Genomic DNA, 56,601 nt, shown 5'->3' with positions numbered 1-56,601 from the left:
CCAACTGGACGCAAACTTTTTGCCATGTTTCTTGAAGGTTGGCTTGGGCTTCTTTCAAATCGCCTTCAGGCCGTCTGAATTTCAGATAGGGGCGGCCGGTATAGCTTTTGATTTCGGCAAGCATTTTTTCAGGGGTGCATTTCCGGTCAAAAACCAATTGTGCCAATGTGGCATCGGTTGCCACTTTCTGCCGCCAAAAATCCTGCGCAGGAATCAGCAGCCTCTCGCGAGAGTCGTCCGACAGCTCGACATCCAAAGGCGCGCCGCACAAAAACGCGTAATCGCGCAAGACGCGCTGACAGAAGCCGTGGATGGTGTAAATCGATGCGTTGTCAAACTGGCTCAGCGCGGCTTTGAGGCGGAGAATCAGGCGATGGCAGCTTTCCTGTCCGTCTTGCTCGCCTAAAGCCAAAGGAATCAAACGATTGAGAAAGTCATCGGGAGATTTTTTCTCTTTGTCGTAATATTTGTTCAGGCCGTCTGAAATATGTTCCGGCTTGCCGCCCAAGGTTTGGATTTCGTTCAAAACCTGCAACACTTCGTCCAAACGCGCGCGCAAACGGGTTTTCAGTTCTGCCGTCGCTGCTTTGGTAAAGGTAACGACCAGAATTTTCTCGATGTCTTTTTTTTCTAAAACAATCAGTCGGGTAAAGAGCGCGGCAATGCCGTAGGTTTTACCCGTACCGGCGGAAGCTTCGATGAGGTTGGTGCCGTCGATGGAAAGTGTGAGCGCGTCAAAAGGAAGGGCGGAAGACATGGTGGGAACGGAATAATATTAGCGAGGCATTATCATAACAGAGATAGTGTGTTGTTTTGCATTGATGATAAAAATGCCGTCTGAAAACTTTCTGTTTTCAGACGGCATGTCTTAATGGCTATTAAATGACTTCAATAGCACATCTTAGTAGCGCAAACGGCGTTTGGCATAGCTTGGTTGGCGAGAACGGTAGGTATAACGGTTCGCCGCAGGAGCTTTACTGTCGTCATAATAGTACGCAACATTATTACCGTTGATGGTCGTATTGTTGACGCTCAAACCGGTTGGAGAGCCGGTAGTAATAACGACATTGTCGCTTTGGATGGTGTTTGCCGTATTGGTTACGTTGGCTTCGTTTTTACCTTTGGCGTTGATGCCGCCGTTTGGTTTGCCTGAAGCGTAGCTGCCGTTGACATTGACGGTCAGATTTTTTTCGTTAACGCTGCTGATCGCGCCGGAAGTATTGACTTTGTTGCCTTCTACTTCAACGGAGTTGTTGGATACCAGGTTGGTACCGTGCAGGTTAACGTCGCCGTTGTTGGCATTGATTTTAATATCGTTGCCGGCCGCTATATTCGCGCCTGTGGCGGTAGAAGAAGCGTTATCGGTTTTGTTGACGCCGACAGAGCCATTGACGTGAGGAACGGCAACACCGGTTTCGACATTGATTGTCGCGCCAGCACCGATACCGACATTAACGGCTGTACCTTGGTTGGAGGCAGTATTGGCTGACTCGGTGAAGGTTACGCCGTTGCCTGCGGTAATGTTGACGTTGTTGTTGGCGGTAATGTTGGATGCGATTTCAGCAGAGTCTTTGGCGTTGATAACAACATTGGTAGCATTCATATCACCTTTGACGGCGGTAGATTCTTTTTTGTTTTCATCAGCATAGTTGACGTTCAGGTTGGCATTCACATCAACGTTTGAACCGTCTTTAGTGTATGCGCCGATAGTCAAAGAAGCGCCGCCTTGTTTGCTGCTGCTGTTGCTGGTGTTGTGGGTGGCAGTGTTGTGGTATGAACCTGCATCAATGTTGATAGCACCGGTAACATCGTATTTTGTACCTTCATCAGACACTTTGTCATTTGCCAAAACGATGGCATTGCCTGCGTTGATGGTGGTTACGGTTGCAGTGGATTCATTGTGGGCCGAAGAGTTGCCTTGACCTTGTGCAGTGATTTCACCGCCGATGCCTTTGTTGGTGCTGATGCCGGCAGAAACGACCAAACCGCCGCCGTTTTGTTTCACATCGGATTTTGCACCGCTGTGTGCCGCAGCATGGGTAACGTTTTTGGCAGCTTCAACCACATTGCCGGTCGCATTAATCACTGTACCTTCTTGATTAATATTGCCGTTGGCAGTGATGGTGGTGTTGCCGCCGGTGTTGATGTTGGATACATGGGATGTATTCGTTACGGTGGTTGCATCTGTTTTGGTGCTGGTAATGCCGACAGATACGCCGACGCCTGCAACGTTATTTTTTTCGTATGCAGTAGCAGATACGCCCAAATCGGTTACGCGGCCGGATTCGGTCACAGTGTTGCTGCCTTTGGATGCAACAATATTGACATCATTGGCTGCGGAAATGTTGACGGATTCTTCGCCGTTGACTTGGCTGCCGCTAACGGTAACGTTTGAGTTTGAAGACAACTGGGTGTTTTTACCGGTCAAAATGCTGCCGTTCAGGCCGACAGAGTGGGTGTCAGTGTGGGTATCGGTGAATTTGATACCTGCTTTGGCAGTCACACTGCCGTTTTCTTTATTGGTTTCGGTGCCAGAGTAGCCTTTGATGGAATACTCGTTGACCTGTTTGTTTTCTACCGCTTTGGCAGCATCAATGGTCAAATCGCCTGCGGAAGACAGTTGCAGTTTTTGTGCCGCAAACAATGCAGAGCCGATCACATTGATGTCTTTGTTGGAAACAACGGTCAGGTCGGCATTGGAAACCAGGGTGGAACCGGTTACTTTTTCAATGCTGCTGTTGCTGCTGGTTTTAGAGGTCGTGATATTGAAAATCGTACCTTTACGCGCGCTTTGTGCGGAAGTATCGGTGCTGGTGGCGTTTTTGATATCAACATTGCCTGCTTTTGAGCTGACGAATGTACCGGCTTGGCCTTCAACGGTACTGCCGTAAACGTTGACGCCGTTTTTTGCACCCAAAACTACGTTTGAGTTGGCAGTAATGCTGCTGCCGTGCAGGTTTTCGGTACGGTTGTTTTGAACTTGGCTTTCACCGCCGAACAGGCCGCCCCAGTATTTTTCTGGTCGTCGAGGCTGTTGGTGTTGATGGTGGTTTGAGTACCCAAGTTGATGTTGTTGACATCGGTAACGACATTGCCGTTTGCCACGATGCTTGCGCCGTAAGTGCTCAAATCGCCTTCGGAAATCAAACCGATATCACCGGCTGCGGAAATTTTGGTTTGATGGGCGGTAGAGTTTTTGGAAGATTTTGTAGCGATACCGGTTTTCAGCGCGGCAGTTTCATTTTTGAAGCTGACATAAGTCGAGCTGCTGTCGGTTTCGCTGTTGCTGCTCAATACAATTCCTTGTTGGGCGGCAATGCGTGCATCGGCAGCCGAATTCAGTTCGGTTGCATCCAATTGGACTTTGCCGGTGGTCGCAATATTGACAGAACCGGCATTGATTTTGGTTTGATGCAGGCTTTCGTCAGTAGAGGAACTCAGGTTGTTGTTGTACCAAAGGCCTTTGCTTTGAGTGTGGTCAGATTCTGTACGGTTGGTTGTTTTTACCGCGTTAGAATTGATATTGCCTGTGGCAGAAGCAGTCAGCGCACCGGCATTGATGTTGGCCGCGCTCAGATTGAGGCTGCCGCTATTGTTCAAAGTCAATGACTCGGATGCATTGATATTGCTGGCGGTAAAGGTTTCAGTTTTGTTGCGGTCTGAACGGAAGTGCTGAACATTTTTTGCCTCTTTGCCGCTGGAAGATTTGTTAGCAGAATGGCTGGTAACCGTGCCTTTGATGTCTGTATCGCGGGCAAACAGTTCCATTTGTGCGCCGGTCAGATTGGCAGACTGGATGCTCAGGTTGCCTTTGCTGTCGATATTCAGGTAGTGGGTGCCGGTAATGGTGGCATTTTGAATGTTTTGTTTGGCGCGTTTGTCAGTCGCGTGGATGCGGATGGTACCGGCGCGCATACTGCCGAAGATATGACCGTCAAGCACCGGCGCATTTGAAGCAGCGTCCAATGCTTCGATTTGTGCGGTTTTGTAGTCGAAGTTGCTTTTGCCTGAAGAAACGTTGATGGCATCGGCGGCATTAACGTTAGCTGATTTGCCGACAACCACTTGCGGCGCGAGCAGGTCAACTACGCGGTTGCCGCTCAAATTGCCGTTTACTTGCAGTTGTTTGCCATTGTCGCTGATATTGAAAGATTTCAACGTGCCGTCTGAAACAGTTGGCGTACCGACAACCAAGGATGTGCGGTTGGCATTCAGGATGCTGCCGCCGTTGTGGGTAATGCCGTTAGGGTTTGCCAAAACATAGTCTGCGGCAATACCGAAGATCTCTTGCTGACCCAAGATCAGGGAAGGGTTTTTGCTGACCACTTCATTCAAGATCACAGATGCAGCCTGACCTTGGAAGTTTTTGTTGGCAGACAGGTTTCCAGCCAGTTGGGATTTACCGGCAGACAGGGCGTTATTCAAAACGGCACCGTGTTGGGAAACGTTGTACTTGTTATATTGGTTGTGAGAAAGACCTTGGGCCGTCGGTGCGGCAATGTTGACGATGTCAACATTGTGTTGCTGCTGTACCGAAGTTTGGCCGATGGCTTCGATATTGGCGGCTACCGCTGCATTTCCCAGGAATGCAAAGCACACGGCGACAGTTACTTTGCCGGAAGCTGAGAGCTTAGGCTGATATAAAGTGTCGATTTTCATGGATTTTAATCCTTATTTATCGTGATGGAGATTGAATCAGAAATCCCATATCGAGTATTGGATTTCTGTTGAGGAAATTTTTGAATGTATTAACATTGTTATGAATTTTTTTACAATCATACCACCAGTATGGCCTTGTGTGCACTATTTCAAATGCAAATAAAAACCGCTCATCTCATTGATATTAATGGAAAATTAATAATGTTAAGATGGGCGGTTTATATATTGGATAAAAGGATATATATTTACATAACTTTAAAATGGAATGCGCAAAGAAACAGTCACATGATCCTGTATTTCGCTGTTTGATTGGTTGGGTATGCGCGCAAAACCTTTGCCGTAGTCGGCAGAAAGCTGCCATTTGTCCGCCTTGCCCAAATTCAAACCTGCAACCACCCCATGGCGCGTTGCGAACCTTCGTTATTGTTTTTGGCAATGCCGATGTCTGCGCCCAGATAAGGCTCGATATAGATACCGTGGGGCGTATTGCGGCGGAAATAAACGGTATTGCTCAACAGGACTGCGCTGTTTGCGCTCAAAGAAATCGAACGGAAACCGCGTACATTTTGATAACCGACGATGTCCATTTCTTTGGTGGCAAACAAATCATGCGGGCTATATTGGGCATCGATTTGGTGATGGTTGCGCACGATCCATTTACCCAATGGACGGTTTTGAATCAAATTGCTTTGCAAGGATACAGAGGTATAGCGCTTGTCGAACGGCGTATGTTCGGTATTTTTCGCAAACCCTTGTTCTACGCCGATATTGTTGAGCCAAATGCCGTTTGGCAGGATGGCTGTATGCGACAGGCCGACTTGTGCCGAATAGATTTCAGGGCTTTGCAATTCCAGTTTGCTGTCGGCAAATTTTGCGGTCTGTTTCACATAATCGATGCCGGCATAGGCGGAGGTAATGTGTTTTTGACTGCGTGAGAATACGCGGTCTGCTTTGATTCCTGCCGCTTTGGATTTGGAGCGGTAGGCATAGCGGGTCACGCTGGGCGTTAAGATGCTTTGCGATTGTGACGCGGCGGCGTAAGTGCTGAATGTCCATGCGCCATAAGGAACTTGGTAGAACATACTGCCGCCGCGACTGTAATGGCTGTCGTGGTTGTTTAGATTGGTATAGCCGTTTAGATAAAGGGAGTCGCTCAATCCCAACGGGCTGCCGATATTCAGGCTGCCGCGCAGTGTCGTGGTATTGGGTTTGCTGCCTTTATTGTCGATGGTGACGCTGCCACCCCAATGTTTTTGGGCATCGTTTTTAAGTTGGATAGAGGCGGTGCCGTCATCATGCGGATAAACATCAATACTGACGTTGTTGCCGACAACATGGTTTACCTGTTCGATACCTTGGTCGAGGTATTGGATGTTCAGTGGTTTGCCTTGATGATTGGGGAAGAGGGTATCAACGTTGACTGTACGGGAGCCTCCGGTAATCTCACGGATTTTGCCTTCGATGACTGCCAATTTTAGGACGCGTTCAGGCGTGGTTTCAAATTTGATTTGCGTGTGCGGATAGCCTTGAGCGATATATTCGGCAACGATGTCCCGGTTCAGTTGGTTGATGCTGTTTTGATTGATGCATTTGGGTAACTTGGCTTCAATTGTTTTGGAATTAATAAGGGTAATGCCGGAAAGTTCGATACCGGTGTAATCCAAGCATTCGGTATTGTTTTCAGACGGCCTCTCTTGTGTAACTGCGTCGTTATCTTGTTTTTTCTGTAAATCCCATGCTGACTGCTCGCGTTTTTGGATTTCAACCGAATGAATCTGGTCAAGATTGTCGCGGAAGTCTTTGTCGAATTGGTTGGGTACGTTTTTATCAATTTGATCAAGCGGATTCGGCGTATTGGCCGCATAGGCGTTCAGCGCGGAGAGAATCAATACGGGCAGGGGGAGAAGGCGGGATTTATACATGGTGTCGTAATTTTATAGGGATAATAATTGGGTTTATTTTATCGAAAATAGCTGCTTGGGCGTATCGGTTTTTATCGTTGTCTGTAATCAGGGTTTATTAAGCAATGATAGGATAAATTTCTATGATGATACCATAAAATATTAAGGGAATTTAAATAACAAAAACCTGCCTTTGAAAAGGCAGGTTTTTTCAGACGGCCTTTGAGCCGTTAAAGATTTTGCAAACGCTCGACAGAAGGCGCGTAGTAGTAAGCACCTGATACGGCTTTAGACAAATATTTCAGCAGTAAGTCGGTTTTGCCGTCTGCATCGCCGAACATATTGAGCAGCTGAACTTCAATATTGTGCAGCGTGTTGCAATAGGAAGTGAACATCAAACCATGTTCGCCGCTGAGTTTGCCGAAGGGCAGGCTGCGGCGGACAATTTTCAAGCCAACGCCGTTTTCTTTGACATTGACGCGGCCGAGATGGGAGTCGGGCAGGCGCACGTCTTTGCTGAATTCGTCATTGGTTTCTTTGCTGCGGCCCACGCTGGCTTCTTGCACGGCAGTAGGGACGGCATCCCATTTTTTCAAATCGTGCAGGTATTTTTGCAGCAAAACATAGCTGCCGCCGGCATCCGGCTTGCCTTCAGGAATGATGGCAACATTGCGTACATTGTCATCGCCCTGCGGATTTTCCGTACCATCGACAAAACCGTCCAAGCCGCGGTCTTCATACAGGCGCAGACCGTGTTCTTCAGTGGCTACGCGAATGCTGTCGCCGAATGCACCTAAAACAGATTGAGCCAAGGCATAGGCGGCTTTTTGCTCGGTGGCTTGAATGTGGATATAGAGGTCGTGTTGGGTGGAAGGGGCAAGGCCGTTGCCCAATTCAGGGAAAGGTTTGATTTCGCTGCCTTCGTCAGTATGGCCGAACGATTGCCATGCGCGGCTGCCGAAGGCAATGGTCAAACCCAAAATATCATTCGGAAAACGGGTTTTCAGTTTAGCCAGAGCCTCCAAAGCAAGACGGCAGGCAGATTTGATGTCTTCGTTGCGGCCGTCTGAAATGTCTGCTTCGATAAAAATACCGGCTTGTGCATGATCAGGAATAATGGCTGATTGGGGATGGCTCATGATGATTCCTTTCAAAATATTATGGGTTTTTACGCGGGGATTATACACTGAAAGTTTCAGACGGCCTAAAATCTGCCTTTTAATTTTTTAGGGCGGAAAGGCATGTTTGGCAAGATGTTTTTTGTGAGCGTCATTCTGTTGCAAGTGTTTACATTCGGGCTCGGGCGTTCGCTGCAATGGCTGTTTGCGCCTTGGATCGGTAAAGTCGGCAGACGTTGGCTGATGGGTATTTCCTATTTCATTACAAACGGCTTGTTGGTCGGCTTGCTGCTGGAGTTGGGACATATAATGTTCCGCGTGGTGGCGTTTTGGATGGTGATCTTGCTGTTTGTGATGTATGCCGCGTTGGCGACATTTATCCTGTATCTTTTGCTGCGCCGTTTTATGGCGCGCCAACCGCTGTCACGAAGCCTGCGGCTGTTTGCGCCTTTGTTTGTAGCCGGTTTGCTCGGTTTTGGGATGTATAACGCCTATACGCCCGTTGTCCGCCATCAAACCGTATTCATCAATAAGAAAATGGATAAGCCGCTGCGTATCGGCGTGGCCAGCGATTTACACTTGGGGATTTTGTTCGGCGCGCGTCAATTGGACAAGCTGACGGACATCATGAAGCGGGAACAAGTTGATATGGTGTTGCTGCCGGGCGATTTGATGGACGATACCGTCGACGCGTACTTGAAAGAAAACATGAAACCGCATTTGCAGAAGCTGACTGCGCCGATGGGCGTTTATGCCACTTTGGGCAATCATGACTGGTTCCGTGATCAGAAGCGTATCAAACATGAATTGGAAGCGGCAGGCTTGACGGTTTTGGCCAATCAGGTTTTGGAAGTGAATGGTGTGTTGCTGGTAGGGCGGAGCGATGATTTGGATCGCAAGCGTCCCAGCGCGGAGCAGCTTTTGGATGGTCAAAATACCGAATTACCGGTTTTATTGATGGATCACCGTCCTACTTCAATCGAAGCCCATGCCCGTCTGCCGATTGATGTGCAGGTCTCCGGCCATGTCCACAACGGCCAAGTTGCACCTGCCAACCTTATTGTCCGTACGCTTTATCGTCTTGCTTACGGTTATGAGGCGATCGGCAACGGCCATTTCTTCACCACTTCGGGCTACGGCTTCTGGGGCATTCCCCTGCGTTTGGGTTCGCAATCAGAAGTGTGGGTTATCGACATCAAGTCAAAGCATTGAAATAGAAATATAAACTTCAGGCCGTCTGAATTTCAGACGGCCTTTTTTATGAAAATTGGGAAAAAATATTGAAATTGGATTATAATCGATGTTAATAAAATCAGCCACCGATATGAGTGGTATCATAACTAGGGAACTCACTATGGGCATTATTAGTCTTGTACTTATCTTCGTATCAATCGCCGCTGTCTTATTGTATTTCAAACAACAGTTGAAAGACCGCAAAAAAGACTGTCGCGAATCCTTTGTCTCTTTGCGCATTGCGCTCGACTGCCGACATCAGGCCGTCCGTCATGTATTGGATGCATACGGCAAACACCTGCAAGAGCAGGGCATTGCATCGGATCAAAACGTTCAGCAGATGTGTGCCGAAGTCGAAACCGCATTGGCGCAAACTGCCAAAACATTTTCCGAATCCAAAATCAAACATCTGTGCGAAGCCGAAACAGCATTGAATCATGCACTGAAAAAATTGCAAACTGCCGTCAAAGGCCTTTTGAAACAGTATCCTGATGAGAAATTGGCCGGTTTGATGGAAATGCTGGATGCAGCAGAGGCGGAAGTCGCATCGGCACGACGCACTTACAACCGCAGAGCCGGCAGCTACAATCATCATTTAAACAAATTGCCCAACCGCCTTGTCGCCAAGCCATTAGGCTTTGACAAGCAGGCAAGATTGGTTCGTTTTACGGAAAACCAAACGCAACGAATGAGCAGCAATATGTTGGCTTAAAAATTAAGCAGTTTGCTAAATAAGCGACAAACAAAAGGCCGTCTGAAATATTAATTTCAGACGGCCTTTTGTTTACTGTTAATGAAAAATACTTAGGCTTTGGCCAATTTATTGAGCAAAGCGGATCAGGCTGTCGGCAAGCTTATCGGCTGCAGTTTCATAACCTTGTGCAGAGAAGTGAACACCGTCTTTGGCTGCCAAGCCTTGCGCCATCCAGTTTTTCATGCTGCATGCCCCTCCCATCGCATCCTGCCAAGACCAGAACATGATTTTTTCGTCACGAGCAACGCGTTGCTGCATTTGTTGTACTTCGCTGAGTAAAACCGGACGGTTGCCGCAGCTACCGTAGGCGGTTTTCAAAGATTCCGGCGCGCCGAGGATCAGAATGCCTGCGTTGGGCAGGGTGTTTTTGATTTGACGGATGTAGTTGCGCCATGTCCGCTCGGTAGAGGAAATATCGAGGTTACCGGAAAAGGCTTCGTTGGTACCGTAGGCAAGGATGATTAAATCGGCTTTGGTTTGCGCCAAATCTTCCCACATGCCCGGCCGCCATTTTGACCATTGGGACAATTGCGCGCCGTTGATGCCCATGGCGGAAACGGTTACGCCGCGTCCGGGGCGTTCGATATTAATGAAACCGATTTGCCAAGGCATGCTGCTGCTGAGTGTCATCGGCAGGGAGGCGTTGGTATGCAACAGTTGCCAGCCGTTTTGCTTGGCCGGGATTTCGCGGCCGTTGACGGTCAGGGTTTGCTCGGACCAAACCGGTTTACCGAAAATGGAGATTTGTTGCGTATCCATGCTGCCGTCGGCTGCGCTTAAGGTAACGCTGCCGCCGTCGGCGCGTGCTTCAATGCCGCCGAAAGAGAAATCGCTGTGTGATTTGCGGCTGCTGATGGTGTTCCAACCGCTGCCGCTGTAACGGACGGTTGCCATGCGCTGGCCTTTGACGGTGTTGGGGTAAACCCAACCGATGCCGCCGTTACCCCATTTTTGTTGCAAACGGCGGCGCAGGCGGTCGGTAAAATAGTCGCCGGCGGTGTGTGAGTCGCCGACTTGAATAATGCGGAATTTGCCGTCTGAAGTGTTGTTGAGTTGTTGCAGTTTGTTCAGCCAGGCAGGGCGGTTGGAGCCGTAGTTGCTTAACAGGCCGTCATTGGTTGCGCAGGCGGTAATAGGGAGTGCAAGAAGCGTGAGGAGTAAGGTTTTATTAAATTTCATGGTTGTGTATCGTGTGTAAAATTAATTTTTTCCATAATTTTTCCGGCCAATAGTTTTTGGCCTTCTGCGGAAAAGTGAATGCCGTCCTTGCTGCGGTAACGGATGATTTTTCCATCTACTTTGACAGAGTCGGCATATTCTTCTGCGCCATTGCTCAACAGTTTGTCAGTTGGCAGCCAGATGGCTTGAGGTGACACTGTACCCGACAGGATTTTGTCGAGGTAGCGCATCTGTTCGTTGAGTTTGGCTTTTTTCATGTAAGGAATGCCCAGCCAAATGACTTGGACATCATGTGCGGAGGCTGCATCAAGAATACGGCGGACGCGGTTGAGGTATTCCGCTTCCCATTCGGGGGTGGCGAACTTCAGGTATTTTTTACCCATCGGGAAATCCCATGGGTCGTTAGGGCCTAAGAATACAACCAAAACGCGGATGTCGGGTTCTTTTTGTAAAGTTTGTTCGATGGTTTTCGGCCAGTCGAAGAAGTTGGGGTAGGACAAGCCGGTGCTTTGTTTGCTGAGGTTGACCGATTGTACGCCATATTCTTGCTTGAGGTGTTTTTGTACAAAAGGTGCAACGCCCTGCATCAGCGAGTCGCCGGCAAAGAAAACTTTGTTACCTTTTTTCAATACGACCTGCGTTGCTGACTGTTCAGCCTGATTGCTTGGCTCGCTGGTGGCGGTATCCGTATTGTTAGCCGCATCGGAAGCAGCAGAGTCTTTTTGATTGTCCGATACTTTAATGTTTTCCGTATTTTCAGACGGCCTTGCTGTTTTAATGTCAGAGTCTTCCGAAGCCAAAGCGTCTTCTGTTTCCAGTGAAGCTTTCAGGCCGTCTGAAAATTCGTAGGCTTTTTGTTGCCAATCTGCACCGATACGCCACCAAGCGTATTCGGATAAAGGCTCAAGCGGACTGTTTTCATGATAGGTCTGCTGCCAATAGGCATTGATGGAGTTTTGGGCAAACCATGTCAGCGCAACCGCACTGAGCAGAATAGAAACAAACAGGGAGATAAAGCGTTTCATGTTCTGCTCCTTAGAAGTTGGCGTAAATAAAGCCGGGAATGCCGGACGGGGCGAAGACGATAATCAGGGCGAGGATAAGCGTGATGGGGATAAACCACAGCCATGCAGGCAGTTTGTCCAAGCCTTTTACCGATGCTTCAAATAAACGAAGCAAATACGGGTATAGTAAAAGCATCAGTGCAAATGTACCCAGCAACATGAGGTCGGTCGGCAGAGGCGCGTTCCAACCTTTGTCATTGGCAAATAATGCGCTGAACAGCATTTCCGTATCGGTAAGCGTTGCGCTGTTGAACACGACAAAAGCGAAACAAACGAAATGGAAGGTAAACAGCCAGGCAAGCAGTTTGCCGATTTTCAGACGGCCTAAGGCATTACGGCCGACGATTTTATCGCCGCAGTTAAGGAATACTAAAGCCGCACCATGCAGCGCGCCCCAAATCAAAAAGCTCCAGCCGTAGCCATGCCAAATGCCGGAAAGTAACATGGCAATCATCAGATTGAGCTGGGTGCGTCCGAAGCCTTTTTTGCTGCCTCCCAAAGGAATATAGATATAGTCGCGAATCCAAGTGGACAGGCTGATGTGCCACCTGTCCCAGAAGTCGCGGATGTTGATGGCGCGAAGCGGCGCGGCAAAGTTTTTCGGCAGCTGGAAGCCGAGCAGCATAGCCAGACCGATGACTAAATCCGAGTAGCCGGAAAAGTCGAAAAAGAGTTGGAAGGTGTAACCATAAATCGCAGACAACACGCCCCAGCCGTCGAACTGGGCCGGATTTTCAAAAACAGGCGATACCCAGCCTTCCGCCAATACGCCGGCAAGCCACCACTTTTTGGCGATGCCCAACACAATCAGGCCGACCGCCAACGCCGGATAAATCAGCTGGCGTGCCTGTTTGGTGCGGATTTGCGCCAATGCGCCCACTTGTTCGCCGTCTATGCTTTTAAAAGCGGCCGCACGGATAATCGGGCCGGATGTGATTGTGGGGAAGAAGCTCAGATGCAGTAGGAGCTCGTGCCATTCAAAACGGTCTCCCTTAGGCTCGCGGTAGCAATACACCAAGTAAGCCAGCGATTGGAAAGTGTAATAAGACAAACCCAAAGGCAAAAGGATGTCGATGACGGCGCTTTGCCCCGTATATTGCTGAATAATCGGGCGGAAAAAGTCGAAGTATTTGAAGAAACACAAAACAGTCAATGCCACCGAAATACCGCAACCCAGCCAAAATTTGCGGATATTCTCGTTTTCAGAAAACATCAGCACGCTGACCAGGTAAACCACAGACGAGTAAACCAAAATCAGCGCGGCAAAAATAGGGTCGATACGGTAAAGCCAGCCCAGTCCGGCAACCAAAAGTAAAACGTTTTGAACTTGCGGCAAACGTGCAAATGCCCAGTACAGCGGCAAAAATGCGATAAAGAATACCGCAAACTCAATAGACAGCAACGGCATGACAATTCCTTGATGTGTTTAAACTTTCAAACTTTTCGATTGATTGTTATTTTTTGGCGTTAAGTTTTGCACGGATGACTTCGACTACCGCGGGTAAAATCGAAATCACGATGATTGCCGCCATGACTAAGCCCAGATTGTTTTTGACGACGGGGATGTTGGCGAAGAAGTAGCCTGCATAGGAAAACGACAATACCCACAACACTGCGCCGATAATGTTGTAACGGATAAACGTGCCGTAGTGCATATCGCCCATGCCTGCGACAAATGGTGCAAACGTCCGCACAATCGGCACAAAGCGGGCAATGATGATGGTTTTGCCGCCGTGTTTTTCATAAAACGCATGGGTTTTTTCCAAATACGAACGTCGGAAAATTTTGGAATTCGGGTTGGCAAACAGTTTTTGTCCAAAATACTTGCCAATCATAAAGTTGGCCGCATCGCCTAAAATGGCGGCCGCCAAGAGCAGCAATACCATGACGTGGATGTTCATGCCGCCGATGGCTGCAATACCGCCGGCAGCAAACAGCAGCGAGTCGCCGGGCAAAAATGGCGTTACGACCAAACCGGTTTCGCAGAAAATCACAACAAACAAAATCGCGTAAATCCACGGGCCGTATTGGGTGGAGAGGTGGACAAGGTGTTGGTCGATATGGAGGATGAAATCAATAAGGGTAGAAATCACTAAGGTTCCCCAAATAAAAAGGCCGTCTGAAAAAGAACAGACAAATGTTTCGGCGAGAAGTTCGACATTGTAAAACCAAAGCGGAATAAAACCAATGCCGTAAGCGCGTCAAGATATGTTTAGAAGTGCAGATATGTTGCAGGTATAGGCTTCAGACGGCCTTTATCCTTGATGATGAACGGCAAAACAACGTAAAATAAAGCCGATTTCAACCTAACCGGTGCGCCTTTGTGAACCAGCTCATCTTCGATTTTGCCAGCCATGATTATCCCGGCTTCGACAAATTTCTGGGAACAGAAAATGCCGAGCTGGTGTATGTGTTGCAGCACAAACATGGGCAATTTATCTATGTTTGGGGCGAAGAGGGCGCAGGCAAAAGTCATCTTTTGCAGGCATGGGTCGCACAGGCGCTCGATGCCGGACGAAATGCCCTCTATATTGATGCCGCCGCTTCGCCGCTGACAGAAGCCGCGTTGGATGCGGAATATCTTGCCATTGACCAAATCGAAAAGCTTAATAATGAAGAACAGGCTTTACTGTTTGCCATCTTCAACCGCTTCCGCAACAGTAGCAAAGGCTTTTTGCTTTTGAGTTCCGAATATACGCCGCAGCAGCTTGTTATTCGCGAAGACCTGCGCACACGCATGGCGTATTGTTTGGTTTACGAAGTCAAACCGCTGACCGACCGGGAAAAAATCGATGCGCTCGTCAGCATGGCGGCCGCCCGTCAGGTAACCATCGATCCGGAAATTTTCGAATACCTGCTGAACCATTGGCGGCGTGATATGGACAGCCTGATGCAAATGCTCGATACCCTCGACAACTACGCCGTTATGATGGGCAAGCGTATTACTTTGCCGCTTTTGCGCCAGCTTTTAAAACAACAGGAAACCCAATGAAAAACCTTGCCATTTTCGACCTCGACAATACCTTAATCAATACCGATTCGGATCACTCCTGGCCGCAATACCTGATTAAAAAGGGCATAGTCGATGCGGCTGAAACCGAGGCGCAAAATGAAAAGTTCTACCAAGACTACCAAAATGGTTGTCTTGATATTGATGCCTTCCTTAAGTTTCATCTCGCGCCTTTAGCTCGTTTCAGCAAGGAAGAATTGGCTGAGTTTCATCGCGAGTTTATGGCCGAATATATTGTTCCGCATATTTCTCCGATGCAGCGTATGTTGGTGCAAAGCCATCAAATGGCGGGCGACGAAATGTTGGTTATTTCTTCGACCAACGAATTTATCATTACCCCTATCTGCCATCTTTTCGGTATTCACAACATTATCGGCACACAGCTTGAAACCGGCGAAGACGGCCGATATACCGGCAACTATATCGGTACGCCCAGCCTGAAAGAAGGCAAAATTACCCGATTGAACCAATGGCTTGCCGAGCGCGGCGAGACCTTTGAAAGCTACGGCAAGGTTTATTTTTACAGCGACTCCAAAAACGATTTACCGTTGCTGCGTATCGTGGACGAACCTGTCGCTGTCAATCCGGATGCCGAGCTGGAAAAAGAAGCCAAAGCAAAAGGTTGGCCGATTTTGAATTTCAAATAACGATGAATCAGGCCGTCTGAAATATTTAACCTAACCACAACCCTAATAAGGACTAAAACATGAAAACGACTAAACTCCTCGCCTCAGCCCTGTTGTTTGCCGCTGTATTCGGTACCGCACAAGCAGCCGATACCGAAACTCTGGAAGCCATGAAAGCGCAAAACGGCAGCGTTAAAACCGTTTTGATGGATGTCTTCACAACTCCTGCCGGTGATGTTGACCGCGTGAATATCATTCAATCCAGTGGCAATCCTGAAATGGACGAACGCGCAGTGAAAAGCGTTTCCAAATATCCTTATCCGAAACGCAAAACAGCATCTAAATATCAACACACTGTTACTTTTGAAACCAATGTTGAAGTAATCAACAACTGATTTGGATGCAAGGCCGTCTGAAAAACAGAAGGCGTTTTGATGGGGAAATTCCCTGTCAAAACGCCGTTTTATTCTTTAAACAAGTATAACCAAAATTGCCGTAAAACCACACGCTCCGGTGCTATACTGAAACAAATAAACCGCTTCATCACACATCATGTCTCCCCGTCCAGTTACCATTACTTCCTACAATATGCACAAAGGCATGTCTGCGCTCAACCGCAAAGTGCAGGTCAACCGTATGGCTGACGCGCTGGGTGCATTGGGTTCGGACGTTTTGTTTTTACAAGAAGTCCAAGGACAGCATCTCAACAGAAGCCGTCGTACCGACTTTCCCGATGCGCCGCATTACGACATCATCGGCGACAGCCTCGATTATCATCGCAGCTACGGCAAAAATGCCGTCTATCCCAAACGACACCACGGTAACGCCATTCTCAGCCGCCTGCCGCTGAAAACGGAAAACAACCTCAACATCAGCGTCAACAAACTCGAACAACGCGGCCTGTTGCATTGCGAAGTCGTGCCTGAAGGCTGGGAAGATCCGCTGGTGTGTTTGTGCGTCCACCTCAACCTGCGCGAGCTGGACCGCCTCAAACAATACCGAGCCATCAGCGACTACGTTGGCCGATATATTCGTCCGGAAAGCCCGTTGATTATTGCCGGCGATTTCAATGACTGGCGGCAGAAATCAGCGCGTGAGCTGGGTAGGGCATTAGATTTGAACGAAGTATTCGTCGATAATACAGGCAAACGCCCCAAAACCTTCCCTTCGCGTCTACCCATCCTCAGCCTCGACCGCATTTACACGCGCAATCTTGATGTCATCGATTCTGAAATCCACAACAGTAAAGACTGGCAGCATTTGTCAGATCATCTGCCATTGAGTGTAACGGTTAGGCCGCATCGTAAAATGAATATGAAATCAGATAGAAAAATGTAAGGCTGAAATTTTTTTAAAGCACTATTTGGAATGTATCGAAAGAAAAAGTTTTTTCACTCAGATATTTGAGACAAAAACAGGCCGTCTGAAATTTTTCAGACGGCCTGTTTAAGTTTATAAAAAAAGCGCAAACCTTTTTATATCAAAAGTTTGCGCTTCAAATCTGGTGGAGGCGGGGGGAATCGAACCCCCGTCCGAAAGTCCTCTACAGAGCGTTCTACATACTTAGTTGTGTCTATTTAGAATCTTGTCCCCATCATGCCGACCAACAGGCCTTCAGAGAACCAGTTACCTTAAATCTCGTTTCCTGCCAAGTAACCCGACAGAAAACCAGTCAATGTAGAATGACGTTGCGGTAGCTTGCGCTACACAGCCCATTGACCAACTGCTGCAACGGCAGGCCTTAAGCGGCCAGTGCGTAAGTTTCGTCGTTTGCGACTATTTAAATTCAGTGTTTTACGGGAAATCTGAGACCCCGGTATGCCCGCATCTGCTTTGCAACCCCCGTCGAAACCAAGATCGCCCCCAGATAGGAAAAGTCGATTATACGCATGTCAGCGTGCTTTGCCAAGTTACTGATTGATTGGAAAGGCCGTCTGAACAGCAGTTTGCTTTTTCAGACGGCCTGTTTGTTTAGGTTTATTGATGGTAGTTTTGCAGGAAGCGTTTGAGTTTGTCCATGGCTTCTTCGATTTGATGAACGGGCGGCAGGGTAACGATACGGAAGTGGTCTGGGCGTATCCAGTTAAAACCTGTACCTTGAACGAACAAGACTTTTTCACGCACGAGCAAATCGTAGACGAATTTCATGTCGTCATGAATGCCGTACATTTCGGTATCGATTTTGGGGAACATATACATCGCGCCCATCGGTTTGACGCAGGAAACGCCGGGGATTTGGTTGATCAGTTCCCATGCCTTATTGCGCTGTTCCAACAGGCGGCCGCCTGGCAGGATAAATTCGTTGATGCTTTGATAGCCGCCCAAGGCCGTCTGAATGGCGTGTTGCATCGGCGTATTGGCACACAGACGCATGGAGGAGAGCATATCGAGGCCTTCGATATAGCCCTTGGCATGATGTTTCGGGCCGTTGAGCACCATCCAGCCTTGGCGGAAACCGGCCACACGGTAGGCTTTGGAGAGGCCGTTAAAGGTAATGGTCAGCAAGTCGGGGCGAGGGCTGCAATGTGATGGTGTACGGCACCGTCGTAAAGAATTTTGTCGTAAATTTCGTCGGCAAAAATAATCAGGCCGTGTTTGCGCGCCAGTTCGGCAATTTCCAGCAGGATTTCTTTGCTGTACACCGCGCCTGTCGGGTTGTTGGGGTTGATGACAACGATGGCTTTGGTTTTAGGCGTAATTTTGGCTTCCATGTCGGCCAGGTTGGGGAACCAGTTGTTTTCTTCGTCGCACAAATAATGACGCACATTGCCGCCGGCCAGTGTTGCGGCGGCGGTCCACAGTGGATAGTCAGGCGCAGGAATCAGGATTTCATCGCCGTCATTGAGCAATGCCTGCATGGACATGGTAATCAGCTCGGATACGCCGTTGCCGATGTAAACGTCGTTGACAGTAACGTCGAGCAAGCCTTTGGTTTGATAGTAATGAACAATGGCTTTGCGTGCGGAGTAAAGGCCTTTGGAGTCGCAATAGCCCTGCGCGGTCGGCAGGTTACGGATAACGTCAACCAAAATTTCATCAGGCGCTTCAAAGCCGAACGGGGCAGGGTTGCCGATATTGAGCTTGAGGATTTTGTTGCCTTCTTCTTCCAGTTGCAGGGCTTTTTTATGAACTGGGCCGCGGATGTCGTAGCAAACGTGATCCAGCTTGGACGATTTGGGAAATTTCTCCATGATGTGTGTTCCGTAAAATTGTTAACAATGGGGGTAAATGTACTCTTTTTGCGGGTAAATTAAAAGGGTTTCAGACGGCCAAAGTTTACTTATTGCGCGCTTCGGCACGGCGAACCGTCACGCTTTTGCCGCCTATGCCCCAGTTGTCCATATCGATTTCGTCAATGACGACGACGGTTGTCTCAGGGTTTTTGTTGAGAACGCGTGAGAGTAATTCGGTTACGCCGCGGATTAATTCGGCTTTTTGCTCTGCATTCGGGGCTTCGCTGCCGCCGGTTACTTTGATGTTGACGTAAGGCATGGCTTTTTCCTTTTAAAATAGTGTTCACATGTTATCTTATTTTTATCAGGCCGTCTGAAAATTGATTGCAGGATTTTTCATTGCTCATGACTGCTTTTACAAAGAATTAAGTTTTTTGGAATAGATTGTTTTTACAATGCGGTTTTATTTTGGATGGATATCGTCATGAACCGTTTTCTTCAGACTTTGATTGTGGCCGCACCGATGGTGATTGCCGCGCCTTATGTGGCGGCGGAAACGCATCCGGCGCAAAAGCAGATGCAGCAGAACATTGATGCCGTGTTGAAAATTGCACGCAACACGTCTTTGACAGAGGCGCAACGTGTGAAACAGGTTGAGCAGTATGCCAACCGTTACTTGGACTATGAACGTATTTCGGCTTTGGCTGTCGGCGCGCCATGGCGTGAATTTTCTGCCAAACAAAAAACTGATTTTATCCGTGCATTCAAAGATATGGTGATTGCGATGTACTCGCATTCTGCACTGATTGGTGCGGCGGATGCAAATGTGCGCCTGTTGCCGAAGATGACGGCAAACGGCAATAAGTTTGACGTTTTCTCGGAAATTCAGACCAAAAAAGGCACCAAGTATGAAGTGGCCTACCAGCTTTACCAAAGCGGCGGTGCGTATAAGATTTACAACATCCGCGTGGACGGTACCAGCTTGGTAACGGTATACCGCAACCAATTTGGCGAGCTGATTAAGAGCAAAGGCATTGACGGTACGATTGCGACTGTCGAAGCCAAGGGCTTGAAGAAACAATAAGGCAGATTGAGAAAAAGGCCGTCTGAATATTCAGACGGCCTTTTTGTGTTACGGGCTGATTAAGCACGTTTGCGGAATTCGCCGGTACGGGTATCGATTTCGATTTTGTCGCCGTTTTCGATGTAAGACATCACTTGGATTTCGGTGCCGCCGACCAGACGCGCGGTTTTCATCACTTTACCGGAGGTATCGCCTTTAACGGCAGGCTCGGTGTATTCAACTTCGCGAACGATGATGGTAGGCAATTCTACGGAGATTGGGTTGCCTTCGTAGAAAGTTACTTCGCATACGTCTTCCATGCCGTCAACGATGAATTTCAACGCGTCGCCGATGTTGTCGGCTTCGATTTCGTATTGGTTGAATTCTTCGTCCATGAAGACGTACATTGGGTCGGCAAAGTAGCTGTAAGTACAGTTTTTGCGGGCCAAGATTACGACGTCGAATTTGTCGTCGGCTTTGTAAATGGTTTCAGAAGCGGCACCGGTCAGCAGGTTTTTCAGTTTCATGCTGACTTTGGCGGAAGAGCGACCGCCTTTGATGTATTCGGTTTTTTGAACAACCATAGGGTCGTTGCCGACCATGAATACGTTGCCGGCGCGCAGTTCTTGTGCTGTTTTCATTGTAGTTTTCCAATCAAATCGGTTGTAATAAAACGCGCTATTTTAGCGTATTTTTTTGTGCTTTGAAATAAAGGCGGCAAGTTTTTCAACGGCACTTTTTGGGGCAAAAAGTCTGTCCCGCCATTTTGCCGCGCTTTGCCGCCATTCGTTTTGGTGTGCCGTCAGGGTTTGCCATGCCTGCAGGCGCTGGCTGTCGCTGAGTGCTTCTCCGTTGTTGAGTTCGTCGGAAAGACGGCGGTGTGCCGTGGCGACAACATCCGGATAAACCTGATGCGCTTTGTCCCAAAACGCGTGCAGCTTGTCGAGATGGATATTTTCTTCTTGCGGGTAGATGTGCCAAAAGAAAGGCTTTCCGGCAAGCTGGGCGCGAACAAAGCTGTCTTCTCCGCGTATGACGGCGCCGTCGGCAAGGTTGAGCAGTTTATCGAAATCCTGTTGGACAACGAAAGGGATTTTGATCAGGGTAACGTGTTCGCTCTGATACACATCGCCGTCTTCAAGCAGGGCGTTTTGCGGCACTAGGCCGCTGTTTTTCAGGCTGGCGATGATTTGTGTACCTGCAAGCAGCAGGGTAATGGGTTGGCCGGCCTGTTGCCACATGGTCAGCCATTTTGCCCAAATATCGCTTTGATAGCCGAAAAGCAGCCATTCGGGCGCATTTTTTGCGGGAAGTTTGAGTTGTCGGCGTAAGGCTTCCGTATTAAATCCGGCAGATTCGGCGTAATCGCGTTCGCGCAGCAGGCCGCCGCTTTTTTCGCTGAAACCCATAAACCAAAAGTATTTCTGTATGCCGCCGGCCTGGGGCGAGGGCATTAAGTGCAGCCTCTCGTTGCTGTCTTCTGCGCTGAGGTATTCCCAGTTGAGCCAAAGCGGTCGGTGTCGGCGGATGATGGTTTGAACGTTGTCGGGCAGTTCGCAGGCGAAGGTTTCGATGACGATGTCGGGGTAGGGGCTGTATCGGTATCTTCGGCATGGTCGGCTTGCCAAGCGTGAATGCCGATGCCTTGATGGATATTGGGAATCGAGGCCAAGTCAGGGCAGAGTGCCTGAAGGGATGGGAAGTCGTCTGTCCATAAATGCACTTGCCAGCCGAGTTCGCGTTGCAAAATACGCGCCAGCCGCCATGAAACGCCGATGTCGCCGAAGTTGTCGATGACGTTGCAGAAAATCCAGCAGGTATAAGGTGGGGTGGTGTTCATGGAAAAATATGCCCAAGGCCGTCTGAAAACATCAGAATGCGCCGAAATAGTGGAACAAATAAACAATCAGCAAAACAATCGGGATAAACATCAAAATGCTTTGCCGTTTCAATTCAGGCTCTTGTTTGAGGTGGTGTTTGATGACGTCAAAGAGGATGAATTTAAATAGGAACGTGGCTTCGCAGGCAAGGATGATGCCGTTGATGAGGTGTTGCGTTTTGTCTTCGGGCGGGTTGAGGGCAAACCACAAAAGGGTGGCGAGCGGAATCAGGCCGACGACGAGCCAGCGCAGAAGGATGGGTTTGGACATGGTGTGCGTGCAAGAAATAAAAAGGGCATTATACCTTGTCGTCTTTCAGACAAGTGCAAATCAGGCTATCATTCGTTTTATTTGAAGCGAACATTTATCCCTATGCAAACCCAAGCCATCATCCGCCATATCGTTCAATGGCTCAAAGATTACGCCGAGCAGGCGCGTGCCAAAGGTTTTGTCGTCGGCGTATCCGGCGGCATCGATTCTGCCGTGGTTTCCACCCTTGCCGCACAAACCGGTTTGTCGGTTTTGTTGCTGGAAATGCCGATTCGTCAGAAATCCGACCAAGTCAACCGCGCGCAAGAACACATGGGCCGTCTGAAACAGCGTTATTCCAATGTGAAAGCGCAAAGCGTCGATTTGACCCAAACGTTCGATACGTTTGCCGATACCGTTGACGTCAGCGAAACCGAATTTCCCAACAAACAGCTGGCACTTGCCAATGCACGCAGCCGCCTGCGCATGACGACGCTTTATTATTACGGTCAGTTGCATGGTTTACTGGTGGCGGGGACGGGCAACAAAATTGAAGATTTCGGCGTCGGTTTCTTTACCAAATACGGCGACGGCGGCGTGGACATCAGCCCGATTGCAGATTTGACCAAAACTCAAGTGTACGCGTTGGCAGCCGAGCTGGACGTGTCGGAGGATATTCAAAAAGCTGTACCGACGGACGGACTTTGGGATACCGAGCGTACCGATGAAGAACAAATGGGCGCATCATATCCCGAACTCGAATGGGCGATGAGCGTGTACGACAGCCACAAGCCTGAAGATTTTGAAGGCAGGCAGCGCGAAGTTTTGGCAATCTATACCCGATTGCACAAAGCCATGCAGCACAAAGTTAATCCGATTCCGGTTTGCAAGATTCCGGAAGGGTTGTTTTAAATTTGAACATTAAAAGGCTGAGACCTTTGCAAAATTCCCCAAAATCCCCTAAATTCCCACCCAAGACATTTAGGGGATTTCTCATGAGCACCTTCTTCCAGCAAACCGCACAAGTCATGATCGCCAAACACATCGACCGTTTCCCACTATTGAAGTTGGATCAGGTGATTGATTGGCAGCCGATCGAACAATACCTGAATCGTCAAAGAACCCGTTACCTTAGAGACCACCGCGGCCGTCCCGCCTATCCCCTGTTGTCCATGTTCAAAGCTATCCTGCTCGGACAATGGCACAGCCTCTCCGATCCCGAACTCGAACACAGCCTCATCACCCGCATCGACTTCAACCTGTTTTGCCGTTTTGACGAACTGAGCATCCCCGATTACAGCACCTTATGCCGCTACCGCAACTGGCTGGCGCAAGACGACACCCTGTCCGAATTGCTGGAACTGATTAACCGCCAACTGACCGAAAAAGGCCTAAAAGTAGAGAAAGCATCCGCCGCCGTCATTGACGCCACCATTATCCAGACCGCCGGCAGCAAACAGCGCCAGGCCATAGAAGTCGACGAGGAAGGACAAGTCAGCGGCCAAACCACACCGAGTAAAGACAGCGATGCCCGTTGGATAAAGAAAAACGGCCTCTACAGACTCGGTTACAAACAACATACCCGTACCGATGCGGAAGGCTATATCGAGAAACTGCACATTACCCCCGCCAATGCCCATGAGTGCAAACATCTGTCGCCTTTGTTGGAAGGCTTGCCCAAAGGTACAACCGTCTATGCCGACAAAGGCTATGACAGTGAGGAAAACCGACAACATCTGGAAGAGCATCGGTTACTGGACGGCATTATGCGCAAAGCCCACCGCAAACATCCGCTGTCGGAAGCGCAAACCAAACGCAACCGATATTTGTCGAAAACCCGTTATGTGGTCGAACAAAGCTTCGGTACGCTGCACCGTAAATTCCGCTATGCGCGGGCAGCCTATTTCGGGCTGATTAAAGTAAGTGCACAAAGCCATCTGAAGGCGATGTGTTTGAACCTTTTGAAAGCCGCCAACAGGCTAAGTGCGCCTGTAGCTGCCTAAAAGGCGGCCGGATGCCTGATTATCAGGTATTCAAAGAGGATTAAGGGGTATTTGAGTAGAATCAGAAGCGATTTTGGATGAAAACAGCCGAAAACCTGTGTTTGGATTTCGGCTGTTTGGGGGAAAAGGAATTTTGCAAAGGTCTCAGGCCGTCTGAAAACGCTGGATTAAGGTTTTCAGACGGCCTTTTATATTTTATTTCAATAAGAGTTAGGAATATGCTTGAAAAACAGCATCATCAGATACCAAAATAGCGTAGCGGCCGCCGCGCCTAGCAATACCCACGCGCTGATTTTGGCGATTTCCCGAATGGTGCGCTTTTGTTTGCGGCTGAATAAACGGTTCACAATCAATGCCGCTATGGCGCAAAAGAAAAAAAATCGCAAAAGCCTGCCTATCATTCCACATTCTCCCAAAAATATTGCCTTTAATCAGGGCAGGCCGTCTGAAGCCTCATGCACAAAACAAAAACGAAACGTTATAATACCCCTTTTGCCGCTTCACTTGGAAATTACAAATGACAACAAATGCCTCAGTGGGCATTGTAACGCCCCAGAAAATCCCGTTTGACACACCGCTTGCTCTGGAAAACGGCAAAACCTTACCCCGTTTCGACCTGATGATTGAAACCTACGGCACACTCAATGCCGACAAAAGCAATGCCGTCCTGATCTGCCATGCCTTGTCAGGCAATCATCACGTTGCCGGCAAGCACAGTGCGGAGGATAAATACGCCGGTTGGTGGGACAATATGGTCGGCCCCGGCAAACCCATCGATACCGAACGCTTTTTTGTAGTCGGTTTGAACAACTTGGGCGGCTGCGACGGCAGTACCGGCCCTTTATCAGAAAATCCTGAAACCGGCCATGAATATGGTGCGGATTTCCCTGTAGTAACCGTCAAAGACTGGGTGAAGTCCCAATCCATGCTTGCCGATTATCTCGGTATTCAAAAATGGGCGGCCATTGTCGGCGGCAGCTTGGGCGGTATGCAGGCATTGCAATGGACGATTTCTTTGCCTGAACGCGTTGCACACGCGCTTGTCATCGCTTCTGCGCCTAAACTTTCCACGCAAAACATCGCGTTTAACGATGTTGCCCGTCAGGCAATTTTGACCGATCCCGATTTCCATGAAGGCAATTACCGCAGCCATCATACCGTTCCTTCACGCGGTTTGCGTATCGCGCGCATGATGGGGCACATCACCTATCTTGCCGAAGACGGCTTGGGTAAAAAATTCGGCCGCGATTTAAAATCAGACGGCTATCAATATGGCTATGGCGTTGAATTTGAAGTGGAATCTTATCTGCGCTATCAAGGCGACAAGTTTGTCGGTCGTTTTGATGCCAACACTTATCTGCTGATGACCAAGGCACTTGACTACTTCGACCCGGCAGCCGATTACGGCCACAACCTCACGCGCGCCGTGGAGAATGTGCAGGCCAAGTTTTTTGTTGCCAGCTTCAGCACTGACTGGCGCTTCTCGCCGCAACGTTCGCATGAATTGGTCAAGGCATTAATTGCCGCGCAAAAATCCGTGCAATACATTGAAGTCAAATCCAATCACGGCCACGATGCCTTCTTGATGGAAGACGAAGCCTATATCCGCGCGGTTGCCGCTTACATGAACAACGTTTACAAGGACTGCCAAAAATGAATCTGCGCGACGATTTGCAACTCATTTACGATTGGATACCTGAAGGCAGCCGCGTACTCGATTTAGGCTGCGGCGACGGCGAACTGTTGGCCGCGTTGGTGGAACATAAAAATTGCACCGGCTACGGCGTTGAAATCGATACCGACAGCGTGATTGCCGCCATATCCCGCGGCGTGAACGTCATTCAAGCCGATTTGGAAGAAGGTTTGGTGGCTTTTGGCGATCAAAGTTTTGATGTGATTGTCTTGAGTCAAACCATTCAGGCGATGCAGAACACGGAAAAAATCCTGCGTTGTCTGATGCGTGTGGCTAAACAGGCCATCGTCAGCTTCCCTAACTTCGGCTACTGGCGCAACCGCTTTCAAATCGCGATCGGTGGCCATATGCCGGTTTCTGAACGGATGCCGTATCATTGGTACGATACGCCCAATATCCATTGGTGTACCCTTAAAGACTTCGATTTATTGTGCGCCAAAAACAAAATCCGCGTGCTTGAGCGTGCGGTCATGACGGGCAACCGACAGGTTAAACATCTGCCGAATTTATTGGGCAGCCTGGCGTTTTATCGCGTAGGTTGATTGCGGTCATAGATAAAGGCCGTCTGAACAGGTAATCACGAAAGCATGGCTTTTGCGGATAGCTGTTCAGACGGCCTTTTTTGTTAAAGCCGGTTTAAGCCTGTTTCAATTTTTCCAATAAGGCCAAACTGCCGGCATCGACCAGACGGTAGGTTTCGTCAAAGTCGCCTGTGTACCACGGATCGGGAACGTGGTTGTAACCTGAATCGGGGATAAGGTCGGTCAGTTTGAAGATTTTGCCGGGGTGGAAACCGAGCTGTTTTTCGGTTTCTCTGAGGTTGTTGTCGTCCATCACGATGATGTAGTCGAAATGTTCGGCATCGCTGGGTTTGATTTTGCTGCTGGTAAAGCCTGACGGGTCGATGCCGTGTTGCTTGAGCGCGCGGCGCGTGCCTTCGTGCATGTCTTCTCCGTCGTGCCAACCTGATGTGCCTGCGCTGGCTGTAATGACGGCATTACCCATGCCTGCTTCGCGGGCGCGGTGGCGCAGGACGTATTCGGCCATGGGGGAGCGGCAGATGTTGCCGAGGCAGACGAAAAGGATTTTGTGGGTTTTCATAATGCGCGAAAATGAGTGGTAAGGTTTGAAAATCAATGCAACACGCTAAACCGTTTTCAGACGGCCTTGGCGTGTTGCATTTTCAACTTAGTTTACATTGCTGAAGAAAGGATTATGGCCTTCCAGTTTCAACGCTTGGGCATAAGTAGGGATGTTCTCGTTTTCGCCCAATGGGTTGTGCAACAGGTAGAGGTGCTCGATTCGGCATTCGGCCATCAGGTCGAGGAAGTTTTGCTGAACGATGGCGATATTGTCGGTTGAGGCCAGCTCCCAAGTGAAGGTCTGCGGAACGATTTCAAACGCGCTATCTGTTGCGTTGAAGCTGAACTGGAGCTTGCCGCCCGCTTTCGCTGCGGCGACAACGCCGACACGTGGGCTTTGCATACGGATGGCGCGGATGGCGTTGGTGGCAAAAACGTCCATGGCCATGCGTTGGCGGGTGTGGCTGCCGTCGGTAAGCGCGTCAAGCGGCGTATTGGGCGAGAGCGGGTTGGTAAAGAGGGTAACGCCGTCGAGGGCGAGATGCTCTTGCCAAACCTGCATCAATGGCAGGCCCGCCTGTTGCAGGTTGAGGCCCAAGGCCGTCTGAATGTCTTTATTGCCGTATCCCAGCGCGTAAACAACATGGACGGATTGACCTTCGGGCAGCGTCAATGGTTTGTATTCGAATTTTTGCAGGAATGCGCCTGCCGCTTCATCGTTTTGCTTGGCTTGGAACCACTTGCCCGGGGTAACGCTGCTCAAGTCGGTAGATTGGACGAGGTAGGGCAGCCATTGCGTGTTTTGCGTGAGGGCACGCAGGTTGGGGTAGTTTTGCAGGCAGGCGAAGAGGGATTCGGTAGGCAGCGTGAGCGGTAGGATTTGTTCTTTTTTGCAACCGGCAACCAAAACGACAGGCAGGGCAAACCATTGGGCTTCGTTATCGTTTTCTGCCTTCAGGACTTCGCCCACGCTTTGAATCAGGCTGGTGTAAGTGCCGACATCGGGCGCCATGGTCATGGCCAATGAAAGGTTGATGTAATGGTTTTGGCTGAGCATGGTGCGGATTTCGGTTTGCAGTTGGCCGGCTGAAAGTTTGCGTGATGCGGAGGAGGAGTTGTGTGCCAGCTGATAGGCATTGAGCAGAAGGTAGTTTTTGATAGGGCTCTGCGGATAAGGGCGGGTATCTGGAAGAACAAAGGTTTTCATGACGGTTTGAAGTGTTGTGTTGTAAGTGTGGCGATTATAGCAATTTAGTCAGTCGGTGTGCTTGTTAATAAATTAAATTCAAATGTCGATAGGGATACGCTTCATTTTTACACGGGTTAAGTATCGGCATTTTCTAAGAAGAGGAGGGTAAATGCCCAATGTGTTATAATTCATGACCAAACATAATTCAGAAAGGAACAAAATCATGCGCTTGCTTCATACTATGCTGCGTGTCGGCAATCTCGAACGCTCTTTGGATTTCTATCAAAACGTATTGAACATGCAACTGCTGCGCCGCCGTGATTATCCTGAAGGCCGTTTTACTTTGGCTTTTGTCGGTTATGGCGATGAGGCGGACCATACTGTTTTGGAACTGACCCACAACTGGGATACCGAATCTTACGATTTAGGCGATGCTTACGGCCACATCGCGATTGAAGTTGATGATGCTTACGCCGCGTGCGAACGTGTCAAAGAGATGGGCGGTAAAGTGGTACGCGAAGCCGGTCCGATGAAACACGGTACGACCGTGATTGCGTTTGTCGAAGATCCGGACGGCTACAAAATTGAATTTATTCAAAAGAAAAGCGGTAGCGATTCGGTGCAATATTCATCTTAAGACATAAGATAATGGAAAAGGCCGTCTGAACATTCAGACGGCCTTTTTTTGATCAGCCCAACTGTTTTTGCTTTTCGCTCAACAGGGAGTGTACGTAAAGCGCGGTAGCATAACGGTCTTCTCCCGCTTCAATCGGATCGAGGAAATGCAGCTCGACCGTACTGGAAGGCTGGCTGATGACCATGCAGATGGATTGCCAGAGGCTGATGTCGCCGTAGTAGGCAGTGTGCGGATTGGGGCTGCTGCCGTCCGGATTCGGATAGCGGCAGAGTGCCGGAATAATCGGTACGCCTGCATCATAGGCCGTCTGAAAAAAGCTCGGTTTGAACGGCAGGATTTCACGGCCTTCGGTACTGGTGCCTTCGGGGAAAATGGTGACGGTATCGCCGTTTTTCAGTGCTTCGGTCACGCCGGCGATTTTGGCGGAATTGCCTTTGATGCCGCGGTTGCGCGAGACGTAAACCGTTTGCGCCTGTGTGGCGAGATAACCGACCACCGGCCATTTGGCCACATCGTCTTTAGCCACGAAACGGCCGGGGAATGCGCCGTTGACCGCCATAATATCCAACCATGAAATATGGTTGCTGATAATCAGCTGACCGCGATCTTCTTGCGGCGGCGTGCCGAAGGTTTGCAGTTTCATGCCGCAGGAAGCAAGCACGCGCAGCGACCATAATTGGATTGCGCGCAGTTTGCGTTTGCTGCTGTAAAAGGGAAACAGAAAAAACATTTCGGCCATGCCGTACAAAAGGCAGCCGGCAATACAGAGAAGACGGAAGATAAAACGGATTTTGGCGGTCATTGTGTGTGTTTTTTTATAAAGATTAGGCAGGCCGTCTGAAGTTTCAGACGGCCTTCTATTATGAATCGGTTTTAGGGGCAAAACGCTGTAAGTAGCGGTCGGAAAGGTGGCTGATGTCCATCATGATCAGTACATCCGCGCAGTTGAACGCTTCATCGACGCAAGGTTCGCCGCAGAACCACGCGCCTGCTTTGAGATAGCCTTTGATCAGGGCGGGTACAGACGGATTTTCAGACGGCGTGATACTGTCCCATTTGAGCGGGTTGAGCGGTTTGACGCGCCATTGTTCCGGAGCGAGGTATTTGTCTTTCAAGGTATGATACAGGCCGGCCGCATCGTTGCCGCCGTCGCGCATTTCGATACTGCCGCAACCAATCATAAAGCGCAGGTTTTCGTCTTTCATGAATTTGACCAAACCGGTCCACAACAGCATGACCAAGCCGCCGTTGCGGTAGTCCGGGTGGGTACAGGCGCGGCCGAGTTCGACGGTTTGCGGCAGGATGTCTTTCAAAGGCTCAAGGTCGAATTCATGCTCGCTGTACCAGCCGCCAACTTTTTTTGCGGTTTCTTCGGTAATCAGGCGGTAGCAGCCGATTACCTCGCCGGTTGCATCGTCGAAGGCGAGCAGGTGGTGGCAATGCTCATCATAAGGATCGACATCGCGGCCGTCATCGCTTTCGATTTCCGCCCCCAATTCTTGGGCAAAAACCTGATAGCGCAATCTTTGGGCGGCTTCGATTTCAGCTTGGGTTTCTGCAAGGCGTACGCTCAGGCCGATTTTGGGGCCCGTTTGATTGAAACGGCTGGGGGACATGATGTTTCCTGTTTAAAGAAAATGGCTGATTATAGCGGATATACGGACAGATTTATATTGATTTGCTTTGCGGTAGGGCAAATTATATCGGGTTGTTGGAAAAAGGCTTCAGGCCGTCTGAATTTGGCATGCGAAGCGGTAGAAGCGTAAAATCAACGTTTTTGCTGCTTTTTTTATTATGGAAACCTCTTTCCTGCTTGCCGGAAAAATTACCGAGCTGACGCTGATTGTTTTGATGGGCGTGGCCTTGGTGAAGGCAGGGCTGTTGAAATCGGAAAACAGCTACACGCTCTCCGTTATCGCGCTTTATCTGATCAGCCCGTCCGTCATGATTCACGCTTTTCAGATGGACAATACGCCGCAGATTATCGAAGGGTTGAAGCTTTCCGTCATGCTGGCGGTGTTTTTCCATGTGGTGTTGATTGTTCTGGGCAGGTTGTTTAAACACTTGTTCAAACTCGATGCGCTCGAACACGCGGCGACGGTGTACAGCAATTCGGGCAACCTGATTATCCCTTTGGTAATGTCGGTCTTTGGGCCGGAATGGGTGATTTACACCAGCGGTTTTATCATGGTGCAGACGTTTTTGTTTTGGACGCATCTGCGCCTGTTGATTTGCGGCCGAGGCAATGTGGCTTGGAAAACCATTTTCACCAATATCAACATCTTATCCATGTTGGTCGGGCTGCTGATGTTTACCTTTCAAATCAAGCTGCCGCATATTGTCGATAATACTTTAGCGACGGTAGGCGGCATGATTGGGCCGGTTGCCATGTTGGTGGCGGGCATGCTTTTGGCTTCTTTGCCGCTACGCTCGATTATGTGGACGCCGAGGCTTTATCTTGTTGCTTTTTTAAGGCTGATTTTGATTCCGGTATTATTGCTTTTCGCCGTCAAAGTCTGCGGTTTTGCCCATCATGATGCGCATGCGGATACGGTTGTTTTAATCAGCTTTTTGGCAACGACTTCGCCTGCCGCCTCGACAGTTACCCAAATGGCGGTTGTTTACGGCAAAAATGCCCAAAAAGCCAGTGCGATTTATGGGTTGACAACCTTGCTTTGTGTGGTAACTATGCCGGTAATGATTGCGTTATATCGTTGGATCATTTAAGAAAAGGGCAGGCCGTCTGAAACGTTGGTATTATGTTTCAGACGGCCTGTTTGTTATTTTAAATTTGAAAATAACTTTTATTATCAATTAATTAAACAATTAAAAAACTATACAAAGCTGATTGCTGCGTGTATCCTTATGCCTAACATTCATTCAATATAAATCTTTAAAGGAACACAGCCATGACCGACTTTACCCTTTGGGAAACCGCGCCTTTCAATTCTACGATTGACCATATCCTGCAACGTTATCACAACGTTCACCGCGCCCAGTTTGAAGAGTTGGTACCACTGGCGCAAAAAGTGGCGCAGGTTCATGCCGACACTTTCCCTGCCGAAGTGGCCGATTTGTTGGCCTATATGCAAAACGAGCTGTTGATGCACATGATGAAAGAGGAGCGTATGTTGTTCCCGATGATTAATCAGGGCGTGGGCCGTGGCGCGGCAATGCCCATCAGCGTGATGATGCACGAGCATGAAGAGCACGACCAAGCCATCGCGCGTCTGGAAGAGTTGACCAACAATTTTGAGCTTCCCGAAGGCGCTTGCGGCAGCTGGACCCGTTTGTACACATTGGCCAAAGAGATGGTGGACGATTTGAAAGATCATATCCACTTGGAAAATGAAATTTTCTTCCCCCGCGTTTTGGCTTCTTAAAATTTGCGGTTAATCAAGGCCGTCTGAATGTTCAGACGGCCTGTTCTTTAATCCCTTGCTAAGTTAGTACAATAGTTCTAAAATTTTAATAAAGAAATAAAATTAGGCAGTAAAGGCACACATCCGTTCTTTTGTTTACTTAAGAAGGAGTTTATGAATGAAACATTCTAAAGTTTTACTATTGGGTATTCTGTTTGCTGCTATGACTGCGTGCGCCCAAACGACGGGCGGTGACTGGAGCGCTCTGCAGGATGCGAAAACAGGCGTGCAGTCGCGGCCTTATTATGAATTTGGCAATGTACTTCAGGAGATTTCTTTTAAGAAAACCGGTAATCCGGAAAATGGTCTGAAAAAGCCTGTCTTGATGGTGTATCGTCAGGGCAAGCTGTTGGGCGAAGCATATAATTTGGAAGCCTATCATGGCACCCCCTTGTTGCCAACCCTGTTTTTGGTAAACGGCAAGTCATTAAATATCAATGACGGCAACGATAGAAAACTGTTGGCTGCTGCTAAGAGAATCGATTTTTACGATTTCGGGCGTAGCCGGATCGGCCATGCAGTCTTTACCGCTCCTAACGGCATCTGTCAGGATATGAAACACGGCAAAGGCGTTTCCTACAATCTGGTTACCAACTATATTGATTTTCCGGATTATCCTGCGCCTGAAAATATCTTGATTATTACTGCGCAAGGCAAATATGAGCAAGACAGCTTCATGTTGGATTCTACCGAGTCAAGGGTGACCAGTGCCAATAAAGAATTTGCCAGAAAATATGGCGAAGCCCTGAAATCTAAGAATGGCCCTGAGACCAGACAGGTAAACATGGCTAATGCAGCCAGTGCGGAAAAGGGTAGGCTGTTGGCTGATTATGTATGTAGGTGATGAAATCAAAGGCCGTCTGAAATTCAGACGGCCTTTTTTTAATCATGAATGCATCTCTTGTTCAAACGACAGCAGAATCTGTTTCACTTCATCCGCTTCTTTGACGGCGCGGATGCGGTCAAACAATACCTGAGCCTGTTCAAATTCTTTTTTCATCATGCCCAGCCACTGTTTCAAACGGGCAACCGGATATTTGTTGTTGGCTTCTTTGGCAAGGCACAAGTCGAAGAATTGGACTATCCATGAGGAGACTTCGGCAAAGTCGGTGTCTTTCACTGTTTCGCCGTTTTCATATTGTTTGATTTGCCGAGCCAAGTCGGGACGGATAACCGCGCCGCGCCCGAGCATCACGCTGTCGCAGCCGCTGACGGTTTTAATATCGAGATAGTCTTGAAGGCTGAACACATCGCCGTTGGCGGTAACGGGAATATTGACTGCATCGCGGATTTTGCGCACCCATTCCCAATGTGCCGGCGGTTCGTAGCCTTCGACTTTGGTGCGTGCATGGACGGTTAACGCGCATGCGCCGCCGTTTTCAATAGCGGAAGCGCATTCCAATGCCAGACTTTTGTCTTCATAACCGAGCCGCATCTTGGCAGTTAGCGGAATGTGTTGTGGCAGGCGTTGGCGCAGGGTGTGGACGATGTGGTAAATCAAGTCCGGCTCTTTGAGCAAGACCGCACCGCCTTTGTGTTTATTGACCGTCGGCGCGGGGCAGCCGAAGTTGAGGTCGATTTTGTCCGCACCGAAACGCACGGCTTTCAAAGCATTGACGGCCATGTTTTCCGCATCGCTGCCCAAAAGCTGGACAGTACAGGGCGTGCCGGCCGGCGTACGGTTGGCATGGGCGATTTCGGGAACATATTTAAGCCAAGTAGTGCGTGAGTGGACCGTGTGCGTAATGCGGACAAATTCGCTGACGCATTCGTCAAATCCGCCAATACGCGTCAATAGGTCGCGCATCACATCGTCCACCAGCCCCTGCATGGGGGCAAGAATAAGCTGCATGAGTCAGGTCGTCTGAAAAAAGGAGGACATATTGTAGCGGTATATCGGTTAAAATACAGCTTCCTTTTTCAGACGGCCTTTTTTATGATGCACACAATTCCGGCAACCGCCGCCATGTTGGTAAAAAATTCAGAACGTTATCTTTCAGAAGTTTTGAGTGCGTTGAAAGACTTTGACGAAGTCCTGCTGTTGGACAACGGCTCGACCGACCGTACTTTTGAAATTGCCAAGGGCTTTTCGAATGTCAGCTATTACAAGCATGACTTTATCGGATTTGGCCCGATGAAAAATCTGGCGGCCAGACTGGCGCAAAATGATTGGATTTTCAGTATAGACAGCGATGAAGTGGCGGATGAAGCTTTAATTGAATCCATTCGTGCGGCCGTTTTGGAAAATGAGAAGGAACATATTTTTTCGCTTTCCCGTCTGAACCATTACCACGGCAGACTGGTTAAAGGCTGCGGTTGGTATCCGGATATTATTCCGCGCCTTTATCATCGAAGATTTACCCGTTTTTCCGACCGTCAGGTGCATGAGTCTTTAGTGTTGCCTCAGGAAGCCAAAGTCAGACAACTTGATGGCCGTCTGAAACATTATTCTTTTGAAAACGCCGAAGGGCTGATTCAGAAAATGCAGCAGTACAGCTCGCTGTATGCGGAAGAAAACCGCTTCAAGAAAGACAGTTCGCCGTTTAAGGCTTTGCTGCATGGCGGCGTATCGTTTGTGAAAAATTACCTACTCAAACGCGGTTTTGCCTATGGGGCGGACGGGCTGACGATTTCGGTGTCCAACGCGCAAGGTTCGTATTACAAATATGTCAAACTCTACGAGCGCAACCGCACGATAACCGTCTCCCTCATCATCACCACTTACAACCGCCCCGATGCTTTGGAACTGGTGTTGAAATCGGCTTTATCGCAAACCCGTCTGCCGGATGAGATTATTGTTGCGGATGATGGCTCAAGGCAAGAAACCGCCGAAGTGGTTGATTTTATCCGCCGCAGAACAAGTATTCCGGTCAAACATTCATGGCAGCCGGATAGAGGCTTTCGTGCCGCCGAATCACGCAACCGTGCATTGGCGCAGGCGAAAAGCGATTATATTGTGTTGATTGACGGCGATATGGTTTTGGATCCGTCTTTTATCTCCGATCATTTGAAGATTGCCCGCAAAGGCCGTCTGATACAGGGCTCCCGCGTGATTTTGACTGAGGATAAAACGCAGGATATTTTAGACGAAGGCGATTTGTCTGCTTTGTCTATGTTCAGCTCGGGAATAGAAAAACGGCTTTCTGCCCTGCGTTGCCGTTGTTTGGCCAAACTGGCAGGCCGAAAAGGCAACCGCAAACACAAAGGCATCAAAACCTGCAATATGGGCTTTTTCCGCAGCGATGCGCTTGCCGTCAATGGGTTTGACAATAGCTTTGTCGGTTGGGGTAGGGAAGACAGCGAATTTGTCGCCCGTTGCTATCATAACGGGATGAAACGCCATAATTTGAAATTTGCCGGTATTGCGTACCACCTCTGGCACAATGAGGCAGAACGCGATTCCTTGCCGCAAAACGATGCCTTGTTGGAGGCAACCTTGTCAGAACGCAAAATCCGCTGTGTTCATGGCGTATCGGATTTTATAAAAGATGAAGAAGTAGCCGGAAAATAGCCTTATCATCTTTTTAAGTTATAGAGGCCGTCTGAAAATCTTCAGACGGCCTTTTTTGTATTTTTAAAAGCTTAGCGATTAAATGAGAATATTATTTATTTGATGTAAATCAGTATGTATAGTTCGGTAAAGTATGGTTAGGACAGAGGGTTTGCTCTATAATTTGACCGTTTGTAATTTTATTTCGGTCAAGGCCGGATTTTGGGAGTTGTGATGTCAACTATGTTTTTTATCCAGTTTGCCATTGTGCTGCTGTGTATCCTGATTGGTGCGCAGGTTGGCGGTATTGGTTTGGGCGTGCTCGGCGGTATCGGCTTGGCCGTATTGTCTTTTGGTTTCCACCTTCAGCCGACCAGCCCGCCGATTGATGTGATGTTGATGATTATGGCGGTAGTGTCTGCCGCGGCGGCCATGCAGGCCAGCGGCGGTTTGGATTATATGATTAAGATTGCCACGCGCGTGCTGCACCGCAATCCGAAATACATCACCTTTATCGCGCCGGCGGTAACTTACACCTTCACTGTGTTGGCGGGTACGGGCCATGTGGCTTACTCGGTCTTGCCAGTGATTGCCGAAGTCAGCCGTCGCAATGGCATCCGTCCTTCTCGTCCGCTGACGATGGCGGTTATCGCTTCCCAATTTGCGATTGTCGCCAGCCCGATTGCCGCCGCCGTTGTTGCCTGCGTCACCATGCTTGAGCCGCAACACATTACAATGGCGGACGTGTTGAAAGTTACCGTTCCGTCCACGATTTTGGGTATCGGTTTGGCTTGCGTGTTCGTAAACAAACTGGGCAAAGAGTTGAAAGACGATCCGCATTATCAGGCTTTGCTGAAAGACCCGAATTATGTGAAAGAATACATCGATGTTGAGGAACAAAAAACCGATGTCACCATTTCGCCAAAAGCCAAATTGTCGGTCGGTATTTTCTTGACTGCGGCATTGCTGGTGGTAGTAATGGGAGCGCTGCCTGAGCTGCGTCCTGCTTTTGAACACGATGGCACGATCAAGCCTATGGGCATGGCGCATACGATTGAAATCGTGATGTTGTCTGCTTCTGCGCTGATTATTTTGGCGTGTAAACCCAATGGCGATGCGATTACCCGAGGTTCGGTATTCCATGCCGGTATGCGTGCCGTGATTGCGGTGTTTGGCGTGGCTTGGTTGGGCGATACCTTGATGAGCGGCCACTTAACAGAAGTCGAATCGACCGTCAGCCATTTGGTTGAGTCTGCACCATGGACCTTTGCCTTTGCCCTGTTTGTCTTGTCGGTATTGGTCAACAGCCAAGGCGCGACAGTAGCGACGCTCTTCCCGATCGCCATCAAACTGGGGATTCCGGCGCCCATCATTATCGGCACATTTGTTGCGGTAAACGGCTATTTCTTTATACCAAACTACGGTCCGATTATTGCCGCTATTGACTTCGATACAACCGGCTCGACCAAAATCGGCAAATTCATCTTCAACCATAGCTTTATGATTCCAGGCCTGTTGAGCATGGCATTTAGTCTGGCTTTCGGTTTGTTGTTGATTCAGCTGTATTATTGATGGACTGAAAAATAAAGGCCGTCTGAAATTAAATTTCAGACGGCCTTTTTGATATTGTTATTTAGCAGGTTAATTGCAGTATTTATTGACGTCGTTTTGGTATTGTTTAATCAGACTGTCGCGATTGGCCAAGCGTGCGCTTTCGGCGACTTGACGGTTGATTTTGGCGATTTTGCAGTTTTCCAGCTTGTTTTGGCGGTTTTGCTCTTCGATTTTTTTATTGCGCTCTTCAATTTGTTTGTTTTGTTCCGCAACCTGTTCGTTGGGCTGCTCGGCAACCGGCTCAGATGCCGCAACAGCAGGCGCAACGGCAGGTTTAACGTTGTGCGTGCGGATGTTGACCACGCCGGAACGCTTCGGTTGCAGACGGTTTGGCGTATCGGAATAGCTGTTGCCCGATGCACCTTTCCAAGTGTAAACCTCGGCCGCGCCGGTCAGGGCGGCGGAAGAGAGAAGGGCTGCTGTCAGACAGGTTTTGAGTACGGAAGATTTCATGGGTTTCCCTTATGTAAATGATGTTCTCATCCGACCTATTTTACTTGAAACTGCAATGCGTTGGCATATTTTTGTACTGCAGATCAAATCATGTAAAAAAATAACGTTAAAACGTGTATTGCCAATGTTAGCATCAAGCCGGTGTGATATAATGCCGTGCATCTTGCACAAACTGAAAGACCGAGCATCATGCGTATTGTAGAAAAAGCCTATACTTTCGACGACGTTTTGTTGGTTCCAGCGCACTCAAACGTGCTGCCTCGAGATGTCAAACTTCAAACCAAACTCACCCGCGATATCACGCTCAACCTCCCTCTACTTTCTGCTGCAATGGATACCGTTACCGAAGCGCGTCTGGCCATCTCAATGGCTCAAGAAGGCGGCATCGGCATTATCCATAAAAACATGACGCCGGAGTTGCAAGCGCGTGCCGTTTCCAAAGTGAAGCGCCATGAGAGCGGCGTGGTGAAAGATCCCGTTACCGTTGCGCCGACCGCATTGATCCGCGAAGTCTTGGAAATGCGCGCACAACGCAAACGCAAAATGTCCGGTCTGCCTGTTGTTGAAAACGGCAAAGTGGTCGGTATCGTGACCAACCGCGACCTGCGTTTTGAAAACCGTGTCGATCTGCCGGTTTCTGCCATCATGACCCCCCGCGACCGTTTGGTTACCGTTCCTGAAGGTACCAGCATCGATGAAGCCCGCGAAATCATGCATGCGCACAAAGTTGAGCGCGTTTTGGTATTGAACGACCAAGATGAACTCAAAGGTCTGATTACAGTTAAAGATATTCTGAAAACAACCGAATTTCCTAATGCCAACAAAGATGCCGAAGGCCGCTTGCGCGTCGGTGCCGCGGTAGGTACTGGCGGCGATACCGAAGAGCGCGTCAAAGCATTGGTAGAAGCAGGTGTGGACGTGATTGTGGTCGATACTGCCCACGGCCATAGCCAAGGCGTTATCGATCGTGTGCGCTGGGTCAAAGAAACTTATCCGCACATCCAAGTCATCGGCGGCAACATCGCGACTGCCAAAGCTGCCTTGGATTTGGTCGCTGCCGGTGCGGATGCCGTTAAAGTCGGTATCGGCCCGGGCTCGATTTGTACGACCCGTATCGTGGCCGGCGTGGGCGTGCCTCAACTGACTGCGATTCACAATGTTTCCGAAGCCCTGAAAGGTACTGGCGTTCCCCTGATTGCCGACGGCGGTATCCGCTTCTCCGGCGATATTGCCAAAGCTCTAGCAGCAGGTGCATACAGCGTCATGCTCGGCGGTATGTTTGCCGGTACGGAAGAAGCACCGGGCGAAATCGAACTCTACCAAGGCCGCTCTTACAAGTCTTACCGCGGCATGGGTTCGTTGGGTGCGATGAGCCAAGGTTCTGCCGACCGCTACTTCCAAGACAAAACCGACAGCACAGACAAATATGTTCCTGAAGGCATCGAAGGCCGCGTTCCTTACAAAGGCCCGATTGTGAACATCATCCACCAATTGACCGGTGGTCTGCGCTCCAGCATGGGTTATTTGGGTTGCGCCAATATTGCTGAAATGCACGAGAAAGCAGAATTTGTGGAAATCACTTCTGCCGGTATGAGCGAATCCCACGTTCACGACGTACAAATCACCAAAGAAGCGCCTAACTACCATCGTTAAACCACTATAAAAAGGTCGTCTGAAAATATTTCAGACGGCCTTTCTGTTTTTATAAGGTTTTAAAAATGAAGAGAATATTGCTTGCTGCCGTTATGCTTGGTATTTCTGGCTTGGCATTTTCAGAGTCCATTAGAGAATTGGAAAGAGAGCCGCTTAATGTGCTGCAAACTCTAAGAGTACCTGTTGAGGCTCAAAAAGGGTTTGTTTGGGTTGTTGTTCCTGTTGATGAACAAGGTAGGGTCGGTAAAGCAGTATGGAGCAAGGAGGGTGAAGTTTCTTCTGAGTTTATGAAATTGGCAAAACAGAAAATTGCTTCATTTAAACGATTCAAACCTAAATGGGCTTATGCTCATACTCTGGCAGGATATCAAGAGAAATTGCTAAAAGTACAGAAACAAAAATGTGCAGCAATTGATCCTGATGGGTTTAAACGATGGAACGATAATCCGTATATTAAATCGGATTTAATAGGTAAGCCTTTATTGGATTGTTTGCATAAAGTATCCGACGAGCAGGCCAATATCAAAGTCAACATTCCCAGCGTTGCCCAATTTTTTATTATTTCTGAGATACAGGCAATGGTGAATATTGCTCAGATTTATCCTCCAAGATATCCCGCTCTATCAGCAGAAAATGGAGAAGAAGGCTCTGTCGTTATGGAATTACGTATAGCAGGAGGAAAGGTTGATACAGCAAAAATTGTTAAAAGCAGCGGTTATTCCCGATTAGATAAGGCTGCACGTAAGACTGTTTGGAGATTAACTTTTTCCAAAAAAGCTCGGGAAGATATTGAATATTATCACCTGCTACATTTTAATCTAGGCGATTAAACCGAGTTTCAGACGGCCTTTTAAAAATCGTATTACAATAAGCCAAAATTAAAAACACATTCCATTATGTCCAAAAAAATCCTGATTATTACCCCAAGCTGGATTGGCGACTGCGTCATGACCCAACCGCTTTATCGCCGTTTGCATGAGCTGTATCCCGGCTGCACCATTGATGCTTTTGCACCCAAATGGTCGATGGCTGTCTTTGAGCGCATGCCTGAAATCAACCGTGTGATGGAAAACCCGTTTGGACATGGTGCGTTGGAATTGAAAAAACGCTGGCGTATCGGGCGTGAATTGGGAAAAGAAGGCTATGATCAAGTGATTGTTTTGCCCGGTTCGCTCAAATCCGCCATCATTGCCTTGGCTACGGGTATTAAGCAGCGTACAGGCTACGTCGGCGAATCGCGCTATTTTTTGCTGAACGATATCCGTAAGTTGGATAAGGCCACATTGCCTCTGATGGTTGACCGCTATACTGCGCTGGCGCACCCGACCCAAGCGGATTTTAACGGGCATTCCGATAATCCCTGTTTCACGATTGATCCTGAAAGCCGTCAAGCTGCTTTGGCAAAACATGGTTTGGCGACGGATAAACCGATTTTGGCATTTTGTCCCGGCGCGGAATATGGCCCGGCCAAGCGTTGGCCTGCGCGTCATTTTGCGGAACTTGGTCGCCGATATTTGGCTGAAGGTTGGCAGGTTTGGCTGTTTGGTTCGCAAAAAGATTTCGATATTGCAGATGAAATCAACCGGCTTTCAGACGGCCTGTGTACCAATCTTTGCGGTAAAACCAATCTTCCGGAGGCGATTGATCTGTTGTCTTGCGCCGATACGGTCGTGTGCAACGACAGTGGTCTGATGCATCTTGCGGCCGCGCTTGATCGGAAATTGGTTGCGGTTTACGGCTCATCCAGCCCTGACCATACGCCGCCTCTAAGCCAAAAGGCAAAAATCGTCAGTTTGAATTTGGATTGCTCGCCATGTTTTAAACGCGAATGTCCGTTGGGGCATACGGATTGTTTGAACAAGCTGACGCCGAATATTGTGCAAAAAGCGGCGGAAGAACTGGCTCGTTCGGCGTAATCCAATAAAGATTAGATGGAAAGCAGCAAAGGGTAGATTTGAATCTGCCCTTTTGATTTTTCGTTTCTTTTATTTTTTAACAAAAGGCCGTCTGAAAATCATATTTCAGACGGCCTTTGGTTTGAAATCAATACATCTGATTATTTTTGATGCAGATTGTAAACGTATTCGACTTCTTCGCGGCTGCCCATGAATACGGCAACACGTTGGTGCAGGCCGGTAGGTTGGATGTCGAGCATGGCTTCGATGGCATTATTTGATGCGCCGCCGGCTTGTTTCATAATCAGGCTCATCGGGTTGGCTTCGTACATCAGGCGCAGTTTGCCCGGTTTGGATGGGTCGCGTTTGTCTTGCGGATACATGAATACGCCGCCGCGCATCAGGATGCGGTGGATTTCGGCAACCATGCTGGCTACCCAGCGCATATTGTAGTTTTTGCCGCGTACGCCGGTTTCACCTGCCAGCAGTTCGTCAATGTATTGTTGAACAGGGGCGAACCAATGTCTTTGGTTGGACATATTGATGGCGAATTCTTTAGTGGACTCGGGAACGCGCGGATTTTCTTTGGTCAGCAGGAATTGGTTGGCATCGTCCAGAGTGAAGACAAATACGCCGTGACCGACAGTCAGCACCAGTTGGGTTTGCGGACCGTATAAAACATAACCTGCAGCCACTTGGTCGCGGCCTTTCTGCAGGAAGGATTCGGTAGTCAATGCGCCTTCTGGTTTCGCCAAGACGGAGAAGATGGTGCCGACGGAGATGTTGACGTCGATATTGGAAGAGCCGTCCAGCGGATCAAACAATACTAAATAGCCGCCGTTTTCGTGTGTGGCGACATAGGTGTCTTCTTCTTCGCTGGCAAGGCCTGCGATGTTGGCATTGGCTTTTAAAACATCAATCATGATGTTGTTGGCGATGACATCGAGTTTCTTTTGGTCTTCGCCTTGGATGTTGCCGGTACCGGCCATGCCTAAAACGCCGGAAAGCGCGCCGAGGCGGACTTTGGCGTTGATGTCCAAACAGGCTGCGGCCACGGATTCCAATACGCTTGCTAGCTCTTGCGGCAGTTTGTGTTCGGGCAGGTGTTGGGTTAAGAATTGGTTCAGTGTCTTCATGGTTTCACTCTTTTCCTAAGTTTGAATCGAATATTTTTCAATTTCAGGCCGTCTGAAAACGGCGTGTTCATTTGGTTTTGCTGTCGGCCATGCCTAAAACTTCTTTAGTGCAGGCGATACTGGTGTCTTTGATGCGTTTTTTCAGCTCGTCGCTCATGGAGTCGCTGCCGCCCAAAAGCGAGGTTGCTTCTTCAGGATTGATTTGGTCGACTGTTTTTTCACCGATACAGCGGCAGATTTTTTCAGTGGTCGCGGAATCAAACGGGCTTTTTCCTGCGGCTTTTTCTACGCAGGCTTCGGTTGCCGAGCGGACAAATTCGGTGCGGAAACTTTGGGTAAATTCTTCTTTAAATTCGTTTTTTACTGATTCGGTACACGCGCAAAGCAGGAGCGTGCAGGCTAGGGGTGTGCGTATATTCATGAGTGGACGGCCGTTAATTGTTATGTTGTGAATTGTAGTGGAAAAAGGCTTAAGTATAAAGGGTTAAGGTCGTCTGAACAGGTCTGGCGGAAAAATCGAAGCGCTTGGGTATAGGTTCAGACGGCAGCGTTTATTTCGTTTTGCTTTCCAATGCATAATGCGCGCCGGCATCTTGCGCCAAAATTTTGGAAAGTTCGGGCAGATTGTTTTGCAACTGTTCGGCAAGCATATAGGGCGGATTGATGACGAACATGCCGCTGCCGTGCATACCGAAGCCGTCGCTGCGCGGCGTATGGACATGGAGCTCGGCGTGCAGATAATTGTCGGGAGCGATTTTTTTGAGTTCGTCCGGCAGTTTGCGGCTTTCTTCGCGGCTCAGGCAGGGATACCAAACCATGTAGCAGCCGGTTTCAAAGCGTTTCAAAGCATCTTTCAAAACTTGGACGACACGGCGGTAGTCTTGTTTTTCTTCGTAGGGCGGATCAATCAAGACGGCGGCGCGGCGGGGCGGAGGAGGCAAGAGTGAAATCAGGCCTTGATAACCGTCCGCTTGGCTGACCTGCACTTTACGCGCAGGACGGACTTCGCGCATATTGTTTTGTAAATGGACAAAATCGGCAGGGTGCAGCTCAAAGAGGCGCATTTTGTCGCTGTCGCGCGTGAGTGCCTGTGCCAGCCAAGGTGAGCCGCAGTAAAGGTTGTCTTGCGGCAGTATTTGTTTCAGACGGCCTACAAATTCGGCCAATTCGGCAGGCAGCTTGTCAGCTTGTTCCAAGAGCGCAATGCCTTGTTTGTATTCGCCGACTTTTTGCGCTTCATCGCCGCTCAAATCATACAAACCGGCACCACTGTGCGTATCGATATACCAATAGGGCTTGTCTTTGCGGTTGAAATATTCGAGGACGAGGAAGAGGGTAAAGTGCTTGAGCATATCGGCATGGTTGCCGGCATGGAAGGCGTGGCGGTAGCTGAGCATGATCGGGCTGCGGAAATAAAAATCCGATTATACCCCAAACCATCGCCATCACTGCTTTCAGACGGCCTTTGTGCTTGGAAAATGCTACAATATCCGCCTTATCGTACCATCGGAAAGAAGACATCATGTTTACAGGCATCGTACAAGGCATGGGCAAAATTACAGACATCGCCCAACCTTCGCCCGACTTTCGTACCCATACTGTCGAGCTGCCCCCCGAAATCGCCGACAATCTGCAAACCGGCGCCTCTGTCGCCAATAACGGCTGCTGCCTAACCATTACTCGAATCGACGGCAACAAAGTCAGCTTTGATTTGATGGACGAAACCTTACGCAAAACCAATCTTGGCAGCTTGAAAGTCGGCAACAGTGTCAATTTGGAACGCGCGGCGCGGTTTGGCGACGAAATCGGCGGCCATGTGATGAGCGGCCATGTGATGGCGATTACCCGAATTTCCCGTATCGAGTCCAGCGAGTTCAACCGTACCGTTTGGTTTGAGCTGCCGGAAAACCTCAAGCCTTATATCCTGACCAAAGGCTTTGTCGGTTTGGACGGTTGCAGCCTAACCATAGGCGAAGTCAGCGACAGCGAATTTTGCGTACACCTGATTCCGGAGACTTTGGAGCGTACCCTGTTTGGCAGCCGCAAAGAAGGCGACCTCATCAATATCGAAATCGATCCGCAAACCCAAGCCGTTGTCGATACCGTGATGCGTGTATTGGCACAAAAGGCCGTCTGAAAAAAGAAAGCCGAAATGAAATTATCCAATTTTTTGAAAAAAGCCAATTCCGTTTTAAACCGTCTGGATTTAATCCTGCCTGATGAAGCCGGTAAAACCGACTGGCGCGCTTTGGCCTACCGTTGGCACAGCGTGGGCAAAAAAGGTATTTTGGAAAGCCTGCCGCGTCCGCATACGTTTCCTTTGAGCAGATTGGCGGCTGTCGGTTCGCAAACCGATAGGCTGAAACGCAATACCGAGCAATTTTTGGCAGGCCGTCCGGCAAATAATGTCTTGATGACCGGTGCGCGCGGTACGGGCAAATCTTCTTTGGTTAAAGCGTTGTTGCACGAATACGCCGAGCGCGGCCTGCGACTGATTGAGGTGGACAAAAGCGATTTAATCAGCTTGCCGGCTTTGTTGACGCTGTTGTCTGAACGCCCCGAGAAATTTATCGTTTTTTGCGATGATTTGTCGTTTGAAACCGGCGATGAAACCTATAAAGCCTTGAAAACTGCTTTAGACGGCGGACTGTCGCAACGTTGCACCAATGTTTTGGTTTATGCCACTTCCAACCGCCGTCATCTGATTCCCGAATACATGGATGAAAACGGCGGTACTACAGGCACTCGCGGCGAAATCCATCAGAAAGAGGCCGTTGAGGAGAAAATCTCCCTTTCCGACCGCTTCGGCTTATGGCTGAGTTTTTATCCTTTCGATCAAAACGATTATTTGACCGCAGTATCCAACTGGTTGGACGATTTCAATGTGCCTTTTGACGATATGGCGCGCCAAGCCGCGTTGCAATGGGCGCAAATGCGCGGCAGCCGTTCAGGCCGCTCGGCATGGCAGTTTGCCTGCGACTGGGCAGGACGGTTGCCGGAAGAAAGAGTGCTGGATTAAGGCTGAAAGAGCAAAGGCCGTCTGAATATGGTTTCAGACGGCCTTTTTGTATTTTTATTGATCCATCAGCGCAAGCATGAAGACAACCATTGCTGGCGTTGGCGCGGATTGAGCAGATGGTAGAAGCGGTATTGGATTTCCATTTCATCCACCGCATAGTCCATGCTGGAGAGGTAGCGGTTTTCAACATAATCGCGGGCGGCGTTTGAGTCGAATGAGTCGCCGGAGAGGATTTTGATGATAGTTTGACGGCGGTTGCGGTCGGAGCGTACGGTTTTGCGGTAGGCTTTATCGTTGATTTGTTTGAAGTCGGTACGCAGGCGGCGCAGGGCGGCGTGTTGGTCGGCGGATAAATTGAGCTGTCGAATGTCACAATTCGGGTGGAAATCGTCCAAAGTGGCCAGAAACGGACCGGCATGTGCAGGCAGACTGGAACAGAGTAGGGCGAGTGCTAAGAAAATAAAAGTCGGATAGCGGGAAAGTGCAACAGACACGGTGTTTTCCTAATGTTTCATCAGGTTTGGAAATATAACCGATAAGCGTGTGAAAGGCAGTATCAATGCAGTTAACTTTTGTTAATGATGTTAGATTTTTTTGCACGTGTATGTAATCTAATAATTTATTTTCAAAGCCTTACTATGTGATTATAAGTTTCATTAATGTATATGAAATGTAAATTCATAAAAATGACGGCAGAGATGTTGTCGGCAGCATACAACATAGGGTTAAAAATGCGATAATGATAAAGGAACACACTTTAGGAGAATAAACATGACCGACTACCGTATTGCCCCCAGTATTTTGTCTGCCGATTTTGCCCGTTTGGGCGAAGAGGTTGCCGAAGTTATCCGCGCCGGTGCGGATTTGATTCATTTTGACGTGATGGACAATCATTATGTGCCGAATCTGACTTTCGGCCCTATGGTTTGCGCGGCTTTGAAACCGTATGCAACCGTGCCGGTCGATGTACATTTGATGGTTGAGCCGGTGGACGATTTGATTCATGCGTTTGCCAAAGCTGGTGCCAATATCATTACTTTCCATCCCGAAGCCAGCCGCCATGTCGATCGCAGCTTGGGTTTGATTAAAGAATACGGCTGTCAGGCAGGTTTGGTATTGAATCCTGCTACGCCGGTCAATATTCTGGAAAACGTTTTGGACAAACTGGATATGGTGTTGCTGATGTCGGTCAACCCGGGCTTTGGCGGACAAAGCTTTATCCCGAATACGCTGGTGAAAATCCGCAAAGTGCGCGAGATGTTGGACGAGTATGAACGGCAAAGCGGCCGCCATATCGCATTGGAAGTCGATGGCGGCGTGAAGACAGACAATATTGCTGAAATTGCGGCGGCAGGTGCGGATACGTTTGTGGCCGGTTCGGCGATTTTTGGCAAACCGGATTACAAAGCCGTTATCGATGAAATGCGTCAACAGTTGGCGCAAGTTGGATAATTAAGCCGGGATATTCTTGGTTTTAAAACTTTAAATAATCAATGTTTAATATTAAAGGCCGTCTGAAATGATTTTCAGACGGCCTTTTGTTTAGCCTAAACCCTTACAGCGGCCATTTCAATGCTGGATTGCTTTCAATGACTGCTTTGAATTGGTTTTGAATACGCTCAATCGCTTCTTGCGTATCCGCTTCAAAACGCAATACCAAAATCGGCGTGGTATTGGACGCACGCATCAGTCCGAAGCCGTCAGGGAATTCAACGCGCAAGCCGTCGATGGTGATGATTTCGGTCGCACCTTCAAACTTGGCATTGGCAGCCAGCTCTTCAATCACTTTGTGGCCGTTGCTGCCTTCCGGCAGGTCGATGTTGAGTTCCGGAGTGGAAATGCTTTGCGGCAGCTTGTTCAACACTTCGGACGGATTGTCGAAGGCAGACAGGATTTCCAAGAGGCGTGCGCCGGCATACATACCGTCGTCGAAGCCGTACCAGCGTTCTTTAAAGAAAACGTGACCGCTCATTTCGCCGGCAACCAGTGCGCCGGTTTTTTTCATGGTGGATTTGATGAAGCTGTGGCCGGTTTTTTCCATTACAGGTTCACCGCCGTGTTCTTTAATCCAAGGCGCGAGCAGACGGGTGGATTTGACGTCGAAAATCACTTTGGCTTTAGGATTGCGGCTCAACACGTCTTGCGCGAAAAGCATCAGTTGGCGGTCTGGATAGATGATGTTGCCGCCTTTGGTGACCACGCCCAAGCGGTCGGCATCGCCGTCAAATGCCAAGCCGATTTCGGCATCGCTGTTTTTAAGCTCGACGATGAGGTCTTGCAGGTTTTTCGGTTTGGAAGGATCAGGGTGGTGATTAGGGAAATTGCCGTCCACTTCGCAGAAAAGTTCGGTCACTTCATTGCCCAAACCTTTGTAGAGTTTGCCTGCGAATGCACCGCCGACACCGTTGCCCGCGTCAATCACGATTTTCATCGGACGTTTGAGCTTGATGTGGCCGACGATGTTGTTGTGGTATTCGTCGGAGATGTCTTTTTCGGTTACGCTGCCTTGTTTGTCGGCGGCAACAAAACCGTCTTTCTCAATAATAGCTAAAAGTTCTTGAATGGCTTCGCCTGCGAGCGTGTCGCCGCCGAGCATCATTTTGAAACCGTTGTAATCGGGCGGATTGTGGCTGCCGGTAATCATCACGCCGCTGCCGCCACATTCGTTGATGGCTGCGAAGTAGAGCATAGGAGTGGCAACCATGCCGACGTTGAGGACGTCGATGCCGCTGTCTGTAAAACCGCGTTGAATTTGTGCCATCAGGCCGGGACCGCTCAAACGGCCGTCGCGGCCGAGTGCGATACGGGTAATGCCTTTTTCGGAGGCTTTGGTGGCAATGGCTTTGCCGATTAAGTAGGCAGCTTCGTCAGTCAAGGTTTTACCGACGATGCCCCGGATGTCGTAGGCTTTGAAAATGTCGCGGGCGATATTTGCCATGTGGATTTCCTTTGAATTTAAGGGAAAATAATAGGCGTTATTTTAACACGGCTAAAAGGCCGTCTGAAAAATTCAGACGGCCTTTTGTCGTTATATCAAAGAACAGTGTTGCTTGGACGAATCAATTGTTGAAAGTGTTGCACTGGTTGATGTCGCCGCTTTCCAAACCTCGCTTGAGCCAAGTCATGCGTTCTTCGGACGAGCCATGGGTAAAGCTGTCGGGAACGACATAGCCCTGAGCCTGTTTCTGCAAGCGGTCGTCGCCGACGGATTCGGCGGCCAGCATGGCTTTTTGAATGTCTTCGGCTTTGAAGATATTGTTGTTGACGGCGTAGTGTCCCCAAATACCGGCGAAACAGTCGGCCTGCAATTCGAGTTTGACGGAAAGGGCATTGGCCTCTTTTTTGCCGACTTGTTGTTGCATTTTGTGGACTTTAGGCAGAATGCCGAGCAGGTTTTGAACGTGATGGCCGACTTCATGGGCAATAACGTAGGCAAACGCGGCATCGCTGGCGGATTCGAGCTTGGTGCGCATGTCTTCGTAGAAACTCAAATCCAAATAAACTTTTTGGTCGCCCGGGCAGTAAAACGGGCCCATGGCAGATTGGCCTGTACCGCAGGCGGTGGACGTACTGCCTTTATACAACACCATGGTTGTCGGTGTGTAGTGTTGGCCGTGTTGCTGGAAATATTTACTCCATGCTTTTTCGGTATCGGCAAGGATAACGCGGGACAGTTCGTTTAATTCGGCTTCTTGTTGGCTGTCGAGTCGGGAAGCTTGCTGGGTAGGAATGCCCATCGAAGATGAGCCGCCAACCAAACCGCTCAAATCCACGCCGTAATATGCGCCGACCAAAACCACGATAATGCCGAGTATGCCCGGCGTTTTGCCGCCACCGCCGCCACGGCTTCCACGGCGATCTTCTACGTTTTGGCTTTGTTCACGACCTTTCCAATCCATAATGCGTATCCTGTGTAGTTTTCATGCGGCGGATTATACTATGGAATGCCAAATGTGTTTGATCGAATTGCGAATATTGCTTTAGGCCGTCTGAAAATGCGGTATCGGGAAAGTGAAAACGGCAGTATCTTTCAGACGGCCTTGGTGTTTGTTAGAATGAACAAACCTACTATTGGGAGATATAAGATGAAAGTCAGCAGTAAAGCTATTGTCAACGGTGAATTTGAAGACAAATACGGCAAGCGCGGCAGCCAGTTCAGCCCGAGCGGTATGCCTTCTTATTCGATTCCTTTTGAAATCGAAGATGCGCCAGAAGGAACAAAATCGTTTGCCGTGGTGTTGGAAGACAAAGATGCCATTTCAGCATCCGGCTTCGTATGGACGCATTGGTTGATTTCGGATTTGAAACGCACTTCCGTGGCAGAAAATGAAAGTATTTCTGCAACAGATTTCACACAGGGCGCGAACACTTGGGCGAGCGCGTTGGGTAAATTTGAAATTGAAGAGGCTTCTTTTTACGGCGGTATGGCACCACCGAACAACCGTCATCGTTATGAACTGATTGTGTACGCGCTGGACACCGTTTTGGATTTGCCGCGCGGTTTCCGCTTTAATGAGCTGCATTTTGCCATGCAGGGTCATGTGTTGGATTCGGCATGCGTGTCGGTACTTATGATGTGTGACGGTATGCGTCATAATTGAAAAACAGCCTGTCCGGTTTTAATTCGGACAGGCTTTTTTTATGGGAAATCAAATCAATTAAACCACTTCGGCTTTAGTGATGATGACAGGTTCGCTCGGTACGTCGTCGTGGTAGCCGTGACGTTTGGTAGAAACGCCTTCGATGGCATCGACAACGTCAAAACCGTCAACGACTTTACCGAATACGGCATAGCCCCAGTCTTGGACTACGGTTTTGCCGTATAGCTCTTTAGAACGGAAGTTCAGGAAAGCGTTGTCGGCAGTGTTGATGAAGAATTGCGCGCTGGCAGAGTGAGGATCGGAAGTACGCGCATGGCGATGGTGTATTTTTCGTTAGGCAAACCGTTGGACGCTTCGTTTTGAATCGGATCGCGGGTTTCTTTTTCGTTCATGTTTTCATCCATGCCGCCGCCTTGGATCATGAAGCCTTTGATGACGCGGTGGAAGATTACGCCGTCGTAGAAGCCGTCTTTAACGTATTGCTCGAAGTTTTTAGCAGTAACGGGGGCTTTGTCGAAATCGAGTTCGATTTTGATGTCGCCTTTGTTGGTGTGCAGGATAATCATGGGTTTCCTTTCGTTAGAATCCGGTTTTGAATCATTCGTTAAATTGTGTCTGAACGAGAAACTTCAAGGCCGTCTGAAAAATATTCTTTCAGACGGCCTTGTTGTTTGGGTCGATGGTTTACATCAGTACAACATAAGCCCACAGAGCAACCAATACCACGCAGAGGATGTTCAGCAATAAGCCGACATTCATCATTTCGCGTTGTTTGATTAAGCCTGTACCGAACACAATCGCGTTAGGCGGTGTGGCAACCGGCAACATGAAGGCACAAGATGCGCCGACACCGATCACGAATACCAAGACTTGTTCAGGCAGGCCCATTTGCGCGGCGATGCTGGCGAAAATAGGCACAAGCAGGGCGGCGGAAGCCGTGTTACTGGTGAACTCGGTCAGGAAGATGATGAAGGTGGCAACCACGAAAATCACCAGCAATGCAGGAGAATGGGAGAACGTGGAAGCAACTTGTTGACCCAGTGCTTCAGATGCGCCGGAAGATTGCAGCAACGCGCTCAAGCTGATACCGCCACCGAAGAGCATCAATACACCCCAGTCGGTATTGCGGGCAACTTCTTTCCATTGCGCCACGCCGAATACGACGACGGCAACGGCGGCAATCAGGGCGATAACGGTATCAGGGTTGGAAATGCCGAATGCGGCTTTGATTTTGGAGCTGAATACCCAAGCGATGGCAGCTGCCAAGAAAATCAACAGCGCGATAACGCGGTGCAAAGTCCAAGGGATAGATTCGGCTTTAACTTCCACGCGCTCGTTCAAATTAGGCTTGAGGATGACGTACATGGAGAACAGCATCAGCGGCAGAATCAACAGCATCATCGGCAAGCCAAGCTTCATCCAGCCGACGAAGTCCAAGTTCAGCGCTTTGGCGGCAATCATGTTCGGAGGAGAACCGACCACGGTACCCAAGCCGCCGATACTGGCGCAGTAGGCGATACCGAGCAGGACGAAAACGTAGGTTTTGCGTTCTTTTTCTTGATCGAGGTGGCTCATCATACCCATTGCCAAAGGCAGCATCATCGCAGCAGTCGCAGTGTTACTGATCCACATAGACAGGAAGGCGGTAACGGCAAACAGCATCAATACGGCGACTTTCATATTGCCGCGGGACAGGCGCAACAGGCTGACGGCGATTTTACGGTCGAGACGCTGCATGTGCAGGGCGGTTGCAAGCGCGAAGCCACCGAAGAAGATGTAAATCGTCGGGTCGGAGAAACCTGCCATCGCTTTTTTGATGTCCATATCTGGGAAGCCGAGTACAACGGCAAGGATAGGGATCATCAGCGCGGTAACGGTAATGTGTACGGCTTCGGTAAACCAAAGTGCCGCAACGAAAAGCAACAGCGCGATACCTTTGTTGGCATCGGGGCTGTAGGGAAGGATGTAATAAATGCCGAAGCAGACAACAGCAGAGATAATGGTCGTCAGCAATCCTTTAAAGTCGGTAATCGGCTTCTGCGCACTGAGAAGCTCGACGTTCTCAGGATGCTGAGTCTTATCCTTGGCGTTTAAGTCCATGATGTATTCCTCTGAAACATGATCGGTTTTTCTTTTCAGCCGTACGTTCAGACGGCCTAATAGGTAACAGTATATTTGTAATTTAATGTAGTGTAAACAAATTGTAAATTATTTTTTAAAAATGAAATGAAAACCGGATAAGCAGCAAGAAAGCTGCTTATCCGGCAGAATAAAGACCCATCGTAGGTTAATAAGAATCAGGACAAATCGGTAAAACTGCCAAAATTACGGCAGAATCAGTCATACTATACTGATTTATATGGATTTAAACGTTTGCGCCAGATTGTCTTGTTCCTTAAACAACAAACCGCAAACGGCCAAACCAGCCGCCGCCAGTAAGGCTCCGGCAATGCCGATATTGGAAAGGCCGAACCAGACGGTTACATAATGCCCCAAAAGCGCACCGCCGCCGATGCCGACATTGTACAAACCTGAATAAATCGAGTTGGCCACATCTGTTGCATCCGAGGCGAATGCCAAGACTTTCGACACCATGCCCAAGCTGACGATGACGATGGCCACGCCCCAAATAAACACCAGCGCGTACACCGCATAAGGGAAAGAGGCAAACGGCAGAAGCAGCAGGGCGGAGAGCAGGATGACCGCCACCGCGCCAAGCATAAACAGGCGTTGCGATTTGGCAAACCATTTGCCAAACAGATAAGAAGCAGCGAAGCCTGCCAAACCATACAGGCTCAAAACGATGGTAACTTGTTCAGCCTTAAATCGCCAACTTGCAACACAAAAGGCTCGATATAGCTGTATGCCGTGAAATGTGCCGTAATAATCAACACCGTCATTGCATAAAGCAGCATCAGGTTGCGGCGTTTGAACAAACTCGGCAGGCTGCTTAAAGAACCGGTATTTTGGCTGGGTAAAGCAGGCAGGTTTTTAGCCAACACCAGCATTACGCCGGCAGCGCAGACGCCGATCAGCAGGAAGCTGAGCTGCCAGCCGAAGTATTGCCCGACCACGCGCCCCAGCGGAATGCCTAAAACCATCGCCAAAACCGTACCCGTACTGAGTAAGCCCAAAGCCTGATTGGTTTTGCCGGTGGGCGCAAGCCGTACCGCCAAAGAAGCCGTAATCGACCAAAATACCGCGTGTGTCAGTGCAATCCCGATACGGCTGACCAAGAGGATGTTGAAGTTCCAAGAAAAGAACGACAGCGCGTGAAACAGCGCAAACAGTGCAAACAGCATCAGTAATAATTTGCGCCGTTCGATGTTTTCGTCATCAGCATCAGCGGCAGCGATAGGAGCGCAACAATCCACGCATACACCGTAATCATCATGCCCACTTCCGTTGCCGGTTGTCAAAGCTCTGACCAATGTCGCTCAAAAGCGCAATCGGAATGTATTCGGTGGTATTGAAAATAAACGCCCCCACCGCCAGCGCGCATACGCTAACCCATTGTTTGAATGTTGAAGTCATTATTATGTCCGTTTGATGAAGCAAAGGGCGTTATTGTACGCCTATCTGCATTTTTCAGACGGCCTTTAATGAAGAATTTGCAAGCTGTTTGTGTAAGGAGTAAAGTATTTGGCAACCATATTTGTTTGAATGAAAGGAAATACAAATGCAAACTGTTACCCTCAACATCGACGGCATGACCTGCGGCGGCTGCGTGAAAAGCGTAACCCGTCTTTTGGAAGGCGTAGAAGGCGTGGAAAAAGCAGAAGTCAGCTTGGAAACAAAAATGCAGTGATTACTTTCGATGAAAGCAAGACAGATACGATGCGCTGATTGATGCCGTAGAAGACGGCGGCTACGATGTGGCTTGTAACCGATAAGCGTATTTTTGAATAAAGGCCGTCTGAAACGCTTCAGACGGCCTTTGTCTCTTGATAACTTACTTTTTGCCATTATGTTGTTTTCGTTTGATAATACATAAATACAAAAACACGCACCAAACAATCAATAGGAGGCTTTGCCATGCAACAAAAAGTCCGTTTCCAAATCGAAGGCATGACTTGTCAGGCCTGCGCTTCGCGTATTGAAAAGTGTTGAACAAAAAGATTTTGTCGAATCGGCGGGGTGAACTTTTCAGCGAGGAGGCGCAGGTTACGTTTGACGAAGCAAAACTTCCGCTGCCGACATCGCCAAATCATTGAGAAAACCGGTTACGGCGCAAAGGAAAAAACGGAAGATACATTGCCTCAACCTGAAGCAGAACACCATATCGGCTGGAGGCTGTGGCTTTTGCTGGCCATTAATATTCCGTTTTTAATCGGCATGGCAGGCATGATGATCGGGCGGCACGATTGGATGATTCCGCCTGTATGGCAGTTTGTGCTGGCAAGCGTGGTGCAGCTTTGGGCTGGCCATCCCGTTTTACCAAAAGCGCGTGGGAGTATTAAAGGCGGGCTGGCGAATATGGACGTGCTCGTTACCATCGGCACGGTGTCGATTTACCTGTATTCCGTCTATATGCTGTTTTTCAGCCCGCACGCGGCGCACGGCATGGCACACGTGTATTTTGAAGCGGGCGTAATGGTGATTGGTTTTGTATCGCTGGGTAAATTTTTGGAACACCGTACCAAAAAATCCAGCCTGAACAGCTTGGGCTTGCTGCTCAAACTCACGCCGACCCAAGTCAACGTGCAACGCGATGGCGAATGGAAACAGCTGCCCATCGACCAAGTGCAAATCGGCGATCAGATCCGCGCCAACCACGGCGAACGCATTGCTGCCGACGGCATTATTGAAAGCGGCAGCGGCTGGGCGGACGAGAGCCACCTCACCGGCGAATCCAACCCTGAAGAGAAAAAGGCAGGCGGCAAAGTATTGGCAGGTGCGCTGATGACCGAGGGCAGCGTGGTGTATCGCGCCACTCAGCTCGGCAGCCAAACCTGCTCGGCGACATGATGAATGCGCTCTCTGAAGCACAAGGCAGTAAAGCACCGATTGCGCGCGTGGCGGATAAGGCGGCGGCGGTATTCGTGCCTGCCGTCGTGGGCATCGCGCTTCTGACTTTTATCGCCACTTGGCTGGTAAAAGGCGATTGGACGATTGCGCTGATGCACGCCGTTGCCGTTTTGGTAATTGCCTGCCCGTGCGCACTCGGTCTGGCGACGCCCGCCGCGATTATGGTCGGCATGGGCAAAGCGGTGAAACACGGCATTTGGTTCAAAGACGCGGCGGCGATGGAAGAAGCCGCCCACGTCGATGCCGTCGTGTTGGACAAAACCGGCACGCTGACCGAAGGTAGGCCGCAGGTTGCCGCCGTTTACTGCGTTCCCGACAGTGGCTTTGACGAAGGCGCTTTGTACCGCATCGCCGCCGCCGTCGAACAAAACGCCGCTCATCCGCTTGCCCGAGCCATCGTCTCCGCCGCTCAAGAGCGCGGCTTGGAAATCCCTGCCGCACAAAACGCAAACCGTTGTCGGCGCAGGCATTACCGCCGAAGTAGAAGGCGTGGGCTTGGTGAAAGCAGGCAAAGCCGAATTTGCCGAACTGACCCTGCCGAAGTTTTCAGACGGCGTTTGGGGCATTGCAAGCATTGTTGCAGTCTCTGTTGATAACAAACCTATCGGCGCATTCGCACTTGCCGACGCGTTGAAAGTCGATACCGCCGAAGCCATAGGCCGTCTGAAAAAAACACAATATCGATGTCTATATTATGAGCGGCGACAACCAAGGTACGGTCGAATACGTCGCCAAGCAACTGGGTATTGCACACGCCTTCGGCAATATGAGTCCGCGCGACAAAGCCGCCGAAGTGCAGAAACTCAAAGCCGCCGGCAAAACCGTGGCGATGGTCGGCGACGGCATCAACGACGCGCCCGCGCTCGCCGCGCCAACGTCAGCTTCGCCATGAAAGGCGGCGCGGACGTTGCCGAACACACCGCATCCGCTACGCTGATGCAACATTCGGTCAATCAACTCGCCGATGCCTGCTGGTGTCGCAAGCCACTTTGAAAAACATCAAGCAAAACCTGTTTTTCGCCTTCTTCTACAATATCTTGGGCATTCCGCTCGCCGCACTTGGCTTTTTAAATCCCGTCATCGCAGGCGCGGCAATGGCGGCAAGCTCGGTTTCCGTGTTGAGCAATGCCTTGCGCCTGAAACGGGTGAATATTGAGTGATAATATAAAGGCCGTCTGAAACATTGTTTTTTCAGACGGCTGTCATCAAGTATTTTTGAAGGAATAATCAGATGAAAACACTTCGTTTATTGTTTGGCTTGGCATTGATTACTACTGCGTTTAGCGTGCAGGCTGAGGATTACAGCGAGAAGCAGCATGATAAGCTGATACGGGAATGCAATCGGAACGACCTGGAAAGTTGCGTCACTGCGGCCATTTGGACGCGTGATTATCTTGAAGCGCCTGCTGCTTATCCGTTTCTGAAAAAAGCTTGTGATGGCGGCAATATGCGCGGCTGCAATGTTTTGGTAATCTATATCTTAATCCGTCCAGCGGTTTAGGCATTGATTATGCCGCAGCGGTCAAGCTCTACGAACGGGCCTGTAAAGGCGGTTATGAAAATGCCTGTACCAATCTTGAAGACACTAAAGCAGAGATGGCGCAAGGCAATACATCAGACCGCGACAGCCGTTTAAACCAACTGAGCGAATCTTGTGCTTTGGAAAACGAAGCCGCTTGTCAGGCGTTAATGATGGAAATGCAACGTTGAGTGTCACGCGGAGGCCGTCTGAAGACTGTTTTTGCAGACGGCCTTTAATCCATATTTTCTGATTTTG

General features: G+C 49.3%; 51 protein-coding genes, 1 other RNA gene and 7 pseudogenes (1 of these 59 only partly in view). 27 read left to right on the top strand and 32 right to left on the bottom strand.

Features of this window, described 5'->3' with window-relative positions:
- From recB to KCG55_RS00270, 6 genes are all read right to left on the bottom strand, one after another.
- On the bottom strand, positions 1–757 hold the 5' portion of the coding sequence (recB, locus tag KCG55_RS00290; protein WP_254323043.1) for an exodeoxyribonuclease V subunit beta. The gene continues 2,900 nt to the left of window position 1, outside the view; the window shows 757 of its 3,657 coding nt (coding positions 1–757); its start codon is at positions 755–757; its stop codon lies off the left edge, out of view.
- Between the two features lie 144 nt (positions 758–901).
- Positions 902–2,941, bottom strand: coding sequence for a beta strand repeat-containing protein (locus KCG55_RS00285; protein WP_254323609.1), 2,040 nt, complete (start codon positions 2,939–2,941; stop codon positions 902–904).
- The gene (locus KCG55_RS00280) at positions 2,920–4,659 is read right to left on the bottom strand and encodes a filamentous hemagglutinin N-terminal domain-containing protein (protein WP_254323042.1); all 1,740 of its coding nucleotides are present in this window, start codon (positions 4,657–4,659) and stop codon (positions 2,920–2,922) included. Before KCG55_RS00280 ends, KCG55_RS00285 begins: the two co-directional genes overlap by 22 nt.
- A gap of 255 nt (positions 4,660–4,914) precedes the next feature.
- Positions 4,915–5,043 carry a hypothetical protein gene (locus KCG55_RS10560; RefSeq protein ID WP_283255523.1) on the bottom strand — a complete coding sequence of 43 codons (129 nt, stop codon included), beginning with the start codon at positions 5,041–5,043 and terminating at the stop codon, positions 4,915–4,917.
- Complete coding sequence (locus KCG55_RS00275; RefSeq protein WP_254323041.1) at positions 5,040–6,581, bottom strand: ShlB/FhaC/HecB family hemolysin secretion/activation protein; 1,542 nt, start codon at positions 6,579–6,581, stop codon at positions 5,040–5,042. The genes KCG55_RS10560 and KCG55_RS00275 overlap by 4 nt, the downstream gene beginning before the upstream one ends.
- A gap of 209 nt (positions 6,582–6,790) precedes the next feature.
- On the bottom strand, positions 6,791–7,699 hold the full coding sequence (locus KCG55_RS00270) for a Dyp-type peroxidase (protein WP_254323040.1): 909 nt from the start codon (positions 7,697–7,699) through the stop codon (positions 6,791–6,793).
- Positions 7,700–7,801: 102 nt separating this feature from the next.
- On the opposite strand from KCG55_RS00270, the gene KCG55_RS00265 reads away from it, so the two are divergent.
- Together KCG55_RS00265 and KCG55_RS00260 are read left to right on the top strand one after the other, a co-directional pair.
- On the top strand, positions 7,802–8,890 hold the full coding sequence (locus tag KCG55_RS00265) for a metallophosphoesterase (RefSeq protein WP_254323039.1): 1,089 nt from the start codon (positions 7,802–7,804) through the stop codon (positions 8,888–8,890).
- Between the two features lie 142 nt (positions 8,891–9,032).
- On the top strand, positions 9,033–9,623 hold the full coding sequence (locus KCG55_RS00260) for a LemA family protein (protein ID WP_254323038.1): 591 nt from the start codon (positions 9,033–9,035) through the stop codon (positions 9,621–9,623).
- Between the two features lie 108 nt (positions 9,624–9,731).
- On the opposite strand, the gene KCG55_RS00255 is transcribed toward KCG55_RS00260, so the two are convergent.
- Genes KCG55_RS00255 through KCG55_RS00240 form a run of 4 tightly spaced genes read right to left on the bottom strand, consistent with a single transcriptional unit; the run spans position 9,732 to position 14,001 of the window.
- The gene (locus KCG55_RS00255; protein ID WP_254323037.1) at positions 9,732–10,844 is read right to left on the bottom strand and encodes an SGNH/GDSL hydrolase family protein; all 1,113 of its coding nucleotides are present in this window, start codon (positions 10,842–10,844) and stop codon (positions 9,732–9,734) included.
- Positions 10,841–11,869 carry a peptidoglycan O-acetyltransferase PatB gene (gene patB / locus KCG55_RS00250; RefSeq protein ID WP_254323036.1) on the bottom strand — a complete coding sequence of 343 codons (1,029 nt, stop codon included), beginning with the start codon at positions 11,867–11,869 and terminating at the stop codon, positions 10,841–10,843. Before patB ends, KCG55_RS00255 begins: the two co-directional genes overlap by 4 nt.
- 10 nt (positions 11,870–11,879) lie before the next feature.
- Positions 11,880–13,316: an MBOAT family O-acyltransferase gene (locus KCG55_RS00245; RefSeq protein ID WP_254323035.1), complete on the bottom strand. Its 1,437-nt coding sequence runs from the start codon at positions 13,314–13,316 to the stop codon at positions 11,880–11,882.
- A gap of 46 nt (positions 13,317–13,362) precedes the next feature.
- Positions 13,363–14,001, bottom strand: a complete 639-nt coding sequence (locus KCG55_RS00240; protein WP_250579494.1) for a DedA family protein — start codon at positions 13,999–14,001, stop codon at positions 13,363–13,365.
- A gap of 230 nt (positions 14,002–14,231) precedes the next feature.
- On the opposite strand from KCG55_RS00240, the gene hda reads away from it, so the two are divergent.
- The 4 genes from hda to KCG55_RS00220 all read left to right on the top strand — a co-directional run bounded on the left by hda (position 14,232) and on the right by KCG55_RS00220 (position 16,882).
- Entirely contained in the window at positions 14,232–14,900 is a 669-nt protein-coding gene (gene hda, locus KCG55_RS00235; RefSeq protein WP_254323034.1) for a DnaA regulatory inactivator Hda, read from the top strand.
- Positions 14,897–15,565 carry an HAD family hydrolase gene (locus KCG55_RS00230; RefSeq protein WP_154953925.1) on the top strand — a complete coding sequence of 223 codons (669 nt, stop codon included), beginning with the start codon at positions 14,897–14,899 and terminating at the stop codon, positions 15,563–15,565. The genes hda and KCG55_RS00230 overlap by 4 nt, the downstream gene beginning before the upstream one ends.
- Positions 15,566–15,624: 59 nt before the next feature.
- Entirely contained in the window at positions 15,625–15,939 is a 315-nt protein-coding gene (locus KCG55_RS00225) for a TonB family protein (RefSeq protein ID WP_004519868.1), read from the top strand.
- Between the two features lie 157 nt (positions 15,940–16,096).
- A complete protein-coding gene (locus KCG55_RS00220) occupies positions 16,097–16,882 on the top strand; it encodes an endonuclease/exonuclease/phosphatase family protein (protein ID WP_250579498.1) in 786 nt (261 codons plus the stop codon).
- Positions 16,883–17,046: 164 nt separating this feature from the next.
- Here KCG55_RS00220 and ssrA read toward each other — a convergent pair.
- From ssrA to KCG55_RS00205, 3 genes and pseudogenes are all read right to left on the bottom strand, one after another.
- Positions 17,047–17,409, bottom strand: a transfer-messenger RNA (tmRNA) gene (gene ssrA, locus KCG55_RS00215).
- 112 nt (positions 17,410–17,521) lie between these two features.
- Positions 17,522–18,735 (bottom strand): annotated as a pseudogene (locus KCG55_RS00210) (pyridoxal phosphate-dependent aminotransferase).
- Between the two features lie 85 nt (positions 18,736–18,820).
- Positions 18,821–19,036: a tautomerase family protein gene (locus KCG55_RS00205; RefSeq protein ID WP_250579506.1), complete on the bottom strand. Its 216-nt coding sequence runs from the start codon at positions 19,034–19,036 to the stop codon at positions 18,821–18,823.
- Between the two features lie 165 nt (positions 19,037–19,201).
- Here KCG55_RS00205 and KCG55_RS00200 point away from each other — a divergent pair, with 165 nt between their 5' ends.
- The gene (locus KCG55_RS00200; protein ID WP_070813915.1) at positions 19,202–19,801 is read left to right on the top strand and encodes an MlaC/ttg2D family ABC transporter substrate-binding protein; all 600 of its coding nucleotides are present in this window, start codon (positions 19,202–19,204) and stop codon (positions 19,799–19,801) included.
- A 59-nt stretch (positions 19,802–19,860) separates the two neighbouring features.
- Here the strand turns inward: KCG55_RS00200 and efp are convergent, their stop codons facing one another.
- The 3 genes and pseudogenes from efp to KCG55_RS00185 form a co-directional block, all read right to left on the bottom strand.
- Positions 19,861–20,421, bottom strand: coding sequence for an elongation factor P (gene efp / locus KCG55_RS00195; RefSeq protein ID WP_049329696.1), 561 nt, complete (start codon positions 20,419–20,421; stop codon positions 19,861–19,863).
- A 42-nt stretch (positions 20,422–20,463) separates the two neighbouring features.
- Positions 20,464–21,620 (bottom strand): annotated as a pseudogene (earP, locus tag KCG55_RS00190) (elongation factor P maturation arginine rhamnosyltransferase EarP).
- A gap of 31 nt (positions 21,621–21,651) precedes the next feature.
- The gene (locus KCG55_RS00185; RefSeq protein ID WP_250579510.1) at positions 21,652–21,930 is read right to left on the bottom strand and encodes a hypothetical protein; all 279 of its coding nucleotides are present in this window, start codon (positions 21,928–21,930) and stop codon (positions 21,652–21,654) included.
- Positions 21,931–22,032: 102 nt separating this feature from the next.
- Here KCG55_RS00185 and nadE point away from each other — a divergent pair, with 102 nt between their 5' ends.
- Together nadE and KCG55_RS00175 are read left to right on the top strand one after the other, a co-directional pair.
- A complete protein-coding gene (gene nadE / locus KCG55_RS00180; RefSeq protein ID WP_250579512.1) occupies positions 22,033–22,821 on the top strand; it encodes an NAD(+) synthase in 789 nt (262 codons plus the stop codon).
- A gap of 83 nt (positions 22,822–22,904) precedes the next feature.
- Complete coding sequence (locus tag KCG55_RS00175) at positions 22,905–23,912, top strand: IS5 family transposase (RefSeq protein ID WP_254323033.1); 1,008 nt, start codon at positions 22,905–22,907, stop codon at positions 23,910–23,912.
- A 200-nt stretch (positions 23,913–24,112) separates the two neighbouring features.
- Here KCG55_RS00175 and KCG55_RS00170 read toward each other — a convergent pair whose 3' ends face one another.
- Positions 24,113–24,313, bottom strand: a complete 201-nt coding sequence (locus KCG55_RS00170) for a protein MIGRI (protein ID WP_003682450.1) — start codon at positions 24,311–24,313, stop codon at positions 24,113–24,115.
- A gap of 116 nt (positions 24,314–24,429) precedes the next feature.
- Here KCG55_RS00170 and metX point away from each other — a divergent pair, with 116 nt between their 5' ends.
- Together metX and metW are read left to right on the top strand one after the other, a co-directional pair.
- Positions 24,430–25,569, top strand: a complete 1,140-nt coding sequence (gene metX, locus KCG55_RS00165) for a homoserine O-succinyltransferase MetX (protein ID WP_004519859.1) — start codon at positions 24,430–24,432, stop codon at positions 25,567–25,569.
- Positions 25,566–26,147, top strand: coding sequence for a methionine biosynthesis protein MetW (metW, locus tag KCG55_RS00160; RefSeq protein ID WP_049329691.1), 582 nt, complete (start codon positions 25,566–25,568; stop codon positions 26,145–26,147). The genes metX and metW overlap by 4 nt, the downstream gene beginning before the upstream one ends.
- A 94-nt stretch (positions 26,148–26,241) precedes the next feature.
- Here metW and KCG55_RS00155 read toward each other — a convergent pair whose 3' ends face one another.
- Positions 26,242–26,706, bottom strand: a complete 465-nt coding sequence (locus KCG55_RS00155) for a low molecular weight protein-tyrosine-phosphatase (protein ID WP_003685247.1) — start codon at positions 26,704–26,706, stop codon at positions 26,242–26,244.
- Between the two features lie 87 nt (positions 26,707–26,793).
- Positions 26,794–27,894 (bottom strand): conjugal transfer protein, encoded by a 1,101-nt coding sequence (locus KCG55_RS00150; protein ID WP_254323032.1) that lies wholly within the window; start codon positions 27,892–27,894, stop codon positions 26,794–26,796.
- Between the two features lie 205 nt (positions 27,895–28,099).
- Between KCG55_RS00150 and gloA the strand changes: the two genes are divergently transcribed.
- Entirely contained in the window at positions 28,100–28,513 is a 414-nt protein-coding gene (gene gloA, locus KCG55_RS00145; protein WP_003685011.1) for a lactoylglutathione lyase, read from the top strand.
- 52 nt (positions 28,514–28,565) lie between these two features.
- On the opposite strand, the gene KCG55_RS00140 is transcribed toward gloA, so the two are convergent.
- Both KCG55_RS00140 and KCG55_RS00135 read right to left on the bottom strand, forming a co-directional pair.
- The gene (locus KCG55_RS00140; RefSeq protein ID WP_254323031.1) at positions 28,566–29,315 is read right to left on the bottom strand and encodes a lysophospholipid acyltransferase family protein; all 750 of its coding nucleotides are present in this window, start codon (positions 29,313–29,315) and stop codon (positions 28,566–28,568) included.
- 58 nt (positions 29,316–29,373) lie between these two features.
- A complete protein-coding gene (locus KCG55_RS00135) occupies positions 29,374–30,129 on the bottom strand; it encodes a GNAT family N-acetyltransferase (protein ID WP_254323030.1) in 756 nt (251 codons plus the stop codon).
- Positions 30,130–30,307: 178 nt separating this feature from the next.
- Between KCG55_RS00135 and KCG55_RS00130 the strand changes: the two genes are divergently transcribed.
- The 3 genes from KCG55_RS00130 (at position 30,308) to KCG55_RS00120 (ending at position 32,779) form a co-directional block, all read left to right on the top strand.
- Positions 30,308–31,240 (top strand): AEC family transporter, encoded by a 933-nt coding sequence (locus KCG55_RS00130; protein ID WP_254323029.1) that lies wholly within the window; start codon positions 30,308–30,310, stop codon positions 31,238–31,240.
- A gap of 182 nt (positions 31,241–31,422) precedes the next feature.
- Positions 31,423–31,896 carry an iron-sulfur cluster repair protein DnrN gene (gene dnrN / locus KCG55_RS00125; protein WP_003681045.1) on the top strand — a complete coding sequence of 158 codons (474 nt, stop codon included), beginning with the start codon at positions 31,423–31,425 and terminating at the stop codon, positions 31,894–31,896.
- Between the two features lie 157 nt (positions 31,897–32,053).
- Positions 32,054–32,779 carry a hypothetical protein gene (locus KCG55_RS00120; protein ID WP_254323028.1) on the top strand — a complete coding sequence of 242 codons (726 nt, stop codon included), beginning with the start codon at positions 32,054–32,056 and terminating at the stop codon, positions 32,777–32,779.
- Positions 32,780–32,821: 42 nt separating this feature from the next.
- Here KCG55_RS00120 and KCG55_RS00115 read toward each other — a convergent pair whose 3' ends face one another.
- Positions 32,822–33,787 carry a tRNA dihydrouridine synthase gene (locus tag KCG55_RS00115; RefSeq protein WP_254323027.1) on the bottom strand — a complete coding sequence of 322 codons (966 nt, stop codon included), beginning with the start codon at positions 33,785–33,787 and terminating at the stop codon, positions 32,822–32,824.
- 84 nt (positions 33,788–33,871) lie between these two features.
- On the opposite strand from KCG55_RS00115, the gene KCG55_RS00110 reads away from it, so the two are divergent.
- Together KCG55_RS00110 and KCG55_RS00105 are read left to right on the top strand one after the other, a co-directional pair.
- Entirely contained in the window at positions 33,872–35,446 is a 1,575-nt protein-coding gene (locus KCG55_RS00110) for a glycosyltransferase family 2 protein (RefSeq protein WP_254323026.1), read from the top strand.
- A gap of 222 nt (positions 35,447–35,668) precedes the next feature.
- Complete coding sequence (locus tag KCG55_RS00105; RefSeq protein ID WP_254323665.1) at positions 35,669–36,997, top strand: anaerobic C4-dicarboxylate transporter family protein; 1,329 nt, start codon at positions 35,669–35,671, stop codon at positions 36,995–36,997.
- A gap of 69 nt (positions 36,998–37,066) precedes the next feature.
- Here KCG55_RS00105 and KCG55_RS00100 read toward each other — a convergent pair whose 3' ends face one another.
- Entirely contained in the window at positions 37,067–37,492 is a 426-nt protein-coding gene (locus tag KCG55_RS00100; RefSeq protein ID WP_070712610.1) for a DUF4124 domain-containing protein, read from the bottom strand.
- A gap of 189 nt (positions 37,493–37,681) precedes the next feature.
- Here KCG55_RS00100 and guaB point away from each other — a divergent pair, with 189 nt between their 5' ends.
- From guaB to waaF, 3 genes are all read left to right on the top strand, one after another.
- Complete coding sequence (gene guaB / locus KCG55_RS00095) at positions 37,682–39,145, top strand: IMP dehydrogenase (RefSeq protein ID WP_003678893.1); 1,464 nt, start codon at positions 37,682–37,684, stop codon at positions 39,143–39,145.
- A 65-nt stretch (positions 39,146–39,210) separates the two neighbouring features.
- Positions 39,211–39,975: an energy transducer TonB gene (locus KCG55_RS00090; protein WP_254323025.1), complete on the top strand. Its 765-nt coding sequence runs from the start codon at positions 39,211–39,213 to the stop codon at positions 39,973–39,975.
- Between the two features lie 66 nt (positions 39,976–40,041).
- Entirely contained in the window at positions 40,042–41,061 is a 1,020-nt protein-coding gene (gene waaF, locus KCG55_RS00085; RefSeq protein ID WP_254323024.1) for a lipopolysaccharide heptosyltransferase II, read from the top strand.
- A 140-nt stretch (positions 41,062–41,201) separates the two neighbouring features.
- Here the strand turns inward: waaF and KCG55_RS00080 are convergent, their stop codons facing one another.
- From KCG55_RS00080 to KCG55_RS00070, 3 genes are all read right to left on the bottom strand, one after another.
- A complete protein-coding gene (locus KCG55_RS00080; RefSeq protein WP_254323023.1) occupies positions 41,202–42,176 on the bottom strand; it encodes a class 1 fructose-bisphosphatase in 975 nt (324 codons plus the stop codon).
- A 67-nt stretch (positions 42,177–42,243) separates the two neighbouring features.
- Positions 42,244–42,597 carry a hypothetical protein gene (locus tag KCG55_RS00075; RefSeq protein ID WP_254323022.1) on the bottom strand — a complete coding sequence of 118 codons (354 nt, stop codon included), beginning with the start codon at positions 42,595–42,597 and terminating at the stop codon, positions 42,244–42,246.
- A gap of 130 nt (positions 42,598–42,727) precedes the next feature.
- Complete coding sequence (locus KCG55_RS00070) at positions 42,728–43,573, bottom strand: 23S rRNA (adenine(2030)-N(6))-methyltransferase RlmJ (protein ID WP_254323021.1); 846 nt, start codon at positions 43,571–43,573, stop codon at positions 42,728–42,730.
- 125 nt (positions 43,574–43,698) lie between these two features.
- On the opposite strand from KCG55_RS00070, the gene KCG55_RS00065 reads away from it, so the two are divergent.
- Positions 43,699–44,313, top strand: coding sequence for a riboflavin synthase subunit alpha (locus tag KCG55_RS00065; protein WP_254323020.1), 615 nt, complete (start codon positions 43,699–43,701; stop codon positions 44,311–44,313).
- A 15-nt stretch (positions 44,314–44,328) separates the two neighbouring features.
- Entirely contained in the window at positions 44,329–45,195 is an 867-nt protein-coding gene (locus tag KCG55_RS00060; RefSeq protein ID WP_254323019.1) for an ATP-binding protein, read from the top strand.
- A 65-nt stretch (positions 45,196–45,260) separates the two neighbouring features.
- Here KCG55_RS00060 and KCG55_RS00055 read toward each other — a convergent pair whose 3' ends face one another.
- Positions 45,261–45,689 (bottom strand): Spy/CpxP family protein refolding chaperone, encoded by a 429-nt coding sequence (locus KCG55_RS00055; RefSeq protein WP_003683375.1) that lies wholly within the window; start codon positions 45,687–45,689, stop codon positions 45,261–45,263.
- Positions 45,690–45,966: 277 nt separating this feature from the next.
- Here KCG55_RS00055 and rpe point away from each other — a divergent pair, with 277 nt between their 5' ends.
- Entirely contained in the window at positions 45,967–46,647 is a 681-nt protein-coding gene (rpe, locus tag KCG55_RS00050; protein ID WP_003678905.1) for a ribulose-phosphate 3-epimerase, read from the top strand.
- Positions 46,648–46,750: 103 nt separating this feature from the next.
- Here rpe and KCG55_RS00045 read toward each other — a convergent pair whose 3' ends face one another.
- Together KCG55_RS00045 and ypfJ are read right to left on the bottom strand one after the other, a co-directional pair.
- Positions 46,751–48,133, bottom strand: coding sequence for a phosphomannomutase/phosphoglucomutase (locus KCG55_RS00045; protein ID WP_254323018.1), 1,383 nt, complete (start codon positions 48,131–48,133; stop codon positions 46,751–46,753).
- A 121-nt stretch (positions 48,134–48,254) separates the two neighbouring features.
- Complete coding sequence (ypfJ, locus tag KCG55_RS00040; RefSeq protein WP_254323017.1) at positions 48,255–49,094, bottom strand: KPN_02809 family neutral zinc metallopeptidase; 840 nt, start codon at positions 49,092–49,094, stop codon at positions 48,255–48,257.
- Positions 49,095–49,280: 186 nt separating this feature from the next.
- On the opposite strand from ypfJ, the pseudogene KCG55_RS00035 reads away from it, so the two are divergent.
- Positions 49,281–49,777: pseudogene (locus tag KCG55_RS00035) on the top strand (YbhB/YbcL family Raf kinase inhibitor-like protein).
- A 76-nt stretch (positions 49,778–49,853) separates the two neighbouring features.
- On the opposite strand, the pseudogene KCG55_RS00030 reads toward KCG55_RS00035, so the two are convergent.
- The 3 genes and pseudogenes from KCG55_RS00030 to KCG55_RS00020 all read right to left on the bottom strand — a co-directional run bounded on the left by KCG55_RS00030 (position 49,854) and on the right by KCG55_RS00020 (position 53,330).
- Positions 49,854–50,362 (bottom strand): annotated as a pseudogene (locus KCG55_RS00030) (peptidylprolyl isomerase).
- A 118-nt stretch (positions 50,363–50,480) separates the two neighbouring features.
- Positions 50,481–51,896: an SLC13 family permease gene (locus KCG55_RS00025; protein ID WP_254323015.1), complete on the bottom strand. Its 1,416-nt coding sequence runs from the start codon at positions 51,894–51,896 to the stop codon at positions 50,481–50,483.
- Between the two features lie 255 nt (positions 51,897–52,151).
- Positions 52,152–53,330: pseudogene (locus KCG55_RS00020) on the bottom strand (sugar transporter).
- Positions 53,331–53,475: 145 nt separating this feature from the next.
- Between KCG55_RS00020 and KCG55_RS00015 the strand changes: the two are divergent.
- The 3 genes and pseudogenes from KCG55_RS00015 (at position 53,476) to KCG55_RS00005 (ending at position 56,325) form a co-directional block, all read left to right on the top strand.
- Positions 53,476–53,689: pseudogene (locus tag KCG55_RS00015) on the top strand (heavy-metal-associated domain-containing protein).
- 142 nt (positions 53,690–53,831) lie between these two features.
- Positions 53,832–55,984 (top strand): annotated as a pseudogene (locus tag KCG55_RS00010) (heavy metal translocating P-type ATPase).
- Positions 55,985–56,055: 71 nt separating this feature from the next.
- A complete protein-coding gene (locus KCG55_RS00005) occupies positions 56,056–56,325 on the top strand; it encodes a hypothetical protein (RefSeq protein ID WP_254323014.1) in 270 nt (89 codons plus the stop codon).
- Positions 56,326–56,601: the final 276 nt, after the last annotated feature.

Source organism: Neisseria subflava, from assembly GCF_024205745.1.
Taxonomy (GTDB): Bacteria; Pseudomonadota; Gammaproteobacteria; order Burkholderiales; family Neisseriaceae; genus Neisseria; species Neisseria flavescens_B.
Note: the sequence above shows the minus strand (reverse complement) of the source record. Positions and strands in the feature narration are given on the sequence as shown.

Bases quoted from the DNA above. Each gene is read 5' to 3' on its own strand.
- KCG55_RS00280 (WP_254323042.1), bottom strand. From the start codon at position 4,659: ATGAAAATCGACACTTTATATCAGCCTAAGCTCTCAGCTTCCGGCAAA.
- KCG55_RS00275 (WP_254323041.1), bottom strand. From the start codon at position 6,581: ATGTATAAATCCCGCCTTCTCCCCCTGCCCGTATTGATTCTCTCCGCG.
- KCG55_RS00270 (WP_254323040.1), bottom strand. From the start codon at position 7,699: ATGAGCCATCCCCAATCAGCCATTATTCCTGATCATGCACAAGCCGGT.
- KCG55_RS00265 (WP_254323039.1), top strand. From the start codon at position 7,802: ATGTTTGGCAAGATGTTTTTTGTGAGCGTCATTCTGTTGCAAGTGTTT.
- KCG55_RS00260 (WP_254323038.1), top strand. From the start codon at position 9,033: ATGGGCATTATTAGTCTTGTACTTATCTTCGTATCAATCGCCGCTGTC.
- KCG55_RS00255 (WP_254323037.1), bottom strand. From the start codon at position 10,844: ATGAAATTTAATAAAACCTTACTCCTCACGCTTCTTGCACTCCCTATT.
- patB (WP_254323036.1), bottom strand. From the start codon at position 11,869: ATGAAACGCTTTATCTCCCTGTTTGTTTCTATTCTGCTCAGTGCGGTT.
- KCG55_RS00245 (WP_254323035.1), bottom strand. From the start codon at position 13,316: ATGCCGTTGCTGTCTATTGAGTTTGCGGTATTCTTTATCGCATTTTTG.
- KCG55_RS00230 (WP_154953925.1), top strand. From the start codon at position 14,897: ATGAAAAACCTTGCCATTTTCGACCTCGACAATACCTTAATCAATACC.
- KCG55_RS00225 (WP_004519868.1), top strand. From the start codon at position 15,625: ATGAAAACGACTAAACTCCTCGCCTCAGCCCTGTTGTTTGCCGCTGTA.
- KCG55_RS00220 (WP_250579498.1), top strand. From the start codon at position 16,097: ATGTCTCCCCGTCCAGTTACCATTACTTCCTACAATATGCACAAAGGC.
- KCG55_RS00205 (WP_250579506.1), bottom strand. From the start codon at position 19,036: ATGCCTTACGTCAACATCAAAGTAACCGGCGGCAGCGAAGCCCCGAAT.
- KCG55_RS00200 (WP_070813915.1), top strand. From the start codon at position 19,202: ATGAACCGTTTTCTTCAGACTTTGATTGTGGCCGCACCGATGGTGATT.
- efp (WP_049329696.1), bottom strand. From the start codon at position 20,421: ATGAAAACAGCACAAGAACTGCGCGCCGGCAACGTATTCATGGTCGGC.
- KCG55_RS00185 (WP_250579510.1), bottom strand. From the start codon at position 21,930: ATGTCCAAACCCATCCTTCTGCGCTGGCTCGTCGTCGGCCTGATTCCG.
- nadE (WP_250579512.1), top strand. From the start codon at position 22,033: ATGCAAACCCAAGCCATCATCCGCCATATCGTTCAATGGCTCAAAGAT.
- KCG55_RS00175 (WP_254323033.1), top strand. From the start codon at position 22,905: ATGAGCACCTTCTTCCAGCAAACCGCACAAGTCATGATCGCCAAACAC.
- KCG55_RS00170 (WP_003682450.1), bottom strand. From the start codon at position 24,313: ATGATAGGCAGGCTTTTGCGATTTTTTTTCTTTTGCGCCATAGCGGCA.
- metX (WP_004519859.1), top strand. From the start codon at position 24,430: ATGACAACAAATGCCTCAGTGGGCATTGTAACGCCCCAGAAAATCCCG.
- metW (WP_049329691.1), top strand. From the start codon at position 25,566: ATGAATCTGCGCGACGATTTGCAACTCATTTACGATTGGATACCTGAA.
- KCG55_RS00155 (WP_003685247.1), bottom strand. From the start codon at position 26,706: ATGAAAACCCACAAAATCCTTTTCGTCTGCCTCGGCAACATCTGCCGC.
- KCG55_RS00150 (WP_254323032.1), bottom strand. From the start codon at position 27,894: ATGAAAACCTTTGTTCTTCCAGATACCCGCCCTTATCCGCAGAGCCCT.
- gloA (WP_003685011.1), top strand. From the start codon at position 28,100: ATGCGCTTGCTTCATACTATGCTGCGTGTCGGCAATCTCGAACGCTCT.
- KCG55_RS00140 (WP_254323031.1), bottom strand. From the start codon at position 29,315: ATGACCGCCAAAATCCGTTTTATCTTCCGTCTTCTCTGTATTGCCGGC.
- KCG55_RS00135 (WP_254323030.1), bottom strand. From the start codon at position 30,129: ATGTCCCCCAGCCGTTTCAATCAAACGGGCCCCAAAATCGGCCTGAGC.
- KCG55_RS00130 (WP_254323029.1), top strand. From the start codon at position 30,308: ATGGAAACCTCTTTCCTGCTTGCCGGAAAAATTACCGAGCTGACGCTG.
- dnrN (WP_003681045.1), top strand. From the start codon at position 31,423: ATGACCGACTTTACCCTTTGGGAAACCGCGCCTTTCAATTCTACGATT.
- KCG55_RS00120 (WP_254323028.1), top strand. From the start codon at position 32,054: ATGAAACATTCTAAAGTTTTACTATTGGGTATTCTGTTTGCTGCTATG.
- KCG55_RS00115 (WP_254323027.1), bottom strand. From the start codon at position 33,787: ATGCAGCTTATTCTTGCCCCCATGCAGGGGCTGGTGGACGATGTGATG.
- KCG55_RS00110 (WP_254323026.1), top strand. From the start codon at position 33,872: ATGATGCACACAATTCCGGCAACCGCCGCCATGTTGGTAAAAAATTCA.
- KCG55_RS00105 (WP_254323665.1), top strand. From the start codon at position 35,669: ATGTTTTTTATCCAGTTTGCCATTGTGCTGCTGTGTATCCTGATTGGT.
- KCG55_RS00100 (WP_070712610.1), bottom strand. From the start codon at position 37,492: ATGAAATCTTCCGTACTCAAAACCTGTCTGACAGCAGCCCTTCTCTCT.
- guaB (WP_003678893.1), top strand. From the start codon at position 37,682: ATGCGTATTGTAGAAAAAGCCTATACTTTCGACGACGTTTTGTTGGTT.
- KCG55_RS00090 (WP_254323025.1), top strand. From the start codon at position 39,211: ATGAAGAGAATATTGCTTGCTGCCGTTATGCTTGGTATTTCTGGCTTG.
- waaF (WP_254323024.1), top strand. From the start codon at position 40,042: ATGTCCAAAAAAATCCTGATTATTACCCCAAGCTGGATTGGCGACTGC.
- KCG55_RS00080 (WP_254323023.1), bottom strand. From the start codon at position 42,176: ATGAAGACACTGAACCAATTCTTAACCCAACACCTGCCCGAACACAAA.
- KCG55_RS00075 (WP_254323022.1), bottom strand. From the start codon at position 42,597: ATGAATATACGCACACCCCTAGCCTGCACGCTCCTGCTTTGCGCGTGT.
- KCG55_RS00070 (WP_254323021.1), bottom strand. From the start codon at position 43,573: ATGCTCAGCTACCGCCACGCCTTCCATGCCGGCAACCATGCCGATATG.
- KCG55_RS00065 (WP_254323020.1), top strand. From the start codon at position 43,699: ATGTTTACAGGCATCGTACAAGGCATGGGCAAAATTACAGACATCGCC.
- KCG55_RS00060 (WP_254323019.1), top strand. From the start codon at position 44,329: ATGAAATTATCCAATTTTTTGAAAAAAGCCAATTCCGTTTTAAACCGT.
- rpe (WP_003678905.1), top strand. From the start codon at position 45,967: ATGACCGACTACCGTATTGCCCCCAGTATTTTGTCTGCCGATTTTGCC.
- KCG55_RS00045 (WP_254323018.1), bottom strand. From the start codon at position 48,133: ATGGCAAATATCGCCCGCGACATTTTCAAAGCCTACGACATCCGGGGC.
- ypfJ (WP_254323017.1), bottom strand. From the start codon at position 49,094: ATGGATTGGAAAGGTCGTGAACAAAGCCAAAACGTAGAAGATCGCCGT.
- KCG55_RS00025 (WP_254323015.1), bottom strand. From the start codon at position 51,896: ATGGACTTAAACGCCAAGGATAAGACTCAGCATCCTGAGAACGTCGAG.
- KCG55_RS00005 (WP_254323014.1), top strand. From the start codon at position 56,056: ATGAAAACACTTCGTTTATTGTTTGGCTTGGCATTGATTACTACTGCG.